Below are 57,671 nucleotides of genomic sequence, written 5' to 3'. Positions count from 1 at the left end.
TGCTCTCTCGTCGTGTTTAGATACAACTTAAGATATATCTTTAGGCGTTGACAAGGGTTCCTGACCAACGGCGCACACCTGACCGATCGAATCTGCGGTCGAAAAAACCGGAAAATGATCAAGAAAACGCAGTATTAAATCCCCCGGCAAAGGCGCAGATTAGTGCAGATTCTCTAATATTCCGTTTCGCCCTTTGTTTCCGGGAAAGTGTGGTACATGTCTTACGGAAGTTGCTACCAAGTTGTGGCGCATGCAGTCATTCGGCTGGCGCGCTGTAGCCTGCTTCTTACAGTTGGACAGGAACTTTCCTGAATTTCGCGGTTTTTTCTTTCTCATCTAATAGCGTCCAGGCTACAAGGTCGCAGGACGTTGCCTGCTTACTTTGAAGATAAATTGGTTGAACATTCTTCGGCGTTGAAAGTTAACGGTGAGCACTGACTGCTCGTGACTGTTCAGTTCACCTTGACTGCTCAACGACTCAACTAATTTATATAAGACAGGTATTCAATGATGCTCAAGAAACTCGCCTTTGCCGCCCCTCTGACTGTCCTGGCCATGAGCGCCTCGATGGCGTTTGCCGCCACTGAAGCCAAGCACTCCATCAGTCTCGTGGCGCACGTGCCGGCTGACGACTTCTATGCGGTGCCGGTGGATGCCGATCTGGTCAACAAGGATCAGGACATGAGCTACAACCCGGCCACCAATTCGATGCGCGAAGTCAACGGGCACTTCGACGTGCTGCACACAGCCGGCAAGGTTCATGCACGTCTGGAAGGGGTGCCGAAGCTGATTGGCGGTAGCAACACTATCGACCTGAAAGTCGAACTCAACGGCAAGACGCTGACCACCACCTCACAGGAAGTAGTGGGCGATACCGAGTCCAATACGCGTTATCGCGCGCCCTTCAAGATCAGCGCTACCGGTGCCAAACCGGCCGCTGGCGACTACACCGGTGTGGTCATGCTGGTCGTCGAACCTTCGGTTTGAGTCATAACGGCAATACCTGACGTTACTTGTCCAGTAACGTAACCGGCCGGCAACTTTGAAGTTGCCCGGCCGGGCTTTTACTTCCGGTAATCAGAGTATTAATCCATGTATCCGATGACGCCCATCGCGGCTGCGCTTGCGTTGCTTTTGAGCAGCAGCGTACTGGCGGCGCCGCCTCCAGTCGATAATACCCCGCGAAGTTTGCTGGCTCAGGCGAAAGGTCTTCCGGCGGACTTTGAAGAGCATTTCTTTGATGTGCCTTTGGCGGTTCGTGTCGAACTTGATCAACAACCGCTGGGCGAGGCAATGATTATATTGTCGCGCGATGATCGCATTACCTTGCTCGACTTCACCGACACCAGTGACAGCCGTATCAGCGCCGTCGAGCGCGAAACCTGGGCCAGTCTCCTCAAATCCGGCGTAGCGCTTGGCAGCTGCAGCGGGCAATGCCCCGAGCAACTGCTGGCGGTGCATTACAACCTGGAAAACTCACTGCTCTCGATCGCCACCGAAAATGCCGAGCGCGATCTGCAGACGCAACGCTTCCACGAGCAGCCCGAGGGGGGCAGCAGCGGTCTGATGCTGCGCAATCAACTGAACCTCAATGGCGGCCAGAATCAGGATCTGGGCGGACGTTTCGGTCTGGAAGCCAGTGCCAGTCTCGGCAACTGGAGCCAGGCCTTCAATATGCAACTGGCGCGCCTCGGCGGGCCGGACACCAAGACCTATCATGCGGTACACGAGCTCTACACCCAGCGCGAACTGCAGGGCAGTTTTTTCCGCCTGGGCCATTTCACCCCCAATTCCGAAGGCCTGACCCGCCAACCCCGGTCGTTCGGCACCAGCCCCGATACGGCGGTGGGCGTGATGTATGGCAGCTCCGACAGCCTGGCGGTCGACAGCCCGCGGCCCAGCGTCTACCCGATTTTCGTCACGGCCAATCGCCAGGCGTCGGTGGAGATCTATCGCGATGGCCTGTTGATCAACACGCAAGCCGTGCCGGCCGGTTTACAGACGCTGGATACCCGGCCCTTGCCCGGTGGCATCTACGAAGTCGAAGTGCGCCTGATCGAGGATGGCCAGACCACCGCGACCACACAGGAGCTGGTCTACAAACCGGTGAACTGGCAAAACCTCGACCAGCGCTGGCGCTATAACGTGTTCGCCGGGCAGGAAAGCAAACTGCTGAGCAATTGGGAGGAACAGCAAAGCGGTGATCTCGCCGCCGGCGCCGCGCTCAACTATCTGCTGCACCCGCGGGTGATCCTCGGCCTGTCGGCGCGTCAGGTACGCGACACCTTGCAGTACGGCACTTCGATCGACTGGAGCCTGGCCGACAGCATCAGCCTCTTCGCCAATCTCTATCAGACCGAAGACCACGGCACCGGCGCCGATGTGCAGGGCCTGTACAACTATGGCGCCGGCAGTCTGGTGGTCAGCCACAACCGCAGTTGGCTCGATACCCGTAACAGTTACGACACGCTGCCCGACGGCACCCGCGTACGGCAGCGCAATGTGTTCACCGGCGAAACCAGTAACTCGTCGCTGGCGCTCAACCACCGTATCAGCCGCAAGGATTCGCTGAGTGCGCGGGTCTCGCACAGCACAGGCAACGTCGAAGGTGTGGGCATGGACCTGGGCTGGACGCAACGCACCGAGCTGTTTGGCAGTGATGCCAACTGGCGCTTGTCGCTGTTCGACCGGCCGGGCAGTTACAGCAGTGGCGAGGCGCGTAATCGCGGGATCGACCTGAGCATCAACATGGCGCTGGGCGGGCCGGGCCAGCAGATTTCCGGCAGCATCGGCAGCCGCACCGCCCGCGATGGCGGGCGCGACAACAATGGCTCGATCGGCTATCGCAAGGATCTGCAGAATCACATTCTGCAAAGCGTTTCGGTCACGGCGCTGACCGACACCTACGGCGTCGGTCTTTCGAGCCTGGCCAACTTCCGTACCGACTGGGTCAATGGCGACGGCTTCGTGCAGCGCTCGTCCTACAACGGCAACTTCACCGGTGGCGTTAACCTCGACAGCAGCGTGATCGTCGGCGGTCAGCGACTGGTCATGACCAGCCAGCATCAGGGCCGTGGCGCCGGAATGATCGTCGATGTCGAGTCGGATATCGCCGACGTCACCCTGCGCGCCGACGACCTCAGCGGCGGCAGTTCAGCGCTGCGGCCGGGGCGTAATTTCATCCCGCTCACGGCCTACCGCAACAGTTCGGTGGGCTTCGATTTCGAAGGCAATCACGTTCCGGCCGCCAACATCGAACCGTCTCGCGCCCGCTATCACCTGAACAAGGGCGGCGTGGAGTACCGCAAGGTGCGGGTGATGAAAACCGTCACCGTACTCGGACGCCTGCTCGACTCCCAGGGCCAGCCGCTCAAAGGCCATCACGTGATCAATCACGCCAGTCGCGGGGTCAGCGAAGTCGACGGGTTTTTCTCGATGGAGATGCACGCCGGCTCACCGACCCTCGAAGTGCGCTACGCCGATCAACTGCTGTGCCAGTTCCGGCTCGACCCCGACCAACACCGTAGCGAAAACAACGTGCTGATGATCGGCGATTTGCGCTGCTCGCCGGACACGTTGGCCGACGTCACCCAAAAGGCTCACACCGCGGGTTGATCCGGCCTGCTTCAGGAGATTTGCAGACATGAACGTCTCACCCTTGGCTACATACCTGCGTCGCGGGCTGGCCGCTGTTGTGCTAGTCGCCGGCACGGTATCTGCGGCTCACGCCGAACAGGTGTCGATCACCGCCGAGTTCAAGCCGGACTCGTCTTATCCGCACCGCAACAAGTTCCACAACACCACGCCTTCCAGTGGTTACTGCACCTACGATCCGGCGCAGTGCGAGCAGCACGAAATATTCAGCTTGCAGGTGCCGATTCAGTTCAACGCTCGTGCGCCGATTGCGGCGAATCATCCTTCGCCGCGGCAAGGGGCAACGTTTCAGGTACCCGTGCAGTGGCGTGAGCTGACGGTCTATCACGAGACCACCCGCGAGCCAAAAATCGTCAAGGTGCGGATCGTCGGTATCGGTTCGCGCTATGTGACCGAGAAAGTGATGAAACTGGTGGAGGGCGCCGAAGACGATCGCAGCGCCCACAACCTGTTGTGGGGCTCAAGTTGGGTCTATGCTCCGGCGCCCTGTCAGTACAGCGGTGTGGGGTGGTACTCCCCCGATTCATACTCGTTTTTCTGGAAAACGCCAGCGGCCGCTGCCTGTACCAAACAGGCGAAGTTCGATGTGCCGTGGTTGCGTCTGGAACACCTCGATTTTGCCTATGAACTGGTCACCCCCGACCCGCTTGGGATGTCGTCGGGGGACTACAGCGGTTCGCTGACCTACAGCGTCGGGCCGAATGCGGATTTCGATTTTGGCGATGTGATGTTGCCGTCGAGTTCGTCTCTGACCTTGAATTTCAATCTGAATGTGCAGCACACCCTCAAGGTCGACATCCCGCCCGGTGGCGAGAAAGTCCGCCTGGTTCCCAACGGTGGCTGGCAGAGCTGGCTGCAGGCCGGACGGCGGCCGGTCGGGCTGTTCCGCGACCAGACCTTCAACATTTCGGCGTCATCGCGTTTCAAGATGCTGATCAACTGCGGTCCCGGAGTAGGTGGCGAGTGCGGATTGCAGGACAGCAATAATTACCGTCGAGTCGAGCTGTACGTCAGCGTCAGCATGCCCAATGGCATAACCGATCTTGCCGGCCAGCCGGTGCGGCGCATGCGATTGAAGCCCGGCGTCGGGAGTGCCCTGTATTTCAAGCCCGGTTTTTATGTGGATCGAGCCCCGGGAACTCTGCATTTCGAAGTTCCGCCGCATTCGATGGCAGAGATGCTGCAGCCCGGCGTGAGCGACAGCTATTCCGGCACTGTCATTGTGATCTGGGATTCGGATATCTGATGGGCCATTCAGCGATGAGTCGACTCGGCATTGTGTTCAACGACCAAGGAATCAAGGTGATGAAGCGTCTGGTGTTAGCAATGGTTTTGAGCGGGCTGCCCTTTGCCCTGCAGGCCGGCCCGCAGATCAATGTCGGGACGGTCTACGACTACCTCGACGGCGACAAGAGCACGTACCTGAAACGGGTATTCAACAGCGGCGACAGCACCGCATTCGTCAAGGTCAATATCCTCGAAATCCTCTACGACGCCGACGGCACCTCGCGGGAAATCGAGGTCAGGAGCCAGGCCGACATGAGCAGTCGAGACGGCCTGATGGCCAGCCCCGCGCGGCTGATTGTGCCGGCCAACGGCATGCAGGGTACGCGTCTGTTGATGATGGGCGAGCGTGACCGGGAGCGCTATTTCCGCGTGCGGTTCATCCCCGTTGTCCCGGAAAAGGAAGACGAATTCGCCGTGTCCGCCGAGGAGCGTGAACAATACAAAACCACCTTGTCGGCCGGGGTCAACGTCATGACCGGTTTCGGTACGGTGTTCTTTGTGCGCCCGAAAGACAGCCATTTCGACAGCGTGATCGAAGACACCCCGACAACCTATCGAGTGCGCAATAACGGCAACACCGTGGTGCTGATCGACGAGTTCCGCAATTGTGCGCTGAAAGACGAAACCGCCTGCGAGCCAACCACCAAACACCACCTCCGCGCAGGCAACAGTTTCGAGTTCGACAAGCAGGCCGGGCGTGAATACCGTTTCAATCTGGTGGAAGGCGACAGCAAGAAGTCCCTGCGCGTAGCCGGCCAATCATCAGGGGGGGCCTGAAATGATCAAGCCATCGTTGATGATCCTGTGCGCGGGCGTTCTGACCCTGTTCAGTGCAGAATCGTTTGCGGCACGCGAAGAGCACCGGTTCGAGGTGTCGGTGGATATTCCGACGCTGGGTTTTTATGTGATACCGGCCGAAACGGACTGGATTCATCGTGAACAGATTCTGCCGTGGAATATCAGCACCAAGAGCCTCGGCGGAATGCGCAAACACTTCGACCTCAGGCACGACACCAGTGCCATCGAGGCCCGCCTTGAGAACGCCGCGTTTCTGTCCAATGGTCGCGAGGAGCAGAACATTTATCTGCGCGTCAGCTTCGCCGATACCGTGCTGACTCACGAGACGCCGCGTCAGGTGGTTTCTGCGGAGCAGGCCAGGGCCGGCGGACGTTATGCGCTGGAGATCCAGCCGATCACGCCCGCCGGCGGCTACAAGCCCGGGAGTTACTACGGCAACGTGCACCTGATCTTCAATGCGGCGGCGCCCTGAGGTCGCCCGGCCTGCCCGATGTGCAACGGGCAGACCGGCGCGCCGTTATCAAAGCCCGGCGCGGGTCAGGGCTTCACGGGTCAGGCGACGCGCGAGTTCTTTTTCGTCATCCGCCAGATCGACCAGCAGCCGCTCGAACAGCGTGTCGCTAATCGGCTCCTCATTGAACACCACGGTTGCCGGCGCCGGCAGATCGTTCATCAACGTCTTGAGCTGTTCGCGCAAGGCTGCGCGTTCCTCGGCCACGGTCGACTGCACCCACTGGAGCTGGATTTCGCGCAGCGATTCAAGGGCTTCGTAGCGGTGCTGAAACAGACGCTTGTTGCTTTCCAGGCGCACTGGATAGCGCTCGCTCAAATACTCTTTCCAGAAGTCGAGCTCAAGCATCTGGTTGACCAGGCCATCACCTTCACCCAGCGCCAGTACCGTGTCGTAGGCCTGATCGATCATCGCGTCAGTGACGCCGGACACCGGCCGGTACAGCATGCCCTCGGACTGCCAGGGCAAGCCGAGACGTTTGGCCAGACCGGTCTGGTAGGCCAGATAAACCTCCACGTCATCGGGGTTGCCGCCACGACTGGCGACATCGGCCCGGGCGATTTCGTTGACCTGTTCCAGGCGCGCCGCGCCTTTGGCCAGCGTCACCAGCTTCAGTTCCAGTTCCTTCGGCTCGACCGAATAGGCATGGGCCTCGTAGGCCAGCACGTTCACCCCCATGTGGTTGAACAGCTGCGTACCGGCATCGGCGCAGTCCACCGGCGCCACCACCATGGTGAACAGTTTTTCGCGTAAGCGACTGTCGACGTGCACGGCGTCGAGCATGCGCCAGACGCGTTGCATCAACTGCTCGCGCGCCGTTCCGCCAGCGCGGAAATCGGCAAACTCACGCACGCTGAGCAACGTCGCCATGAACGGTGCGGCCATGGGATCTTCCACCAGCTCTGTCCACGGTGTTTCGCGATCAATGCCCCAGCCCGGCACGTCGGACCAGTAGTCGGCGCCATAGTTGGAGATGATCGAGGTGCCCGGGATGGCGACCGGCATGATCGGCTCCGGTGGCAGTGCCATCGAACGGCGACTGTCCTGGTAACGCAACTGGTTGAGGTCCGACAGGGCGGCGACGTCCAGACGCGTGCGCGCCACCAGCCATTGCCCATCGGAACCGCTCGGCACGTCGGGGATTACCGTCAGCGGGTTGCCGCGCAGATCGAGCAGCAGACCGCGTGGCCGTGGCTTGGCCAGAATGCCGTCAGGCCAGGTGGTCAGGCCGGTGTTCTTCAGCGCCACCACCTTGAGGCGCGGCATGCGCGACAGATCAGGCGACAGCCCCAGCGGGTTATCGTCCATTCTCAGCACTTCGAGGTAGGTCAGGCTGCCCAGCCGTTCGACGGCGGCGCGATCCAGCACGATGTGGTTGTTGTTCAGACGCAGTCGTTCGAGGCGGCGCATCGTGGTCCCGATGCGGTCCGGCAAGCGCGTCAGCTCGCAGTATTTGGCGCTCAGCTCGACCACGTTCGGAAAGTCTTTGAGCAGGCCGTTGGCGTCGGGGGAAAACCGCGCGTTATCGAGGTTGAGCAGCGTGACCTTGTCGAGAAACTTCTTCAGCGGTGGACGTTTCGCCCACCAGGTTTCCAGATTCGTGGAGAGCAGTTCCAGCGAGAGGTCCAGCGCATAGGCCGACGGATCGGTGCGGTTGCCCAGGTGCGCGTTCTTGCGTTCGAAGCAGTTCAGCAGACTTTCGTAAATATGCAGCCCGCCACCGTCACGGAACCCCTGACTGCCCGGCCCCCAGGTCTGCGGTTGCTGATAGCGCCAGCGATGGACGATGACCCGCAGTTCATCGAGTTCGTTTTCGTGCTCCTCGATGGCCTTGAGCGGCTCGCCGCGTTCGGTCAGAGCATTGGCAAACGCTTCGACCTCGCTCGGGCTGAAATGCGGATGCAGATCCTGGATGCGTTGCTCCAGCGTGGCGGCATTGCGGCTCAGGCCCGGGCCGCGCACCAGAAACAGGGTGTTGTATTCCGCGATCGGGCGGATCGGCGGACTGGCGAGTAGCGTGCGCCGCTCGCTGGGGGCCTGGGTTCTGGCGATGATCCACTGCTTGAACGGTTCGATGTCGTCGGTTCGATACCCCAGGGCACTACGACCATCGTGATTGATCGCCTGCAGGATTGCCTCGTACAGGCCACTGGCGGGGTGGATCGGCAGGTTCGCGCCATCGCGCACTTGATAGCGATCGGCAGCAACCCGCACCAGCACCCGGATGCGCTCGGCGACCGCGGCACCGGCCTCGCAACGCAACTCGCCGTCGAACGTGCCTTCACGGATTTCAATCCGCAGCGCCCCGAAGGTATCGCTGTAATGCCGCAGCGCGCCGAGGATCAGCCGTTCGCTGTCGATGTTGCTCAGGGCTTCCTGCTGCAAACCCTGGGCGGCGCGCACGGACTGCAATTCAAACTGCACCTCGCGGGCGGTCGTGCGCAAACGCAAGGGCAGACGGCGTTGCGTCGTGGCTTGCTGCTGTTCCAGCGGCCGGGCATGGGACACCACCCGTTCGGCGAGAACCGGCGTCAACTGTGGACAATCCACCATCACCTGGCTGGCCGCCGGCGAGAGTGGCGCGTCGGGCTGCACCGGACGCGCCGGGCCAAGTCGATCCAGCGTGTCGCTGAGCAATGGTGGCGGCGGGGTGTTGTCGACATGCATGCGACGCAGCATGTCCTCGTCGGTGCCGGTCAGCAGGCGCATGTGCTCCAGTTGCGCGTCGCTGAAACCATCGGTGCGATGACCGATGCGCCGCAGCAGTTTTCGCCCGTCCCACAGACGCGGGTTTTCCGTTTCACAGACCCAGGCCCCGTCGGCGTTGTGCGCAAGCGTCGGTGCGTAGGCCCGGGGACGTCGCGGATGGCGCAGGCGGTGTTTCCCGGAAACCGGATCCTTGGTCACCTCGAACAGGTGTTGATCCAGGCGCAGCAATTGTTTGTCCCCCAGCGTATGAACGCCGTACGCATCGGGGCGGGCCGGGCTCGACAGGGTTTGTTCCGGCAGGCGATAGGGCGCCAGATCCGGATTCCACAGACGGGTCTGGCCATCGGCCAACTGCACCGGTTTCAGGCCTTCGACAAACGACGACAGCTTGACCCGTGCGACACGTCCCAGGCTGGCGCCAGCGGCGAAGGCGCCGAGCTGGACGATGCTTTGCAGCACGCCAATGGCTTGCTCACCCGCTTCGGCCAAATGCCCTTCGGCCATGTCGACGATGCCTTCAAAGACGCCGTCGAGCAGTTGATACGTGGTGTAGGCCAGCATCAATTCGCCGAGCCCCGGCACCAGCGGGGTCACCACCAGCAGCGCCACGTTGAAGATATCCGAGAGGATTTTCCCCAGGTTGTCCCACCAGGCCCAGCGGGCCATGCGGTCGGCATACTCGGTGGAAATGGCGATCTCCCGGGCGTCATTGAAAATCTTGTTGAGCTTCTGCTGATAGAAGTAAGTCCAGAGACTGCCGGTGTAGCGGGTATCGCGGTCGTCCTGGACTTTCGTCAGACGAAAGCGCAGGTCGGGGTGATCCACAGGTGTCTCGCGCCAACTGGGCAGGTTGGTTCCCGGCGGTACGGCGTGCCATTTCACGTTGCTCAGGCGGGCGTTCAACCCTGCAAAAAAATGCCCGCGCTGCTGATGGTTGACGAACTGGCTGAAAAACCGCTGATAGCTGCCGGCAGCGTCGCGGTCGCGCAGTTGCCGCGTCAGTTCCGCCATGAAGTCCAGCGCCGAGGGGTATTGTTTGAGCGGGTGTTCCGGGTCATGGGGCACATAGGCAATCACCGGGACCGGGGCATTGGCGGAGTCCACGTCAGGGGCGATGAGGGTGATACCGGTCAGCGCCGTATCCATCATGGCGAGGTTGTAGTAGTTGATGGCGCGCCCGCGCCAGCGCAGGTTGCGCCGGTCATCGAGCATGCCCTGAATGACCTCGTAGGCGTCGCGGTCAATGTCCTTTTTTGCCAGAGCCAACTGGGCACAGACGCTCAATGTACTTTTCTGACTGAAGATGACCCGGTACTGCAAAACCTGGCGGGCCACACGGTTGCCCGAGCGCAGAAAATCGTTGAGATGCTGCTCGTATCGGGCGCCGATATTCAGCTCGCGGCACAGTGACTTGAACTGCTCGATACTCAGTTTGTGCTTGAGCGGCCTGACCGTGAAGTGGCCGTTGGCATCGGGGCGGGTGATGAACTCCGAGTCCGGACTGAACACCTCATCCCAAGCGAAATTATGCAATGCAGCGTCGAGCAGCGAGACGGTGCGGCTGGTGGTTGCGCCGGCAAAGTCATGGGCCCACCACGCGCTGTTGACGGGGGCGTACAGGCGCAGCCAGGTGTTCTCGACATCGTCCTCGACGCCGAAACGCTGGTGCAGTGCCTGCTGTAATAACGGTTTGGCGAAGGCGTAGACGTCTTGCAGACTGCTCAAGGCCTTGTCCACTTGGTTTTGCGCCTTCCAGGCATTTTCCATCTGCTGTTGCAGGCGCAGGTGTTCGGCGTCCGATACCTGTTGATACCAGGCCGGCAGTTTCAGTCGGTGCAGCTGCAACTCATTGACCCGCTTTGCTGAGCTTGCGCGCAGCCAGGCCGGGATGGCTTTTTCGATCGTCTGATAATGAACACTGACATCCGGTGAGACGAGGTGCGCCGTGCGTGGCGGTTGCCCCTGCGGGGAAAGGGTGGGCATTGCTGGATCGTCCTTGATCAAAAATGGAGCGATCAGCCTAGGCAAGGACAGTGGGTGAAAAAAGCGCAAATACCCGGTTGAAAGCGCCGGGGTTGCGTACGGAGCCTTCGAAAAACACGGAGGGAAAAATACACAGTTACCACCACGCCACGCTGCTTTCGTGGCTTACCGGGCGGCGGTGACCTCCGGCGCCTGGCACATCGTGTGCGTGCCCGGTTGCAGGTATGGCGAAAGGATCGGCGCCATGCCCTTGAGCACTTGCACCGGCAGTGCCGAGGTGAACTTGAAGTTCTCCGCCGAGCGTCCGGGGACGAACGCGGTGAGCGTGCCGAAGTGGTTGTTGCCGATGTAGAACACGAAGGTCGCGGTACGGTTGATCGACTTCGAACTGAGGATGCGCCCGCCGGAGCCGATGGCTTCGATGCGGTTGTCGCCGGTGCCGGTCTTGCCGCCCATCACCAGCGGGGTGCCGTCGGCGGTTTTGAAACTGCCGGACACCCGTTTCGCCGTGCCCGAGTCCACCACTTGCGACAACGCTTCGCGCATTGCCGTGGCGACCTCCGATGGCATCACCCGTTTGCCCACATGCGGGTCGTTGGTCAGACGCGTTTCATACGGGGTGTCTGCAGCAAAGTGCAGGCTGTCGATGCGCAGCGTCGGCATGCGCACGCCATCGTTGAGGATGGTGCCGATCAGTTCGGCCAGCGCGGCAGGACGATCGCCGGAGCTGCCGATGGCGGTGGCCAGCGACGGCACCAGATGGTCGAACGGATAGCCGACTTTCTGCCAGCGCTGGTGAATCTCCAGGAACGCTTCGATCTCGAGCATGGTGCGGATGCGGCTGTCGCGGGCGCCCTTGTGCTTGCTCTTGAACAGCCAGCTATAGACTTCCTGACGCTCGAACTGGCTGGCCTTGACCACCTGACTGAAAGTGGCGTCCGGGTTGTGCAGCAGGTAGCCCATCAACCACAGGTCCAGCGGATGGACCTTGGCAATGAAGCCCTGATCCGGCAGATCGTAGGTGCCCGGGCCGTAGGCGTCGTACAACCGGATCAGGCGATCGTCGGTGAGTTTCTCGGTGAGCTTGGCGCCTTTGAGGTGCGCGCGCACGAAGCTGTTGAAGTCTTCCTGACTGGCATTGGGCAGCAGATAACGATGCACGGCGGCCATGCGGATCGGGGTCGGGCGCATGCTGTCGAGGAAGGTGTCGAGGCGCGCCTGGGTGTCCTTGTTCTTGTACTTCTTCCAGAACTTGAGCAGGAACGAGGTGCCTTCGCGGTCAGCGAAACTGGCCAGGTATTCCTGACGTCGCGGATCGCGGTCGTCCTTGAGCAGTTCGGCGCTGCTGTTGGGGCCGGAGTAGGTGACGTAGCGCACCACGTCGCGCATCAGGCGAATGAATGGCAGGTTGATCGACTCGCGCAGCGCATCGCGCAGAGTCGGCAGGCGGCCGTTGTCTTCCTTGCGAAAGTTGTGGAACACATGCAGGCCGCCACCGGTGAAAAACGCCTCGCCGGGGCTGGCCGAATATTTGCGGTCGAGCGCGGCGCCGAGCATTTTCGACAGATCGTGGTCCTTGTTCTGGATCAGGTAATCGATCACCCACTGGCTGAGGCGGTCCTGATCCGGCACTTCGACCTTCTTCAGTTCCGGCACGCTCATGGCGCCGTACTTGTCGTGCAGTTCGGAGATGATCTGCAGGTAGGTCGTCAGCACGCGCATCTTCGCCGTCGAGCCGAGCTCCAGCTTGCTGCCCTCGTTGATGTCGAACGGCTGGTCGGTGCTGTCGGTCTGCACGCGCACCCGCGAGCCGTCCGGGGTCAGTTCGAACAGGGTGAAGCTGTAGCGCACCTGGGTGGTGCTGGTGGGGGTGAGCAGGCGTTCGCCAATCAGGCCGATCTGCCCGGCAAACGTGGGGTCGGCGAGTTTTTTCAGGTAATCGGTGGCCTGGGTCTGCAACTCGCCCTGCAAGGTGCTGGTGGCTGAGAGGTCGAGGCGATCAAGGTCGTACAGCGGACGGTTGAGCATACTCGCCAGACGGCTGCGGGCGACGCTGATGCCCTTGTTGGTTTCGATCGGCTGAAGGGTCGGCTGGGTCTGCCAGTCGCGGTAAGTGACCTTGCTCGCCAGTGCGGCATCGGCCAGCGCGCTGTCGATCACGCCGCCCTGTTTGAGCAGGCGCAAGTGGCTGTCGGTGAGGTCGGCGAGTTCTTCGCGGCCTTTGGTCAGGTAATGCGAAGGGCGGCGCTGGGCGATCATCAGCGAGAGCATTTCGCGCAGGGCCAGGCCTTTGTCGGCCATGGTTTTCGCATCGGTGGCCGGGCTGTTCAGCTGTGCATTGGCCTGGTTGAAATCGCTGCCGTACCAGACCCGCAAACCTTCGGCCATGCCGTGTACTTCACCGTGCCCCGGCACAGCGGAAAGCGGCACGCTGTTGAGGTAGTCGCGGATAATGTTCTGCCGCGCGCCGAGGGTTTCCGGGCCGGGCTGATAGGCACGCACGCTGGCGGAAATCATCTGACGGATCTTCTCGGCGCCGGACACCGTCAGGCCATCGGGCGAGTGCCGGTACTTCTCCAGTTGCGTCGCCAGGGTGCTGCCGCCCGCCGATTGCCCCGGCAGGTGCAGCAGTTTCGCCACCTGCGACCACGCGGCCATGCCGAAGCGCGGCCAGTCCACCGCCGGGTTGGCCAACGGTTGCTTGGGGTCGAGCAGAAAGCGGTTTTCGATGAACAGCAGACTGCTGACCACCACCGGCGGAATCGCCGCAAAACTCGAATACAGCTGCTGCGGATACTTGTACTGATACAACGGCGCAGCGCGGCAATCGGTGATCGACAGCCCGGCCTGGATCTTTTCCGAATAGGGCACGAACAGGCCCTTGTCGGTGTAGCTCAACAGCGCGGGTGAAAATCGCGTCTGCTCGGTGATCACGTAATTGCGCTTGAGCAGGCGTGGCAGGAATTCATCGAGAGAGCTGTAGCCCAGACGCAGATCGAACGGCCCGTTGCCCGGATAGCGGATCGCTTCGCTGGGGCCGGGCTCCAGCTGATATTTGAGCGAGGCGGCGTACTGGCTCAGCTCCCGGGACTGGAAACGCGAGGTGCGCATCTCCTTGCTCGCGGCCAGACCCACCACGATGGCGATAATCAGCAGCAATAACCAGAACGCCTTCCAGCCATGCCGGCTGCGGCGTTTTTTGGGGGGGACAGGCGCTTCATCCACACGTTCAGTCGGAACCACGGCTTTACTCGAATCGGTTTGCCACAAAGCGCCCATAGTCGATTGATCCATTCACGCAGATTGATCGGACTTGACTGAAGCTTAGACGGTGGTTGGTGATGGGGAAAAAAAAGTGCGGGGTTTGGGTGGGAGCGGTTTCTGAAGAAAACTGCACCTGTGGCAAGGGAGCTTGCTCCCGCTGGACTGCGCAGCAGTCCCAATCCCTTTAGTCGCAATTTGTCTGAACCACCGCGTGCGCGAGTGTTACGACGGCTTCGCCGCCGAGCGGGAGCAAGCTCCCTCGCCACAGGGGGAGTGGGAGCTTTAGAGCCAGCAGGCATCCCAGAGTGGGTAGTCACCAATTTTTTCTACCAGGCCGGCCCGTAGCGGATTGGCGATGATGTATCGGGCGAAGGGTTTCAAGTCTTCTCCATCACGGATGGCTCGGTCGTGATAGCCGGTTTGCCAAAACGCGCCTTTTCGGTTCAGGACACGGTTAATCGACAATGTGCTGCGGGATTTCACCGCTTGCATCAGACGTTCAATATGTATTTCTTCCAGCTGGACCAACCAATGGAAGTGGTCAGGCATCACCACCCAGGCGATCGAGTCGACCCATCGCTGGTCATGAGCTCGCCGGAGTTCCGCTACCAACAAAAGCCCCACCTGCCAATCGCTGAATATTCTGCGTCGCTGATACACCACGGCGGTTATGAGATAAGCACGTCCTGACTCCGAACAACGCCCTCGGCGGAGCCGATGTGAATGTAGGGGTTTACGCATTCCGTTGCGTCCTTTGCGAGTTCAATCCCTATTCACGCTAGTCGCAGCATTCAAGAATTGGGTCTGCGATGGCTGTACGAAATTTCCGAAAATTTCCAGATGTCGCCTTCTCTGTGGCGAGGGAGCTTGCTCCCGCTGGGTTGCGTAGCAGCCCCAATCCCTCTAATCGCGATCTGTCTGAAACACCGCGTGCGCGGGTAATACGACGGCTGCGCCGCCGAGCGGGAGCAAGCTCCCTCGCCACAGGGGGTTAAACAGTCAAGTTCATCGAAACGGCTGTGCTAGAGCCGTCCCCCACGCAATACCACCAAAGCAGGGCCATGACGGTGCACCATCATCGTGCAATACTCGCCGGGATTTTTGTGGTGAATATTCCTACGCATATCAGGTAATATCTCTCCGTAAAGCGGCTTTTTGCCGAGACTTCTAGCTGAATGTTGTCACTTATAGAGTGAAAAGCCCTGTGACAAGCTTTCTATACTGCACGCCCCGCTGATCTTGCAGGCAGGGTCCTGCATGACGTGTCTGCCCACGAAGCAGGCGCGGTGTCGGGAAGCTGAGGCCTATCGGTCGAGGCTTCGACACACGGTGGTCATATCCAATAACAAGACGAGGTTGTATCCCTATGCCAGTCGGCAATCACCTGCCCCATGGCGAGACCGCTCACGGCGGCCCGCTTAAACGCGAACTCGGCGAACGGCATATTCGCCTGATGGCACTCGGTGCCTGTATCGGCGTCGGCCTGTTTCTCGGCTCGGCCAAGGCCATTGAAATGGCCGGCCCGGCGATCATGCTGTCGTACATTCTCGGCGGTCTGGCGATCCTGGTGATCATGCGCGCCCTCGGTGAAATGGCCGTACACAACCCGGTGGCCGGCTCGTTCAGCCGCTACGCCCAGGACTACCTCGGCCCGCTGGCGGGCTTTCTCACTGGCTGGAACTACTGGTTCCTGTGGCTGGTGACCTGCGTCGCGGAAATCACCGCCGTCGCCGTGTACATGGGCATCTGGTTCCCCGATGTACCGCGCTGGATCTGGGCCCTCGCGGCGCTGATCAGCATGGGCTCGATCAACCTCATCGCGGTAAAAGCCTTCGGTGAATTCGAGTTCTGGTTCGCCCTGATCAAGATCGTCACCATCATCGCCATGGTCATCGGCGGCGTCGGCATCATTGCTTTCGGTTTCGGCAACGACGGCGTGGCGCTGGGGATTTCCAACCTGTGGGCTCACGGCGGCTTCATGCCCAACGGCGTGACCGGTGTGCTGATGTCCCTGCAAATGGTCATGTTCGCCTACCTCGGTGTCGAAATGATCGGCCTCACCGCCGGTGAAGCGAAGAACCCGCAGAAGACCATTCCCGATGCGATCGGCTCGGTGTTCTGGCGCATTCTGCTGTTCTACGTCGGCGCGCTGTTCGTGATCCTGTCGATCTACCCGTGGAACGAAATCGGCACTCAGGGCAGCCCGTTCGTGATGACCTTCGAGCGTCTGGGCATCAAGACCGCCGCCGGCATCATCAACTTCGTGGTGATCACTGCGGCGCTGTCGTCGTGCAACGGCGGCATCTTCAGCACCGGGCGCATGCTCTACAGCCTGGCGCAGAACGGCCAGGCCCCGGCCGGTTTCGCCAAGACCTCCAACGGCGTGCCGCGTCGGGCATTGCTCTTGTCGATTTTCGCGCTGCTGATCGGCGTGCTGCTCAACTACCTGGTGCCGGAGAAAGTCTTCGTCTGGGTGACGTCGATTGCCACCTTCGGCGCGATCTGGACCTGGGTGATGATCCTGCTGGCGCAACTGAAATTCCGCAAAGGCCTGAGCGCCAGCGAACGTGCCGGCTTGAAATACAAGATGTGGTTGTACCCGGTCAGCTCGTACTTCGCGCTGGCGTTTCTGGTGCTGGTGGTCGGCCTGATGGCGTACTTCCCGGACACCCGCGTGGCGCTATATGTGGGGCCGGTGTTCCTGGTGCTGCTGACCGTGTTGTTCTACGTGTTCAAGCTGCAGCCGACCGGTGAAACGCAGGGTGCGGTGCGTTCGGTTTCGTAAGTCGACAGTACGGTAACAAACAAGCCCCGGCCCATTGGTCGGGGCTTTTTTCATGGGCGCTTCAGAAGCTGTAACCGCCGGTCTGAAAGCGCGATAAAAACCTCGAAGCAAGGCTCAAACCTGTATCACTTCGCCATTTCGCGCGGCATTGAAACGGGGCGCGCACATGAGAACGAGCGCATTTCTCCAACGAGAACTCAGTCACCGTCAGGTCGCGCTGTTCTTCCTGCTGGCTACCGCGTTGTACGTCCTGCCCCTGATCCTCGCCGACTTCCCCTACATCGACGACAACTGGCGCACGCTGGCCGCCGGCAATGCCTGGGCCGGGCAGGGGCGATTGTTTGCCGACTGGTTTTATCAAGCGCTGACGTTCACCGGCGCCGCGCCGAACATCTTTCCGTTGCCGCTGTTGCTCGCCGTCGTAGCGATGAGTCTGGCCCTGACGCGCCTGACCTTTCACTACTTTGCAGAACCGACGCTGGCCTGCTGTCTGGTGCCGTTGCCGCTCTGGTATAACCCGTTCTTGCTGCAGAACCTGTCCTATCAATACGACGGCCCGATCATGGCCCTGAGCATGGTCGCGGCGATCTACGCCATCACATTCGAAGGTTCATCGCGGGTGCGGCGCTGGCTGGTGCCGGCGGCGTTGCTGGCGCTGGCAATCGGTCTTTATCAGATCAGCTTCAATGTGTTTCTCGGGCTGTGTTGTGTCGAGTTGATCAGGGCTGTTCAGCGGCGAACTCAGTGGCCGGAGATTCTGCGGATGCTGGGCTGGAAACTCGCACAAGCGGGCCTGGGCATCCTGATCTACAGCGCCACGGCGTACCCATTCATGGAAACGTTGCGAAAAACGGATCTGTTGAACCTGGACGCCGATCCGCTGTTGCAAATCGGCATCAATTTCGCTCGGGTCCTGGAGAAAGTCGCGCTGCTGTTTCACGGTGGCTACCCGTGGGTTTTCGCTGCGCTGGTGTTGTGTGCGATCGCTGGCAGTGTGCGACTGGTTCAGTGCCGCCCGCACCGTTGGCCAGACTCGCTGCTGTGCTTGCTCACGCTGCCTGTCCTGGCTTTGCTGGTGCCGGGGATCACGCTGCTGTTCCGTGATTTCAATGAAGGCGCGCGCACCCTGATGGGGTTCGGCGTGTTGTTGCTGGGGTTGTTCTATCTGGCGCACGTTGCGTTGGCATCCGCGCACCGCCGCTTGCCCTTGCTGCTGATCATTGCGCTGCTGGCGACTCTCTCGCTGTCCTTCGCCTACGGCCGGGTACTGAATCTGCAGAAAACCTTCGCCAGCAGTGCGCTGTACAGCCTGAGCCATGACATCGCTGCCCATCGCGAGCTGCGTGAAGCCAAGCGGATCTATCTCTCGGTGAGCTACTCCGATCGCTGGCTGGCCAGTGCGACCGGTTCATTCAAGCGGCTGCCGGTGCTGCACTATCTACTCAACGTCGACTACTTCATGCTCGCGGAAAATCTGCCGTCAGCAGGCATTACCAACGTGGTCGCCGAACGCGAGCGGCGCAACGCCACCCGCGTCGGCTATCAGGGGTTTCCAGCGCTGGTGGACAGTCTGTATTACCGGATTTACCTGATTGGCGATTACGGTTTCATCGTCATGAAAGAGCCGCCGCCTCACCGCCTGCTCAGTTGGTGACGAGGCTCAGGCTGCCGCCACGTCCTGCGGCTCAAAACTGTCCGCTCGCGCCATCTGCCACATCCGCGAATAGAACTCGCCATTCACCTCACCCGTGAGCAATTCCCCCGGTTTCAGAAACACATGCAGCTGCGAGAACAGTTTGATCTCGGTCGCCGACATGCGGCGCACCAGGTGCTTGGCCGACAGTTGCGACGGATGCTCAAGACCGGCTGCCGCCAACATTTCCGCCAGCGCCTTGAGCGTGTTGCGGTGGAAGTTGTAGACGCGCTGGGCCTTGTCCGGGACGACGAGGGCGCGTTGGCGCAGAGCGTCCTGGGTGGCGACGCCGGTCGGGCATTTGTTGGTGTGGCAGCTTTGCGACTGGATACAGCCGATGGCGAACATGAAGCCGCGCGCGGAGTTGGCCCAGTCGGCGCCGATGGCCAGCACGCTGGCGATATCGAAGGCACTGACGATCTTGCCGCTGGCGCCGAGTTTGATCTTGTCGCGCAGATTCAGGCCGACCAGGGTGTTGTGCACAAACAGCAGACCCTCGCGCATCGGTACGCCGATGTGGTCGGTGAACTCCACGGGCGCGGCGCCGGTGCCACCTTCCTTGCCGTCGACCACGATGAAATCCGGCAGAATCCCGGTTTCCAGCATGGCCTTGGCGATGCCCATGAATTCCCACGGATGCCCGAGGCAGAACTTGAAGCCCACCGGTTTGCCGCCGGACAGTTCGCGCAGTTGCTGGATGAAGTGCATCATTTCGATCGGCGTGGAAAACGCGCTGTGGCGTGACGGCGAGATGCAGTCTTCGCCCATCATGATGCCGCGGGTGTCGGCGATTTCCTGGGTGACCTTGTGCTTGGGCAGGATCCCGCCGTGACCGGGTTTGGCGCCCTGGCTCATCTTGATTTCGATCATCCGCACCTGCGGATTCTGTGCCTGAGTGGCGAAGCGCTCCGGGTCGAAACGGCCGTCGCTGGTGCGGCAGCCGAAGTAGCCGCTGCCCAGTTCCCAGGTCAGGTCGCCGCCGTGTTCACGGTGATACGGGCTGATGCTGCCTTCGCCGGTGTCGTGGGCGAAGTTGCCGAGCTTGGCGCCCTGATTCAACGCGCGGATGGCGTTGGCGCTGAGCGAGCCGAAGCTCATCGCCGAGATGTTGAACACCGAGGCCGAATACGGCTGGGTGCACTGCGGGCCGCCGACGGTGACGCGGAAACCGCTCGGGTCGCTCAACGGCGCCGGGCGCATCGAGTGGCCGATGAATTCAAAGCCCGATTGATAGACGTCAATCAGCGTGCCGAAGGGTTTGTCGGCGCTTTCGTTCTTCGCCCGCGAATAGACCAGCGAGCGTTGAGCACGGGAGAAGGGCAGGGCGTCGCTGTCGGATTCCAGCAGGTACTGGCGGATCTCCGGGCGGATGCCTTCGACCAGATAGCGGATGTTGCCCAGGATCGGGTAGTTGCGGCGCACCGCGTGCGGGCTCTGCAGCAGGTCGAACAGACCAAGCAGGCTCAGTACGCCGGTGACGGCGGTGATCGGCCACAGCCAGTCGTGTTCGAAAAAGGGCAGGCTGGCGAGGGTGAAAATCACGCAGACGGCAAAGAAGGCGTAGCGGCTCAGGAGTGACAGGCTCATACGGTTTCCTTGGGTTCGGACTCAATGGTTACCCATGGCGCGCAGACTGGCTTGCTCTTGTGGCGAGGGAGCTTGCTCCCGCTGGGTTGCGCAGCAGCCCCAAACCCGGCCATCACGGTCTGTCTGCTGCATCGCGTGACCAGGTTTTGCGACTGCTGCGCAGTCGAGCGGGAGCAAGCTCCCTCGCCACAGGGGATTCCAAGCTTCAGATATCTCCTGCGTACCAAGGCTATTCAGGCGTTCTGCGCCTGGAGAAAAATCGAAAACAGCTCCGACTGGGATTTGATCCCCAGCTTGCTGTACATGTGTTTCTTATGGACTTTCACGGTTTCTACGGAGATTTCCAGCTTACGGGCGATTTCTTTACTGGAGCAACCGCTGAGCATCAAACGCCCGACATCCAGCTCCCGGGCGGTCAGTTGCGCACCCTTGAGTTGTTGCACCGAGGCTTCCAGTTGCACTCGCCAGTCGGCCGCAGCTGGCGCGGCAGCGAGGGCCACGGTCTGGTTGATCTCGTACGGCAGGCGCTGACGCAACAGGCCCAGCACCCACGGCTGGATCAAAGACAGCAAAGCGATCTGTTCGCCAGTGAAACGTTTTTCACTGCCCAGCGACAGGCACAACGTGCGCTCGCCTTCGAGTTGGCAATTGAACTGGATTTCGTCGGCGACCACATTCAGACGAAAGTATCGCTGGTAATACTCGGTCAGCTCGAAATGCTCCGGTGCCACCTCGGACAGGCGGTACAGCCCGGTGCGCGACTGCTCGCGGCAGGCGATGTAGAACGGGTCGAGCAGGTACAAGCCGCGCAGATAATCCTGAAACAGCGGGTCGGGACTGCCGTCCTCGCCGGGGCATTCGGCGAACACCTGCGGGTGCTGATCGGCACTGAACAGCAGCACCACCCAACTATCGAACGCCACGTACTGGTCGAGCAGACGCACCAGTTGCGCCCAGAAATTCGGCTTGTCCAGCGCGTCGATCAGTTGCCCGACGGCGCGGTGCCAGGTGATGTCATCAAACGAAACGGTCATGGATCTACCCCTATCGGGTTACCCCGGCCGCGTGATTCCCTGGCCGGTTGCTTGCTGCGCATACTGGCCCACAGACAGCCACCGGGCAATCTTTCAGCGCCCGGGCATGACCATAAGGACTCGCGATGAAAGTCGAACTCGCCCAGCTGGCGGGCCGTGACAAAGACACGGCGTACAACCTCGAACTTGCCCTCGCGGCGATTGCCGCATGCGCCGCCGACACGCAACTGATCGTGTTCCCGGAAACCCACCTGATGGGCTTCCCGAGCGCCGACACCGTGGCGCAGATCGCCGAGCCGCTGGATGGCCCGACCGTCCGCGCCGTGCTGGCCGCCGCCCGCGAGCGCAATATCGCCGTGGTGATCGGCATGGCCGAAAGCGACAACGGGCGCTTCTACAACACCACGCTGCTGATCACCCCGGAAGGCATCGCGCTGAAATATCGCAAAACCCACCTCTGGGCGTCGGATCGCGGCGTGTTCGAGCCCGGCGACCGCTATGCCACCTGCGAGTGGAACGGCGTGCGCGTCGGCCTGCTGATCTGCTACGACATCGAATTTCCCGAATCCGCCCGCGCACTGGCGCAACTGGGTGCCGAATTGCTGATCGTGACCAACGGCAACATGGACCCGTACGCCCCGACTCACCGTACCGCGATCATGGCCCGCGCCCAGGAAAACCAGGCGTTTGCGCTGATGGTCAACCGCGTCGAGGCCGGGGATGACGGTTTGATGTTTGCCGGCGGCAGTGCGCTGGTCGATCCGCTGGGGACGCTGCTGTTCGAAGCGGGGCGTGAGGAGGGGCAGTTCAGCGTCGAGCTGGATTTCGACCGGTTGGCGATTGCGCGCAAGGATTATCGCTACCTGGATGATCAGCGTTTGAAACTGCCGGGGGAGGTGGTGGAGCACGCTTCTGGATTGCGTGAGTTGCTGATTCCTGCGCGCTGATCGGGATGCTGTGTCGGTCGGGCTGACGCCTTCGCGAGCAAGCCCGCTCCCACAGGGGAACGCGGTCACTGCGCGAGCAAGCCCGCTCCCACAGGGGAACGCGGTCACTGTGGGAGCGGGCTTGCTCGCGAAGAGGCCAGTCCAGACAACACACCTGCTTGATCCAAAAAACAACAAAGCCACACCCGAAATATTCGCCGAACTCGGCTCTGCCATAAATCCAATAACATTCGGAGTAAGTCGCCCATGGCTCGTTTGCAACGCACCCTTTCATTAGGGTCGGTGGTGCTGTTCGGCATCGCCTACATGACGCCGATCATTGTCCTCGGCACTTTTGGCATTCTCGCGCAATCCACCGCCGGCATGGTCCCGGCCGCGTATCTGGCGGCACTGGTGGCGATGTTCTTCACCGCCATGAGCTACGGGCGCATGGCCGCCGCGTTCCCGGTCGCCGGTTCCGCTTACAGCTACGTGCGCAAGGCGATCAGCCCCAAGCTCGGCTTCATCGCCGGTTGGGCGGTGCTGCTCGATTACCTGTTTTTGCCGATGGCGATCTGGCTGATCGGCGCGGCGTACCTCGCTTCGGCCTTCCCGTCGATCCCGCAGTGGATCTGGGTACTGGCGTTCATCGGCATCACCAGCGCGATCAACATCATCGGTCTGAAACTGGCCAACGGCATCAACGCCTTGCTGATGCTGGTGCAATTTCTGGTGCTGATCGCTTTCGTCGCGTTGTGCGTGCACTACGTCGGCGGCGATGCGCGCACGCCGTTGTGGTCGATCAAACCGTTCTTCAATGGCGACATGCAGATGCCGCTGATCATGAGTGGCGCGGCCATCGCCTGTTATTCGTTCCTCGGTTTCGACGCGGTCAGCACGCTGACCGAAGAGACCCGCGACCCACGCCGCACCATTCCACGGGCGATCATGTTGATCACGCTGATTGGCGGGCTGATCTTCGTCGGGGTGTCGTACTTTGTGCAGATCGCCCACCCGTCATTCCAGTTCGACAGCGTCGACTCGGCGGCCTATGAAATTGCGCGCAACATCGGCGGCGATCTGTTCGTCTCGATCTTCCTCATCGGCCTGATCGTCGGCCAGTTCGCCTCGGGATTGTCGGCCCAGGCCAGCGGTTCGCGCCTGCTGTTTGCGATGGGCCGCGACGGCGTGTTGCCCAAGTCGTTTTTCGGCACCTTGCATGCGCGCTTCGGCACACCGGTCAACAGCATCCTGTTGTGTGCAGTGGTGGCGTTGCTGGCGCTGAAACTCGACGTGACTACGTCCACTTCGTTCATCAACTTCGGCGCGTTCCTGGCGTTCAGTCTGGTCAACCTGTCGGTGATCTTTCACTACTGGATCGGCGGCGAGAAAAAAGGCCCGCGTGAGCTGGTGCTGTTTCTGATCTTCCCGTTCATCGGGTTGGTGGCGGACTTGTGGCTGATGGTCAGCCTGGATCACCTGGCGGTGTATCTGGGCCTGAGCTGGCTGGCGATTGGCGTGGTGTATCTGGCGGTGCTCACGGGCGGCTTTCGTCGTCAGCCGCCGGAGATGGATTTTCAGGAAGCGACCTGAGACACCTCAGGCTGCGGGTCGGCTCTGGCGCATCGGTAACTCGATGCGAAAGGTTGTGCCCACGCCCGGTTCGCTGCGGACTGAAATGTCGCCACCGTGTTTTTTCACGATGCCGTAGGACAGGGACAGGCCAAGCCCGGTGCCCTGACCGACCGGTTTGGTGGTGAAAAACGGATCGAAGATTTTCTGCAGGATGTCCGGCGCGATCCCCGCGCCGGTATCCGCGACTTCCACCCAGGCCGTGTCCTGCTGCTGCCCGGTACGCAAAGTAATGGTGCCGCGCTCGGGCCCCATGGCCTGCGCCGCGTTGACCACCAGGTTCATGATCACCTGATTGATTTGTGAGGGCAGGCACTCGATGTCCGGCAGTGGCTGATATTCCTTGATCACATCGGCCTTGTACTTGAGTTCGCTGGCGACGATGTTCAGCGTCGAGTCGATGCCTTGTTGCAGATTGGCCCACTGCCATTGCTGATGGGTATCGACCCGGGAGAAATCCTTCAGATCCTTGACGATCTGTCCGACCCGGCCAATGCCTTCCTTGGATTCGCGGATCAACACCGGAATGTCTTCGAGCAGAAAATCCAGATCGGCGTCTTTGCGCAGTTGTTCAAGTCGGGCCACGGATTCGCTGTCCGGCGTGGGGCCCAGCGTCTGCCAGGCATCGAGTACGCTCAACAATTGGTTGAAGTAGCCGTCGAGGGTGCCGAGGTTGGAGGAGATGAAGCCGATCGGGTTATTGATTTCATGGGCCACGCCGGCCGCCATTTGCCCCAATGAAGCAAGCTTTTCCGACTGCACCAACTGACTTTCCAGTTGCTTGCGTTCATCTATTTCGCGCTGCAGTTCTTCGCTGGCCTGCTTGAACTGCGCGGTACGCTGGTCGACCAGATGTTCCAGATGATGCATCTGCAACGAGGCGCGTTCGGTCATCTGCCATTTGGTCAGCAGGGTGTTGGCCATCTGCTGCACTTCGATGTTGTCGAACGGCTTTTTCAGGATCAGCAATCGGTCATGCGCTTGCAGACGTTCGAGCAGTTCATCCCAGGAATAATCCGAGTAGGCGGTACACACCACCACCTGCAACTGCGGATCCTGCTGCCACAGGTGTTCGATGGTTTTCGCGCCGTCCCAGCCGTCGGGCATGCGCATGTCGACGAAGGCCAGCGCGTAAGGGCGTTGTTCCTGCAAGGCCTGCATCAGTTTGCCCAGACCTTCCTCGCCGCCGTAGGCCGAGTCCAGCTCGAACGGCGGACGTTCGGCGCGAACCTGAGCGCCAAACAGTGCTGCTTCCATCTCGTCCAGTTCCACTGACTGTGCTGCCGGTGGCGCGAGGATCTTGCGGAAGTCTTCATGAATCGACGGCATGTCGTCGATCAGCAGAATGCGGCGGTTCGACAGCTCGCTCATGCGTTCTCCGTGACGCTGATCAGGGGGATCTGCAAGGTGAACAGCGCGCCTTTGCCCGGTCCGTCGCTGTGCGCGGTGAGGTGCCCGTTCATCTCGATGGCCGCCAGCGCGCAGCTGTGCAGACCGAAGCCGTGACCTTCCTTGCGGGTGGTGAAACCGTGGGCAAAGATCCGCGTCATGTTTTCCGGCGCGATGCCTTCGCCGTCGTCCCTGACGCTGATTTCGAGGAAGTTGTCATCGACGATTCTTACCGCCAGGGTCATGGTGCGGGGGCGGTTGCTGAGGTCAGACATGGCGTATTTGGCATTGCTGATGAGGTTGATCAGGATCAGCAGCAAACGGTGTTTGTCGCCCATCACCTGCGGCACCTCGGCGTACTCCTTGACCACCGTGACGTGATGCCGGGTCAGGGCCCCGGCGTTCATGCGCAACGCATCTTCGAGCAGCTCGTTGATAAACAGCGGCTCGGTCATGCTGTTGGCGCCGGCGTAGGATTGCTGGGTGGCGACGATGTCCTTGATGTGATCGACGCTTTTGTTCATCTGGTTCAATTCGTCGATCATTTCCTGCTGTTCCTGGGCGATGGCTCCGACCAACTGGTTGAGATAACCGGGGAGCAATTTGCCCTTGGCGTCTTCGCTGAGAAAGGCGCCGAGGTCGTGCGGGTGCTCGTTGATCAGTTGCATCGCCTTGCCCAGGCCCTGGGTCTTGCTGCTGCGCAGCTTGCGCGCGATCAGATCGCTGGAAATGTTCACGCTGTTGAGCACGTTGCCGACGTTGTGCAGCACGTTGGTGGCGATTTCCGCCATGCCGGCCTGACGTGCAGCGTCGAGCAGCTCGCTTTGGGCGTTCTTGAGTTCCCGGGTGCGCTCCTCGACGCGTTGCTCCAGTGCATCGTTGGCGGTTTGCAGGGCCGTATTGACCCGATTGATCTCGGCGAAACTGCCGATCAGGCGGATGGCCAGCCACACCAGCGACAACATCAGCAGCACCGAGAACAGCAGCAGATAGAAGTGGTATTGGCGGTCGACCTGATCGACGCGCTGTTGATCGCGATCGAGCATGGTGGTGAGGGTGTCCAGGCGCTCGGCCACGGGAATGTTTTCGATGCTTTCGAGCAACTGATTGACCAGTGGCTGCTCGCGAGCGATCAGGCTGATGTGATTGCTCATGATCTTGATCGGGGCTTCAAACGCCGGCGGAAGGCGTTGGGCGTTGATCTTCAGTTTGTTCAGGCCGACCTCGATGTCGGCGGCCCTGTCGTCGGAGGTGACCTGGGCGAATTCCAAGGCGCTGAGCAGCAGGTCATAGGTGTCGGTGGTGATGTTCTGCAGCTGTAATTTATCCAGGTCCGCCAGGTTGGCGAGCTGCTCTTGGATGTCGTCTTCGGCGGTGGGCAAAAAGGCCAGGGAATTGCGCAGCAGCGCGTTGTGCGATTTGAACTGTTCGACCAGACGGGTTTTCTCCTGCATCGCCTGCAGAAAACCCTCGTGAGCTTCGTTCCATTGCGCCGAGTCGCTGCGACCATGACCGGATTCGATTGCGTCGAAGCGCGCCCACAGCCGGTTCATCTCGTTCATCGGTGACACCAACGGATCGTAGTTGTGGGTCAGTGCCACCCTGGCCTTGAGGATCTCGTTTTCCCATAGTGAGTTCTGCTGTTTGATCTGCCGGATCAGATCCCGCGACTCGGTGTACGTCATGGTCTGGCCGGAGCTGGACTTGAAGTACAGAAACAGCAGGATCGAGGCCAGTGCCAGGGCGACCAGGGTCAGCAACAGCAGGCTGCGTCGCCGCGAGATGTTGATCATGGTTTGTATTCCCGTTGGCCGGTCAGGGTTGTGAGAAACAGCATGATCAGCCGTTTGTCCTCTTCGCTGGGCATGCGCCCCAACTGATACTGGAACATCACATCCACGGCCCGTTCGAGGGTGGGCGCCGAGCCGTCGTGGAAATACGGTGCGGTGATCGCGACATTGCGCAGGCTCGGCACCTTGAACACCGCCCGGTCGGCTTCGTCGCCGGTCACGTTGAAACGACCCTGATCAGCCACGGTCGGGTTGCCGCGATCGGCAATGTAATCACCGAACACGCCGAATTTCTGGAACATGTTGCCTCCGATGTTCACCCCTTGGTGACAGGAGATACAGCCGTACTCCTTGAAGCGCTGATAACCGTATTTTTCGTCCAGCGTGAGGATGTCGGTATTGCCCAGCAGGTACTGATCGAAGCGCGAGTAGGGGGTCAGCAACGTGCGCTCGAAGCTGGCCAGCGCTTGCTGGATGTTGGCTCTGGTCAAGCCGTCCGGGTAGGTGGCAGCGAAGTCGCGGCGGTAATCGGCGTCGTTGGCGATCCGCTCGACGACCGTGCTCCAGTCGCTGCCCATTTCATGGGGGCTGGTGATGACGACATTGCTCTGTTCTTCCAGCGTCTCGACGCGGCCGTCCCAGAACTGGCGGAAATTGAGGCTGGCGTTGAACACGGTCGGTGTATTGACCGCCACCGGTTTGCCGTCGAACCCCAGCGAGAGCGCCCGGCTGTCGGCACCGTTCTTGTCCAGTTGGTGGCAACTGGCACAGGACAGTGTGTTGTTGATCGACAAGCGTGGCTCGTGGAATAACCGACGTCCCAGTTCCACGCGCCGGGCGTCCTGCTGTGGCACGGCGGGCAACGGTTTGAGCGGCTCGTCCAGCGGGGCGGCACTGGCCCCGGCGCAGAGTCCGCACAGCAGCAGCGCCATGGCGTGACGGAACAGGTTCATCGGCAATCGTCTCCTTGACTCAAGGCCGGTATCGAGGCGTTCATCGCGCCGTCCACGGTGGCGGGGCTGCGCTGGCCAGCCAGTGCGCAAAGTCGTCAGCCGGCAGTGCCTTGCTGAAAAAGTAGCCCTGACCTTCTTCGCAGTCGTGGGCCTTGAGGAACGCCAGTTGCTCGGCGGTTTCGATGCCTTCGGCAATGACGTTGAGCCCCAGACTCTTGCCCAGGCTGATGATGGCGCTGACCAGTGCCGCATCATTGCTGTCGTTGCACAGGCCGCGAATGAACGATTGGTCGATCTTCAGCACATCAATCGGAAACCGGCGCAGGTAACTCAGGCTGGAATAGCCGGTGCCGAAGTCATCGATGGCCAGGCGGGTGCCCAGCGCCTTCAAACGATTGAGCGCTGCCATCGTTGTTTCGACGTTCTGCATCAGCACACCTTCGGTGATCTCGATCTCCAGCCAGTCAGGGGCCAGGCCTGTCTGCTCAAGCACGCGTTCGACGCCCGCAACGAAGTCACGCTGGCGAAAATCGATGGGTGACATGTTCACCGACATGCGGATCGGCGGCAGACCGGCTGTTTGCCAGGCGCGGGTCTGGCGACAGGCTTCGCCCAGTACCCATTTGCTCAAGGGTACGATCAGTCCACTGTCCTCGGCCACCGGAATGAACTCCGCCGGGTAGATCCAGCCGTGTCCCGGTTTCTGCCAGCGTATCAGCGCTTCGGCGCCGACCACGATGCCGCTGCGCAGGTCGATTTTCGGCTGATAGTGCAGGACAAACTCGTGCTCGTGCAGAGCGCGGCGAATGCCCGACTCGATGCTGTGCTGCTCGCGGGCGTGCTGGTTCATGGCTTCGATGAAGAAGCCAACGCTGTCAGGGCCGTGCTCCTTGACGTTGCGCATCGCCGTCTCGGCTTTTTTGATCAGCTCGATGGCTTCGAGGCCGTCATCGGGGTAGACGCTGATGCCGACGCTGGCGGTGACGCTGACGTCATGCCCGGCTATCGTCTGCGGCAGACGAATGGCAGCCAGCAGTTTTTCCGCGACGCCGTGGGTTTGCTGGGGATGGTTGATGTCGCCGAGGATCACCACGAACTCGTCCGAGCCATAGCGAAACACCGAGTCGGAATCACGCACGCATGACAGCAGTTGGCGGGCGGTGCGTTTGAGCATTTCATCGCCCGCTGGATGGCCCAACGCGTTGTTGATGCGCTTGAAGCGATCCAGGCCGAGAAACATCACCACCAGTTGCTTGTCATGGCGCCGGCAGACAGCCATGGCCTGACTCAGGCGATCACCCAGCAGGGTGCTGTTGGGCAGCTCCGTGAGGCTGTCGTATTGCAACAGATGCGAGACCTTGAGCAATTCGTGAACCCGCGCCTCGATGGTCTGCTCAAGGCTGAGCATCTTCAGCGCCGCGTCCTGCGCCAGTTGCCATTTCCAGGTCAGGGCGTTGGCCATCTGGCGGATTTCCAGACTGTCGAACGGCTTTTTCAGGATCAGCAACTGGTCGCCGAATTCCAGCCGTTCGGCCATCGCCTCCCAGGTGTAATCGCTGTACGCCGTGCACAGGGCAACCTGCAGGTTCGGATCGACGCGCCACAGCTGCTCGATGGTTTCCAGGCCATCCCAGCCCGGTGGCATGCGCATGTCGATGAACGCCAGAGCATACGGGTTGCCGCTGGCCAGCGCGTGTTTGACCAGGGCCAGGGCTTCCTGGCCCTGATAGGCGGAATCGAGCTGGAAGGTCAGGTGCGGCGATTGACGGGTGCCGAACAGTGTCTGCTCCAACTGATGCAAGTCGACGTCGTCCTGCGCCTGCGGGGCCAGAATCTTGCGAAAGTCTTCATGAATCGCTGGCGTGTCATCGATGATCAGGATGCGCCGGTTGGTCTGGGGGAAGGCCGTTTTCATGCCTCATCCTCCTTGGGGGAGGGCGCCGCGCGGGGCACGTCCCGGAGCAACCGGCCCGCCTGTTCGGCGCTGACCGCTTCGCTGAAATACAACCCCTGTGCGCTGGGCAGCGGTGCTTCGGCATGGGGCACATCGGGTCGATTCAGGGGTGTCTGGCCTTCGGCGATGATGCCGATGTCCAGATCCCGGGCGAAATTGACGATCGCTCGCAGGGCGTTGGCTCCGGCCGCATCCTGGGACGCGCTGGCGATAAAGCTCTGGGCCAGTTTGAGGTGATTGACCCGGTAGGTTTTCAGGTAATCGAACGAGGAATATTCGGTGCCGAAATCATCGATGGCAATCGCCACGCCCAGCTCACGCAGGCGCGGCAATGCATCGTTGTGGGTCCACTTGGTCTGGGCCAGCGTGGCTTCGGTGACATCGAATCGCAGGTCCCAGGGGGCGAGTTCCCAGCGTGCGGTGGTGCGCAGAACGTCGTAGATCAGTTCGGGGCCACTTTTGAGCTGTGCCAGGGAAATCTTGATCGCCATCACTGGCGGGGCGACCCCGTCATTTCGCCACAGGTGCATCTGGTGGCAGGCGTGATTCAGTACCCAGCGTCCGAGCGGAATGATCGCGCCGGTTTTCTCCGCTATCGGTACGAAAGCGGAGGCCGGCAGCAGGCCGAGGCGCGGATGTTGCCAGAGGATTTGCGCCTCCATGCCCAGAATCCTGCCGCTGTGCAGGTCAATCTCCGGTGCGTAATGCAGCAACAGTTGATTGCCCTGAAGGGCGCTGGTCAATTCGTCGACCAGGGTCATGCGTTCGGCCACTTCCCGCGAGATGTCCTCGGAGTGGAAGTGATACTGGTTGCGCCCCATTTCCTTGGCGCGGTACAGCGCCATGTCGGCCTGCCCGAGCAGGCTGTCGGCGTCGAGGCTGAGCCCGCTGTAACTGCTGATGCCGATGCTCACCGAAATGTGCAGCGCATTGCCGGCCAGGTTGTAGGGCGCCAGCAGCGTATCGCGGATATTGGCCGCCATGGCGGCTGATTGGGTCGGATCGCTGACGTCCAGTTGCAGGATCGCGAATTCATCGCCGCCCAGGCGCGCCACCACGTCGCTTTCGCGCACGCCTGATTTGATGCGGCGGGCGACTTCCTGCAGCAGCAGATCGCCCACCGGGTGGCCCAAGGTGTCGTTGATCCGCTTGAAGTGGTCAAGATCCAGATAAAACACCGCAAACGGCGCGGCCCCCCGACGTGCGGCGGCGAAGGCCTGATGCAGGCGTTCGATCAGCGTGGCGCGATTGGCCAGGCCTGTCAGGCCATCGGAGCGGGCCAGCAACGCCAGTTTTTCCTCGGCCACGCGGCGTTCGGTGATATCGAGGATGATGCCTTCGACTTCCAGCAGACGGCCGTCATCATCGCGCACCGGGATGTAGCGGTTCTCCACCCAGCGCCAGGTGCCCTGGCCGGTGCGCATCCGGAACTCGATCGACGCGCCCGACGCATGCCGATCCAGCACCCGGGCCATGGCGGCATCGACGCTGGCCTGATCGTCCGGGTGAATCAGTTCCTGCGCCCAGTTGGGCGAGCGCAGCAGGTCAGCGGCGACATGGCCGTAGCGGGTGATGTTGTGGGAGATGTACATCAGGGCAAACGACGGATCGCCGCGCAGCCGGTACAGGATGGTCGGGCTGTTCTGCACAATCATGTTGGCGTCGGACAGCTCGCGGGTGCGCTCCTGAACCGCCTGTTCCAGTTGGTTCATTTTCAGCTCGGCGTCTTCGGTCATCTGCCATTTGACCGTGAGCGCGCTGGCCATCTGCCGGATCTCGATCGCGTCGAACGGCTTTTTCAGAATCAGCAAGCGGTCATTCAGTGCCAGACGCTGGTCGATGTCTTCCCAGGAATAGTCGGAATACGCCGTGCACAGCGCGACTTGCAGCTTGGGGTCGACTTGCCACAGCCGTTCGATGGTCTCCAGGCCATCCCAGCCTGGCGGCATGCGCATGTCGATGAACGCCATGGCGTAGGGGCGGTTTTCAGCCAGCGCGGCTTCGAGTTTTTCCAGCGCTTCGCGGCCCTGAAAGGCCGAGTCCAGCTCGAAATGCTGGGACGGTGTCGCGGACGGGGTGCCAAACAACAGATTCTCGGTTTCGCCCAGGCCGTCGTCAGCGGGGACGAGCGGGCAGAGAATCTTGGCGAAATCGCCATGAATCGACGGGCTGTCGTCGACGATAAGCACCCGACGATTGATCTGCGCTGTTGGCTGGTTCATGCCGCGCCGCCCATGAGGCCGCTGGCGGGTGTCATCCGGGGCATCCTTTTCCCTCGCAACTTGTCGGTTCGACCGATGGAGTATTGCGCCGTGTTCAGCATAGTCGTCCCAGCGCGACGCCGTGGCCTGTGAGCGAAGATTTGCGTGAATGCAGTCAAAAATCATCTAGCCTTGGACTCAGGCGCGGGCCAGTGAGGCGGTCGGTCGATGTGTCGTTAACCCTGTTTCTTGAGGCCAAGCCATGGAAGAGCAATCCGCCCCTTTGCCGGTACATCGACCCAAGGTGTTGCTGGTCGATGACGAGGAATCGATCCTCAACAGCCTGCGTCGTCTGCTGCGGGGACAACCCTATGACGTCCTGTTGGCGACCAGCGGTGCCCAGGCGCTGGAGATGCTGGAGCAACAGCCCGTGGATCTGGTGATGAGCGATGCGCGCATGCCGAACATGGATGGCGCCTCGTTACTGGCGCATGTCCGCCAACGCTATCCGGCGACCGTGCGCATCATGCTCACCGGTTATGCCGACCCGTCGGCAATCATCAAGGCGATCAACGACGGGCAGATTCACCGCTACATCAGCAAACCGTGGAATGACGAGGAGTTGCTGCTGATCCTGCGCCAGGCCCTCGAACATCAGCATTCCGAGCAGGAGCGCCAACGTCTGGAGCGCCTGACCCGGGTGCAGAACGACCAGCTCAAGTTGCTCAACAGCACGTTGGAAAAGCACGTCGCGGCGCGTACCGCCGAGTTGCAGCAGACCGCCGACATGCTCGATCTGGCCTACGAAGAACTCAAACACAGCTATGTCACCGGCACCGAAGTGTTCTCGCTGCTGGCCAATCTGCGTCTGCCGCCTGCCAAGCAGACCAACCGGCAGATCATCGAACTGGTGCGCAGCTACTGCAAACAGCATGGTCTGGACGAGGCCACCAGCCGCGACCTGACCATGGCCGCCGCGCTGTACAACATCGGCAAACTGAGCTGGACCGATGGCATGATGACCACGCCTTCGGATCTGCTGCGTCACACCGATCGCGAGCGTTATCGCAGCTACCCCAAGCAGAGCGAGTCGCTGTTGATGACGCTTGACCCGATGAAGGACGCGGCCCGTCTGATCCTGCATCACCAGGAGCGCTGGGACGGCAGCGGTTTTCCTGACCGGCTCAAGGGCGAGGCGATTCCGTTGGGGTCGCGGTTGCTGAAACTGGCGGTGGATTTCGTCGAGTTGCAACGCGGCCTGATCCTCGAACGGCATTTGAACAGCGACGAAGCGTTGCTCTATCTGCGGCAGTACGCCGGGCGTTTGTATGATCCCGAGCTGGTCGAAGATTTCATTCAGGTGTGCGCGGCATTTCTGGGCGACGTCACCCTGGCCGACCCGTCGGTCAAGGTGCTGACCACCCGGGACCTGGCGGCAGGGATGATTCTGGCGCGTAATCTCAATGCCGATAACGGCATGCTGCTGCTCAACGCCGGCAAGGTGCTCAGCGCGCTGCTGGTGGAAAAGCTGATTGCCTTCGAAGCCATGGAGGGCGGCAAATACAAGATATTCGTCAAGCTGCCCGAGGAGGATGAAACCGCGCTCAAGGCTCAGGGGGAGTGACCTGTGAGGTGACTGAATCAGCCCGGGCATGGGATCCTTGCGGTTTTTCCAGGCCGGTGGCTGACCCATGACCTCTGCATCCGTTGTCGCTCCAAAACTCATCCGTATCGCCGCTGCGCTATTGCTCAACGCCGAAGGCCAGACCCTGCTGGTGCGCAAGCGCGGCACCACGGCGTTCATGCAACCGGGCGGCAAGATCGAAGCGCATGAGTTGCCGGTGCACGCACTGGCCCGCGAGCTGGAAGAAGAGCTGGGCCTGCAAATCGACCCGGCGCAGGCCTGCTTCCTTGGCCAGTTCTCGGCGCCGGCAGCCAACGAGCCGGGATTCGTCGTGCAAGCGGAGATTTTTCAGCTGACCATCGACGCCGATGTGACGCCCGCGGCCGAAATCGAGGAAGTGATCTGGATCGATCCCGCCACTGATCCTGCTGTGGTTCTGGCGCCATTGACACGCGACCTGATCCTGCCGTTTTATCGCAGATCACTGACGGCGCTCGCCTGATCATTCACGCAAAGGACATTGCCATGATCCCGCTTCAAGACCTGCTGATCTTCGCCGCCGCCGCGCTGTTGATGGTACTGACGCCGGGGCCGAACATGATCTACCTGATCTCGCGTTCGATCTGTCAGGGACGCAAGGCCGGAGTCACCTCGTTGCTCGGTGTGGTCGCGGGATTTTTCGTGCACATGTTTGCCGCGGCCGCCGGTTTGACCGCAGTGTTTCTGGCGGTGCCGCTGGCTTATGAAGTGCTGAAGTGGGCCGGTGCGCTGTATCTGCTGTGGCTGGCCTGGCAAGCGGTCAGACCCGGCGCACGCTCGCCGTTCGAAGCGCAGCAACTGCCGGCGGATTCGTCGCGCAAACTGATCACCATGGGCTTTCTTACCAGCGCCCTGAACCCGAAAATCGCCGTGTTTTACCTCTCGGTGTTTCCGCAATTCATCAGCCCCGAACACGGTTCTGTGTTCACCCAGAGCATCATTCTTGGCCTGACCCAGATCAGCGTCAGTTTCAGCGTCAATCTGCTGATCGCGCTGTTCGCGGCGGGCATTGCGTCGTGGTTCGTGCGCAATCCGACATGGCTGGCGCTGCAGCGTTACTTCATGGGATTTGTACTCGCCGGTCTGGCGGTGCGTCTGATGCTTGAACAACGCAGGACGGCCTGAGCATGTGGATCGAACGCCTCGACGCCAGTCATGCCCTGGCTTACCGCGAGCTGATGCTCGAAGCCTACGACCGGCATCCGCAGGCGTTCACCTCCAGCGTGCGCGAGCGCGCGGTGATGCCGCTGAGCTGGTGGGAAGCGCGGCTGACCAGCAAGCTCGACGTGGTGCTCGGTGCGTTCGAGGAAGGCACACTGGCCGGCATCGTCGGCCTGGCTTTCGAGCCACGAGAGAAGGCCCGCCATAAGTCGACCTTGTTCGGCATGTACGTCTCAGCCGATTTTCGTCAGCACGGTCTGGGCCATGCATTGGTGCAGGCCGCCATCGCCGAAGCACACACCCATCCTGCACTGAAACTGATCCAACTGACCGTCACCGCTGGCAACGACGCCGCGTTCAAGCTGTACCAGCGCTGCGGCTTCATCCAGTTCGGACTGGAGCCGCTGGCGGTACGGGTCGGCGAAGACTACTTCGACAAGATTCACATGTGGCGACAACTCTGATTTCTCACTGAGCCCTTGTGGGAGCGGGCTTGCTCGCGAAGGCAATCGGTCAGTTGATATCCCTGTGACTGAGACACCGCATTCGCGAGCAAGCCCGCTCCCACAGGGTTGCTGGCATATGCAATTCAACGAACCGCGCTAACCCCATCCAGTGTCGAGAACGAGGTGTCCTTGGCGGTCAGCAGGAAATCGCGCATGTACGGCGCATCGAGCATGTCGGCGCGGATCGCCGCGTACAGCGTGGCAAACAGACCCTTCTCGCCCAGGCGCTTGGCCTTCACGTAGCCGCGCGAGCTGTATTCATGCAGTGCCCAGTGCGGCATGCCGCAGACGCCACGGCCGCTGGCGACCAGTTGCATCATCATCACCGACAGCTCCGAGGTGCGCACTTGCGCCGGTTCGATGTCGGCCGGTTCGAGGAAGCGGGTGAAGATGTCCAGCCGATCGCGCTCCACCGGATAGGTGATCAGCGTTTCAGTCAGCAGGTCTTCGGGAACGATGTACGGTTTGCTCGCCAGCGGGTGCTGGTTAGCGACTGCGAGCATCGCTTCGTAAGTGAACAGCGGCACGTAAGTGATGCCGGCGATGTCCAGCGGATCGGAGGTCACCACCAGGTCCAGATCGCCGCGGGCCAGTGCCGGCAAAGGGGCGAAGGCGAAGCCCGAGGCGAGGTCGAGTTCGACTTCCGGCCAGGCGTCGCGGAACTGGTCGATGGTCGGCATCAGCCACTGGAAACAGCTGTGGCATTCGATCGCCATGTGCAAACGCCCGGCGGTACCCCCGGCCAGACGACTGATGTCACGTTCGGCGGCGCGCAGCAGCGGCAGGGTCGCGTCAGCCAGTTGCAGCAGGCGCAAGCCGGCGCTGGTGAAACGCACCGGTTTGGTCTTGCGCACGAACAACGGCATGCCCAGGCGCTCCTCCAGTTCCTTGAACTGGTGCGACAGCGCCGATTGGGTCAGGTGCAGGCGGTCGGCGGCATCGACCAGACTGTCGGCCTCGCGCAGGGCGTGCAGGGTTTTCAGATGACGGATTTCAAGCACTGCTGGCCCCATGAAGAAAATTTGTGATCATGACGAAAACGGTGAGTTTGTCTCATGTTAACGGCGCTGTCGACCGCTCAAGCAGCAGCGGAGCACAGTCAGTGCCCCGCTGGTTTTGCGCTAGAGATCAGCGAAATGCCGGATCCCCAGCGGTTTGCCGATATCGCCACGCCAGATCGCCTCGACCTGCGCACCGCCGGCGGCCTGGGCCTGCTGCCATTGCAGGCCGAGATTGCGTTGCTCCGGCAATTTCAGATGGGCTTTGACGAAGTCGGCGAACGGCACCTTGTCCGAGGTGTAGTGAAAGTGCGCATACCACAACGTGCGCGGCGGCGTGCTGGTGAGGTCGCGCACCTGGTATTCCTGAAGGAAATCCTTGCGCCCGTCAGCGCGTTTGCCCAGCGCCCGCAGCGATCCTTCCTTGCGAATCTCTACCACCTGCTGTTGCAGCAAATAATCCAGATAGCCTTCGGTAGGCGTCTTGCTGCGCCGTGACTGATCAATGCGCAGCGTGCGGCCGGTACGCCGCAGTTCAGCGGCCGTGTCGTGCAGTTGTCGCACTACAGGTTCAGTCGGTGACAATCGCTCGATGACCTGCGCGCGGGTACTCAGCTCGGTCGCTTCGCTGACGAGCATGTGTTCCAGATCCACCGGCAGCATGTCCTGAGGGGCGTAGGCCTGAACCCGGTTGCTGTAGGCCGGAACCGCCGCGAGACGTTTTCGCGCCTCGGCCAGCAACGGCTGAACATCGGTCGGCAGTGGTGCAGCGGCTGGCGCGGGTTGGGCTTGCAGATGGTATTTACCGCTGGAGCGCTGTAGCCAGGTTTCGCGGAAACCGTCGATGCCTTCGACGGTGAAGCGTTTTTCCCGGGTGCCGGGGTCAATGCTTTCGGTACCGATCAGCAACTGGTTGTCCTCGGTTTCGAACAGTTGCCTGCCGCCCGGCTCTCTCGGTTTGATCGGCGGGCGCTGTTTGATCGAGTGCCGCGCGTGTGCTTCGACCTTGGTCAGGCCATCGAGGAATGGCCCGACCTGTTCCAGATCCAGATGCTGCGCATAACCCAGTGTCCAGGCGTTGAGCTGACGACGGAAGCCGGCATAGATCTGCAGGCAATCCTCGATCACTTGTTTGCGCTCGACCAGGCTGGCGCTGACCTCTGGCAGGTGATGCTGGGTCAGCAGTGCGCGCCCGACTTTGACCCGGGCGTCTTTGAGCTGGGTATGAAAATACACCCAGGACAGGTCGGTGACTGCGTCGTAACGAGTAATGATCTCCAGCAGATGCGCAGTCCTCAGGTAGTGGTGCGTGTTGTCGCCCAGGTTGCGGTTGAGCGCGGTCATGTCTTTCGCCATCTGGGTTTTCTGCGCGCGATTGCTGATGCGGTTGTTCCACAGGTTGGCCTGCTCGGTGATTGCGTGCAGTTGATCGAACTCCATGAGGAAATCCTTGCGCACCTGCTTGCGCCGGGCCATGAGCTTTATATGGGCCGCTGTATTGCCGAAAGGGGTGGCATCGGACTCGGCGACCAGTGCGTCGATCCGGTTCAGGTGTTCCAGCAAGCGGTCGCGGGCGACGGTGACGCGCTGCACGGCGCGGTCGACCACGATCCAGGCACAGCGGCTGCGGATGTCTTCGATCTGCAGACGCTTGCGGCCATGGCTCAAGGGCAACAGTTCGGCAAGGTTGTCGTATTGGGCGATCGCGAGGTCGATGTCATTCAGGCATGCTGCGTCGACTGCTGTGTGTAGTGGCTTGCGCTGGGCAACGTCGAGTTTCTGGTAGTTCTCCAGCAGCTGGTTGGAAGCGCGTGTCTGGGTATCAAGGCGCCGGGTATAGGCGTCGGCGGTGTTGGTCAGGGTCAATTGCCTGCGCAGTTGCCGATCGGTCCACCAGCGCGGTAACCACTGGCGAATTGGCGCGGGCCAGAGCGGGTCCATGCCGTCGGCCAGATGTCCGAGCACGGCGCCACCGCCTGCACCACCACCGTCCATAACGGTGCCGTACACCGCGTAATGGGTGTTCCACTGGCCGTTTTCGTCGAGGGCGATCGGTTGTTTGTAGCTGCGCATCCGTGAGCCATAAAGCCTCCAGCCACGCGGCGCATCGCTGAGCTGAACCCGATAGATGCGGCCCTGACGAATGATGAAGTCACCATCGGCGTGACGATAGACGTTGCGATAGACCCCATGGGTGGCCGGGTGCAGGCCGGCGAGGGAGATGTCGAATTCGTACTCGTAACCCTTGAAGCGCTCGAGCGACTGCCGTGCCCATTGCCAGGACGTCGACATCGCGGCGGATCTGCCCAATGCCGCGCGTTGCCGCTGGCGGCTGGCCAGACGAGCGGCTGCGGGTGCCGAGACAGTTCCGGGCAGAACATCCATTGCCGCGTCGATCAGCGACAGCAGCACCGCCTCCACCTCCGCCAGACCATGCCCGAGCTCGCCGCGCAAGAACGCCGCGACCGCCAGATTGGCACTGTTCCAGGCGTCATACAGGGCCACGGCCGCGCCCACGAACGGCAACATGCCGATGGCCATTTTCAGATAGTTGAACAACGCCCCGGACTTCAGTGCACAGCGTTCGAGATACAACGCATCGTTGGAACGTGAACTGCTGCGATGGGCCTCCAGCAACCGGCCCATGTGCACGTTCAGTAAATGAATGGCCAGTGATGTGGTCGCCGGCCACGCCATCCCGACGCCGATCAGCGCATCGAAATTGCGCAGTTGGGCCTGGTTGATCCGGCTGACATGGCTGGCAAACTCGCCGCTCACGGCGCGTCCGGCCAGGTAGCTGACCATTTTGCTGTCCACACAACGCTTGAACAGATCCACCCGCGCCTGTTCCAGCGTTTCGTATTGACGGAGGAAGATCGCGTCGGTGCTGTCGGGCTGGTACAGCAGCGTCAGGCCACTGGTCTGCTCGACAATGAACGTGACACCCGCGAGCGTGCTCGGTCCCTGATGCGCGGTGTCTTCTCCTCCGACCGTCAGGTGCACCGGCAGCAGCGCGATGCGTTGTCCATCCTCGGCATACGCCTGAGGTTTAGTCGCCTCGATGGCGACCTTCAGCACGGCATGGCCGGCACTGTCGATGTGCCGTTGCAGCAGGGCGAATTCACCTTGCAACCGGAGCATCAGCCGCCACGGTTCGCTCAGGCATTCACGGCGCCAGGCCTGCTGAAACGCCGGTTCTCCCGGCGCGCCGAAAAATGCCTGGCGAATCAGTTCTTCGTAACGTCCGGGCAGATCCAGCTCTGTTACCAGATTGCGCAAATAGGCCGGGGTGATCCCGGCTTCCAGGCGCTGTCGATCAGTGGGGTTCTCGGCGCGGATCCTGGCCCGCATGAAGGACAGGCGCCACTGCACCTCCTGATCGATGTTTTCCTGTGCCAGTTGTTCAAGGGTGAGTTCGCCGCGCTTGTCGCTCGCGGTCAGGATATTGCGTTGCGGTGTGCCAGGCGCGGCGCCTTCCATCACGGTTTTTTGCCAGAAGGTCGAGTCGGGCAGGTCGAGGCTCACGCTCGCGCTTTGTTTGAGCGCGAAGTCTGCGCGCAAGCGGGCGTCGATGCGTTGTTCGGCGAAGGCCTGACGCGGCGGTAATTCCCGTTCGAGCAACGCATGAGCGCGTTGCATGGCGCCGAGGTACTGGCTGATCAGCGTTTTGATCCGTGCACGTGGCGCGTCGTCCAGTTTTTCAAACCATGCCGGCAGGTTGCCGGCCAGCGCCGCGCTGCGATCTTGCGCCTGACGTTCGGTAAATGCCCGTTCACGGGCTTGCGTGACCGCTACGGTCAGGCGTGGCAGATATTGTTCGCGCAGCTTTTCCATCTCGGCCCGGCGTTGGTCGGCACGGCCGGGCAGCGGGTTGTCGCGCAGGATCTGCGCGGCCTGCTGTTCGCATTGATAGAGCTGTTGATCGAGGGACCAGGCCAGAGGGTCCCCCGTGAGCGGCGTCAGGTGCAGGGTCAGCCCGCCGTCGTTCGGCGAATGTTTGAACAGATCCTGTGCCAGCGCTGTACGTGAAGTAAAACGTTGCAGCCCGCCGAACTCGCCCGGCCAGTAAAGCAGCAGGCTGTCGCTCGAGTCAGGCTCCAGTGCGGCGGTCGTCGCTATGATCAGTACGCCATGCAGCTCCTCGACGGCGGTCATGTTCTGATCTGCCGCCGCCATCGATAGGCGGGCGATAACCCCGTCCGCTGTCGGCAGGTTGCGCCCCGGTGCGTCCAGCATTGCGATGACGCGCCGATGCTCCTCGACGGTCAGCTGATCCAGCGCCCTTTGCAGTTCGACCTCGGCGCGCAGCCCTGCGATACGGGCCTGAAGCAGGGCGTGGTAGTGCTGGTTGCTGGCCTGGCGCAGTTCGAGCATCGTCAGCGGATGGTGGCTGTCGAGCAGGGCGGATGCCGCGTCATGACTGGCTTGCTGCGCCTCGCTCAAAGCGTCGAATCGTTGCGCCAGTTGCTGACGTTGCGGGCTGTTCAGCTCGGCGTCGCCAAACAAGCGGTCGAGCGCACGTTGTTCAAGCGCCAGCGTCTGCCGGCGCGCGTCCAGGGGAATATCGGCAACCAGCAAACCGAAGGGCGCAACTTCATCGACGGTTTGCCCGGCGCTCTCCGGCAGGGTGGGCGCGACCGGGAAAAATTTGTCGAGCGCGGCCCAACTGGCACCGCTGCTTGCCGATGTGGACAGCAGTGGTTCAATTCCGCGTGTGAACGGATCGCTACCGAACTCGATGAAGCCCAGCGAGGTGATGCGTAACGGATCCGGCTGCTGGTCAATCAGCCAGCGTTCCAGCGCGGTCTGCTGTTCGAAACGGATCAACGGTTGCGAGTGCGTGGGCAGATAAAGCAGCAGCGTTTCCTCCAGCTTGATCAGCAACGTGCCGTACACACGCAGGCGGCTGTTATCGACGCGGTTGAGTACCGGTTGCGCGACCCGCAGGTCCGCCACGACCTTGTTCGAAGGGGGGAGGAGCTGCGACAGCCTCTGTCGTTGTGTGGCGTCGAGCCTGCCTTCGGCCCCCGCCCAATGAAGCGCGGCCTCGAAATGCCGGTGATAGAGGCTCAGGGCATGCTCGCGCCGCGACAGCGCAGTGCCGGGCGCGCGGACATCCCACCAGGCGCTTTCGGGTTGTTGGGGATGGTGGGCCAGGAGATCCAGCCATTGCTGGTGACAGTCGTTCAAACGAGCCGTCGCCAACAGGTAAAGCGTTTGATCGACGCATGGCTGTAATCGTTGATCAAGGCCGAAGTCGGCCGTTGCAGAGGGCAGTGCGTGGGACATGCGACAAGGCTCCAGAGGGCATGCAGACCGGGTAATCCCGGCCTTCATGCCTATTAAAGGCGCGCTCTCACAGGCCCTTGCGGTACATGGTTATCGCTGGGTAGTGGTTTTGTTTCAGAGGATGTACAGACCGCTCCGGCCTGATTCGTTGCCTTCATCGCGCTGGCGTAGAAGATCGTGTCGGACGTCGGAACGCTGTGCAGGATGACCGCTCGGCAATCTTCATCAAACTGTCACGCAACTGTGGCAGCGCGCTTGAACAAACTTCATCAGACTCGCGCTCTACTGGGGTTCTGCGTTTCGGTGTTTCTTCATGCGTTTATTTTTTCTGTTGGCCGCGCTGTTGTTCGGCCTGCCGTCGATGGCGGCTTCGCGTTGCGACATCAATGTACCGACTGAACGGGTCGATCTGGCACAGGTGAGCCTGGCGTACCAGAGCATCGGCCGTGCCTCGGATCCGGCGCTGTTGCTGGTCATGGGCCTGGGTGGTCAGTTGATCCACTGGCCGGACGAAGTGGTGGTTGCGCTGTGTCAGCAGGGCTTTCGGGTGATCCGCTACGACAACCGCGATGTCGGCCTGTCGACCTGGCGTCAGGCCCCGGTCGAGGCCAACCTGACCTTTGAAGTGCTGCGCTACAAACTCGGCTTGCCGGTGTCGGCGCCGTACTCGCTGACGGACATGGCCGACGATGCGCTGGGCTTGATGGACGCGTTGCACATCGACCAGTTTCACGTATTGGGCGCGAGCATGGGCGGGATGATCGCCCAGCATCTGGCGGCGATGGCACCGCAGCGGGTAGAGAGTCTGACGCTGATCATGACCAGTTCCGGCGCCGAAGGTTTGCCGGCGCCCAGTGCGGCGCTCGTGCAATTGCTGGCGCGGCGTGGTGCGCCGAATCGCGAGGTGGCGCTGGAACAGCAGGCCGATCTGCTGGCGGCGCTTGGCAGCCCCGCGGTCACCGATGACCGGCAAGCGTTGCTGCATCAGGCGGCGGTAGCCTACGACCGGGCGTTCAACCCTGAGGGCGTGAAGCGCCAGATCATGGCGATCCTTGCCGAGCCGAGCCGGGTGGCCTTGCTCAATCAACTGCGGGTGCCGACCCTGGTGGTGCACGGCACGGCCGATCCGCTGTTGCCGGTGATGCACGGCGTGCATCTGGCGGCGCACATTCGTGGCAGTCAGTTGAAGCTGATTCCGGGGCTGGCTCATCGCTTTCAGGAGGCGTTCAAGGCGCCGTTACTGGCGGCGGTTTTGCCGTATTTGCAAGAGCACCGTGAAGACACCTCGCACTGGGCGCAGATCGAGCCGGTGGCGAGCGGTAACCTGCTGTAGGCGAGGTTTTGGCGGTGTTGATTCGGGCCTCTTCGCGAGCAAGCCCGCTCCCACAAGGGGAACCGTATTCCGAATGTGGGAGCGGGCTTGCTCGCGAAGGGGCCATCACTGTCACTCAAAGAGTCGGCAGGTGTATCCGGGGCGAGCCGGCAGATCCTGAGTGAAGCCAATGCTGTGATCAGCTGTGCAGGCGCACCCAGACCGTGACCAGCACGGTCGCTGCGATCAGCCACGCGACCACCGCCACCGCCAGTGAAGCCTCCAGGCGCATGCGGTCAACCATCACGTACAGCGTCGCCAGATAGATGAAGTACGGAATGATCGACCACATGCCGAACACAATCGTCGCCTTCAGATCGTCGATCGAACGACCTTTGCCGACGATGTAGTGGGCGATCAGGGCGAAGGTCGGAAACAGCGGCACCAGTCCGGCGATGTAATAGTTTTTGGTCTTCGACAGCGCGGCGAGGATCACCACCACCGCCGCGCCGAGTGCCGCTTTGAGTATCAGATCCATCAGTGGCTCAACCCGTACTTTTTCACTTTGTCGAACAGCGTGGTCTTGGCCATGCCCAGTTCTTGACTGGCCTGGGTCAGGTTGCCGCCACTGCGTTGCAAGGCGTCATTGAGCAGGTTGCGCTCGAAGGCTTCCACCGCTTCGGCGAACGCCAGCCCCTGACCGCCGCTGCTGGCGCCGGACTTCTTGAACGCCGGCAGGCCGAGGGCAAAGCGCTCGGCGACGTTACGCAACTCACGCACGTTGCCCGGCCAGTCGTGGCTCATCAGGTTCGACAGGGTCTGGTTGTCCAGCTCGGGCAATACCCGGTCGAAACGCAGCGCCGACTGCTGGGTGAAGTGTTCGAACAGTTGCAGGATATCTTCACGGCGCTCGCGCAGCGGCGGCAGCTCCAGCGTCACCACGTTGAGGCGGTAGTACAAGTCGCTGCGAAACTCGCCGGCCTTGCTCGCTTCGTCGAGGTCGGATTTGGTTGCGGCAATCACCCGGCAATCCACCGCTACGCTCTGGTTCGAGCCGAGGCGTTCGAGGGTGCGTTCCTGCAACACCCGCAGCAATTTGATCTGCAGGGGCAGAGGCATGCTTTCCACTTCATCGAGGAACAGCGTGCCGCCGTCGGCGTGTTCGATCTTGCCGATGCGCCGTTTGCCGGCGCCGGTGAAGGCGTTGGCCTCGTGGCCGAAGATCTCGCTTTCGAAGAGGTTTTCCGGCAGGCCGCCGCAGTTCAGCGCGACGAACTGCTTGGCATGCCGACGACTGAAGTCGTGCAGGCAACGGGCGACCAGTTCCTTGCCGGTGCCGGTCTCGCCTTCGATCAATACGTTGGCCGAGGTGTCGGCGACGTTGGCGATCAGTTCGCGCAGGTTCTGCATGGCTGGCGAGCGCCCGATGATCCGGCCTTCAAGGGAATCGCGTTCGGCCAGTTGCCGACGCAGCGAAGACACTTCCCGAGCCAGGCTGCGTTGCTCCAGTGCGCGACGAGCGACGTCCACCAGACGCTCCGGCGAGAACGGTTTCTCCATGAAATCGTAGGCGCCTTTCTGCATCGCGCCGACCGCCATGGAGATATCGCCATGACCGGTGATCAGCACCACCGGCAGACTGCGGTCGCGCGCCTTGAGGCGGGTCAGCAGTTCCAGGCCATCGATGCCGGGCAGGCGAATGTCGCTGATGACGATCCCGGCAAAGTTGTCGCCGACCTGCTCCAGCGCTTCTTCGGCACTGCCGACGCCGATGCAGGGAATGTCTTCCAGGGTCAGCGCCTGCTGGCAGCCGAGCAGCACATGGGGGTCGTCTTCGACGATCAGCACACTAAGGTCGTGGTTCATATTGGCTCGGCAGGAGTAGGGCTTACCAACGGTAAACTGAGGACGAAGGTGGTGCCACCGCTGGCCGGGTGTTCGACACCCAGATGACCGCCGGTGGCGGCAGCGAGGCTGGCGGAGAGGGTCAGGCCGAGGCCCAGACCCTGTTCGCCGGGTTTGGTGGTGAAGAACGGCTCGAACAGATGCTTGCGTGCTTCGGCGTCGACACCGTGGCCGTTGTCGCGCACCCGCAGGCGATATTTGCCGTTGAACTCTTCGCCTTCCAGCCACAGCTGCGGTGAAGGTTGCGCCTGCATGGCGTCGAGGGCGTTGCCGATCAGGTTGACCAGAATCTGTTCGAGGCGGGTCTGGTCGATCTGCACCTGTACGTCGCTGAACTGCCGGTGCAGTTGCAGCGCCATGCCCTCGACCCGCGCGCCGAGCAGTTGCAGGGCCGCGTCCACCGCTTTGCCGAGACTGGCCTGGCCTTTGTCGTCACCACGGCGGGCGAACGAGCGCAGGCTGGCGGTGATCCGGCCCATGCGGTCGATCAGGTCGTTGATGGTCTTGAGGTTGGTGCTGGCGACGTCGAGCTGGCCGCGTTCCAGAAAGCGTATGGTGTTGCCGGACAGGGTGCGCATCGCCGCCAGCGGCTGGTTCAGTTCGTGGGCGATGCTGGTCGACATCTGGCCGATGGCCGCGAGTTTGCCGGCCTGCACCAGTTCGTCCTGAGCGCGACGCAGGGTCTCTTCGGCCTGGCGTCGCTCGCGGATCTGGCTCTTCAGCCGTTCGTTGCTGGCGCGCAGGTCGCCGGTGCGTTCGGTAATCCGACGCTCCAGTTGATTGTTGGCTTCCTGCAAGGCTTCGCGGGCGGCGAGGCGGGTGGCGATGACCTTGCGCCGCTCGTTCCAGGCGATCAGCAGGAACGCCACCAGGGCGAAGGCCACCGCCACCAGGATTCCCTGATTGATCGCTTCACGACGCAAGTCCTGCAACGGTGTGAGCAGGGTGAAATTCCATGGTGTGTCGCTCAGCGGCCGGGTCTGCGCCAGATAGCTGATGCTGTCGTCATCGGCGCTCAGTTCGCTGTTGGCCGGGAAGGTCAGTTTCTCCACTCCGTCGGCCAGGGTTTCGCGGGCCAGCGGTTGCAGTTCGTTGAGCGGGAACCAGTAGTACTGCAGGCTGCGGGCGAGCTTCTCTTTGGTTTCATCGCTCAGCGGCACCACCGATTTCAGGCGCCGCGCCGGATCGCTGGAAAGAATGATGATGCCGTTCTCGTCGCTGACGAAGGCTTCCAGGCGGGCGCGTTGCCAGCGCTCTTCCAGCGCTTCGAGGCGCACCTTGACCACGGCGACGCCGATGATCTTGCCGTGTTCTTCCAGACCGTGGGCGAGGTAATAACCGGGTTCGCCGCTGGTGCTGCCGATGCCGTAGAAACGTCCGGGCTCGCCGCGCACGGCGTTCTGGAAATAGGCGCGAAAGGACAGGTCTTCGCCGAGGTAACTGTCGACGTCGCGCCAGTTGCTGGTGGCCATGACGCGGCCGGTAGTGTCCATCACGTAGATAGCCCGACTGCGGCTGCGCCGGTTCAGGCCTTCAAGGTAAGCATTGACCGTTTGCCGGTGTTCCGGGGTCGGGTCGGCCAGCAGTTGCGGGACACTGGTTTCCAGTTCCAGCAGGCTGGGCAGGTAGGTGTATTTGCTGATCTCGCTTTCGACCGTGCGCGCGTGCAGTTCGAGCTGACGCTGGCCGTTCTCGCTGAGGCTGCGGATGCCGAAATGTTCACTGGTCCAGAAGCCGATGTAACCCAGTCCGATCATCAGGATGATGATCAGCGGCGGCAGGAACAGATGGCGAATCAGACGGGGCTTCACGGCAAGTGATGGCGGCGCTGCGCGATAGAGATTGGGGTCGCATTTCATCACAGTTGCCTTGGGTCAACCACCACACAAATCTCTGGATCATCATCGATCCAATGTGGGAGCGGTGTGTGGTTTTTTAGTGCTGCAGGATTTTCTCGAGGAAGTGCTGCGCGCGTTCGGAGCGGGCGCTGATGTCGCCGAAGAACTCCTCTTTAGGGCAGTCTTCGATGATCTTGCCGGCGTCCATGAAGATCACCCGGTCAGCCACTTTGCGCGCGAAGCCCATTTCGTGGGTCACGCACATCATGGTCATGCCTTCGTGGGCCAGTTGCACCATCACGTCGAGCACTTCGTTGACCATTTCCGGGTCGAGCGCCGAGGTCGGTTCGTCGAACAGCATGACGATCGGGTCCATGGCCAGTGCACGGGCAATCGCCACACGCTGCTGCTGACCGCCGGACAGTTGCCCCGGGTGCTTGTGCGCATGCGCCGACAAGCCGACGCGTTCCAGCAGTTGCAGACCTTTCTTGGTCGCCTCTTCCTTGCTGCGGCCCAGCACCTTGATCTGCGCGATGGTCAGGTTCTCGGTGATGGTCAGGTGCGGGAACAGCTCGAAGTGCTGGAACACCATACCGACGCGCGAACGCAGTTTCGGCAGGTTGGTCTTGGAGTCGGCAATCGAAGTGCCGTCGACGACGATGTCGCCTTTCTGGAACGGCTCCAGCGCGTTGACGCACTTGATCAGGGTCGACTTGCCCGAACCCGACGGACCGCAGACCACGATCACTTCGCCTTTCTTGACCTCGGTGCTGCAATCAGTCAGCACCTGGAAGTCGCCATACCACTTGTTGATGTTCTTGATGGAGATCATACGGCAAACCTTTTTTGCAGACGCTTGACCAGCAGCGAGGCGGAAAAGCTGATGATGAAGTAGACGACACCGGCAAAGATCAGGAACTCGTTGGAACGACCGATGATGTCGCCGCTGGAACGGGCGGAGTTGAGGAAGTCCACCAGGCCCACGGTGTAGACCAGCGAGGTGTCCTGGAACAGGATGATCGACTGTTGCAGCAGCAACGGGGTCATCTTGCGGAACGCCTGGGGCAGGATGATCAGCCGCATGGTCTGGCCATAGGTCATGCCCATCGCCTGGGCCGCGGCCATCTGGCCTTTGGGGATCGACTGCACGCCAGCCCGGACGATCTCACAGAAGTACGCGGCTTCGAACATCATGAAAGCCACGACGCAGGAGGTGAACGCGCCGATCGGGGTGTCTTCGCCGGTGATCCAGCGCAGCACGAACGGCACCGCCAGGTAGAACCAGGTGATCACCAGCAGCAGCGGGATCGAGCGGAAGTAGTTCACGTAGGCGCCGGCGACGCGCGACAGCAGTTTGCTCGACGACAGGCGCATCAGCGCGAGGATCGTCCCCAGCACGATACCGCCGATCACGCCCATGACCATCAGTTGCAAGGTCATGACCATGCCGTTCCACAGGCCCGGGATCGCAGGGATGATGCCGCTGAAATCGAAGTCCATTATTTACCCCCCACGGAGATCAGGCCGGGCACTGCGACTTTCTTCTCGACCATGCGCATCAGCAACATCAGGCTCATGTTCAGGGTGAAGTAGATCAGCGTGGCCAGGGTGAAGGCTTCAAACAGGTTGGCCGAGAACTCGGCGGTCTGCTTGGTTTGCGCCAGCAGTTCCATCAGGCCGATCAAGGACGCCACGGAGGAGTTCTTGAACACGTTGAGGAATTCCGAGGTCAGCGGTGGAATGATGATGCGGTAGGCCTGGGGCAGCAGCACGTTCCAATAGATCTGCGGCAGCTTGAAACCCATGGCGCGGGCGGCGGATTCCTGGCCGCGTGGCAGCGCCTGGATGCCGGTGCGCACTTGCTCGCAGACCCGCGCGGCGGTGAACAGACCCAGGCACACGACCACGCTCAGGTAGGCCGAGGTGGTCGGGTTCAGATCCTGCTTGTACCAGTCCTGCAGGTTTTGCGGCAGCAGATCGGGTACCAGGAAGTACCAGATGAACAGCTGCACCAGCAGCGGCACGTTGCGAAACAGTTCGACGTAGCAGGTCGCGATGCCCGATACGAGGCGGTTCGGCACCGTGCGCATGACCCCCAGAATGGAGCCCAGCAGCAAGGCGATGATCCATGCCACGATGGCGATGGCAATGGTCCAGCCCAGGCCGGCGATGTACCAGTCGAGATAAGTCTCGCTGCCTACGCCGGTGGACTTGAAGAACACGCCCCAGTCCCAGTTGTAATTCATTAGGGTCTCCCCTCGAAATCGATCGATGTACAAGCACCCGCTTGGGGAAGATCCTTTCCCGTCCGACGTTGAACGCCGGGCACACGCGATCGGCTCGAAAACCGCCAGGTCGAGTGTTCCACTGTAAAACCAGCAGGTAACAGACGCCTGAGGGAGGGTGGCTCCCTCAGGGGATAAGGTTAGTCAGGAATCAGATTTTTACGTCAGGCGCCGGCTTGTCGCTCGGGTTGGCGATCAGTTCCTTGACCTTGTCGCTCATCGGGAAGTTGAGGTTCAGGCCCTTTGGCGGAATCGCGGTTTCGAACCACTTCTTGTAGATCTCGTTGATCTTGCCGGATTTGTACAGGCCGACGATGGCGTCATCCACAGCCTTCTTGAAGGCCGGGTCGTCTTTGCGAACCATGCACGCGTAGGCTTCGAACGATTGCGGAGTACCGGTGATGACCCAGTCGTCCGGCTTCTTGGCCTTGGCTTCTTCGCCGGCCAGCAGGGCGTCGTCCATCATGAAGGCAACGGCACGGCCGCTTTCCAGCATGTTGAAGGATTCGCCGTGGTCCTTGGCGGAGATGATGTTCATGCCCATCTGCTTGTCGGCGTTCATCGCTTTGATGATGCGCTCGGACGTGGTGCCGGCGGTGGTCACGACGTTTTTGCCTTTGAGGTCGGCAAAGTCTTTGTAGGACGGGTTGCCATCCTTGTCTTTCTTGACCAGCAGGCGGGTGCCGATTTCGAAGATGTTGACGGTGAAGTCGACTTGCTGGGCGCGTTCGGCGTTATTGGTGGTGGAACCGCACTCGATATCCGCGGTGCCGTTCTGGATCAGCGGGATACGGGTTTGCGAGGTCACCAGGTTGTATTTGACCTGCAGGTCTGGCTTGTTCAGGTCTTTTTTCAGGGCTTCAACGATGGCCACTTGAATGTCGTGGGAGTAGCCCACTGGCTTGCCGGAAGCATCCGCAATGTAGGAAAACGGGATGGAGCTGTCGCGGTGAGCGAGGGTGATGGTGCCGGAATCGTTGATTTTCTTCAGGGTGCCGGTGAGTTCGGCGGCGAAAACTGGCGTGCTGATCAGAGCGGCCGCAATGGCTGCGCCCAGGATATGGGGAACGATGCGCATCAAATTTTCCTCGAATTGTTTTTTTTATGGAGCCAGTTCGTCGGCCCTTTTGTGCTTCGAATGCCTGACGGCTCCTGAAGTGTTGGCACGGCAGGCATTCGTCGAGAGAGTGTAGAGCATGAGTCGTGCCAGAGCAGTCGATAGTGGCTAATGGCTTGATTTATAAGGTGATTAAAGTTTTGTGTCGGTGTTTTTCGATGAAACTGATCCGGTTATCCGAATCGACCGGGAGGTCGCGTTCGGAAATCCGAACGCTCTTTTAATCGCTGCCCTCACATTGATGATCGTTCGAGCCCACATTCCCTCGCCACAGGGTTAGTGGCAGGCAAAGTAAGTCACGCAGCAAAAAGCCCCTGAATCTCTCAATTCAGGGGCTTTCGTTTAAGCGATGTTCAAATCACGCCGCTTCAGTCTTGCGGTTCTGCTCGACCTTGCCCAGGTAGGCCGCCAGTTTCTCTTGCTCGGCCGGGGTAGTGAACAGGCCCAGTTTGCTGCGGCGCCACAGGATGTCGTGGGCGGTGGTGGCCCATTCTTCGCTGCACAGGTAATCGACTTCACGGGTGTAGAGCCCGCCACCAATGTGTTCGCCCATGTCGGCGAGGGTTTCCACGCCTTCGAGCATGCGCCAGGTGCGGCTGCCGTAGGTGGTGGCCCAGCGGCGGGCGATCTCGGTCGGGACGAAGTCGAACTTGTCGCGGATCTGCGCGCTCAAGGCTTGCGGGGTGGTCATGTCTTCGCCGCCGGGCAGGGTCGCGGTGGCGGTCCAGCTCGGGCGCATCTGGGTGAAGTACGGCATCAACTGGGCCATCGCTGACTCGGCGAGTTTGCGGTAGGTGGTCAGTTTGCCGCCGAACACCGACAGCAGCGGTGCTTCTTCGCCACCGCCAGACAATGCCAGGGTGTAATCGCGGGTCACGGCGGACGGGTTGTCGGATTCGTCGTTGCACAGTGGACGCACGCCCGAGTAGCTGTGCTGGATGTCGTCGCGGCTGATCTGCTGCTTGAAGTGCGCGTTGACCACTTTCAGCAGGTAATCGGTTTCGCCGTCGGTGATTGCCACTTTCGCCGGATCGCCGGTGTATTCACGGTCGGTGGTGCCGATCAGGGTGAAGTGGTTCAGGTATGGAATGGTGAAGACGATGCGCTGATCTTCGTTTTGCAGGATGTGCGCGTGATCGCCTTCGTACAGCTTCGGCACGATGATGTGGCTGCCCTGAATCAGGCGGATGCCGTACGGCGATTCCATTTTCAGGTCGTCACGAATGAACTTGGCGACCCACGGGCCGGCGGCGTTCACCAAGGCTTTGGCAGTGATCGAAAACAGGCTGCCGTCGGCGCGTTCCAGATTCAGGTGCCACAGGCCCTTGGCGCGGCGGGCGCTGACGCAACGGGTCTGGGTGTGTACGTGGGCACCTTTTTCCCGGGCGGCCATGGCGTTCAGAACGACGAGGCGGGCGTCATCGACCCAGCAATCGGAATATTCGAAGCCCTTGGTGATTTCGATTTTCAGTGCGCTGTCGGCACCGAACTTCAGGCTTTTCGAACCTGGCAGTTTTTCGCGCTTGCCGAGGTTGTCATAAAGGAACAGGCCGGCGCGGATCATCCAGGCTGGACGCAGGTGCGGACGGTGCGGCAGCACAAAGCGCATCGGCTTGACGATGTGCGGCGCCTTGGCCAGCAGCACTTCGCGCTCGGCCAGCGCTTCACGCACCAGACGGAATTCGTAATGTTCGAGGTAGCGCAGGCCACCGTGGATCAGCTTGCTGCTGGCCGACGAGGTGTGGCTGGCCAGGTCATCCTTTTCGCAAAGGAACACCGAGAGACCGCGACCGGCGGCATCCGCTGCGATCCCCACGCCATTGATCCCGCCGCCAATCACGGCAACGTCGTAGATCTCGGAGATAGGGGGCGTACGCAAGGTAGATGTGGACATCGGCTGGCCTCGGGCTCTTTTGATTTTCTGTCTTGGAAATCGAACATAAATGTTCATTTGCGAAAATGGTAGCCCATAAAGACGCGCGCAGCCAGTCGCGTTCGATTGAAAAAACTCATCGAAGGGCGGCTAAAAGAAAATTTTCGAACATTATTGAGTCGAGGGATGCTTTTTGTGGCGAGGGGATTCATCCCCGATGGGCCGCATAGCGGCCCCTCAATCAACTACCGTGGGGTATCAGGCACACCGCATTGGATGGTTTTGGGACTGCTTCGCAGCCCATCGGGGATAAATCCCCTCGCCACATGGGAATGTTGAGGGTTTAAACGACTTCCAGACGAATCTTGTGCTGGCTCAGCAGTTGCGCCAGTGCCGGCACCGGCTGCTGATCGGTCACCAGGCAGTCGATCAGGCTGATCGGACCCAATCGAATCATCGCATTGCGCCCGAACTTGCTCGAGTCCGCCGCCAGAATCACCTGCCGCGCATTGGCAATGATCGCCTGCGACACGCGCACTTCCTGATAATCGAAGTCGAGCAGGCTGCCGTCTTCGTCGATGCCGCTGATACCCACCAGCGCGAAATCGACCTTGAACTGGTTGATGAAGTCCACGCTCGCCTGACCCACCACACCGCCGTCACGGCGCACGTTGCCGCCAGTCAGTAGCACATCGAAATCATCCTTGGCGCTGAGCATCGAGGCGACGTGCAGGTTGTTGGTGATGATCTTCAAATGGTTGTGATTGAGCAGGGCGCGGGCAATCGATTCGGTGGTGGTGCCGATGTTGATGAACAGCGAGGCATGATCGGGGATCTGCGCGGCGATGGCTTCGCCGATGCGTTGTTTTTCGTCGCGCATCTGGTCGGCGCGCATCGCATAAGCGGTGTTTTCGACGCTGGAATCATAGGCCGCGCCGCCATGGTAGCGACGCAACAGATTGGCTTCCGCGAGCTGATTGATGTCGCGGCGGATGGTTTGCGGGGTAACAACGAACAGCGTGGCCATTTCCTCGATGCTCACATAGCCGCGTTCGCGAACCAGCTCGAGGATTTGCTGCTGACGGGGAGGCAGATTCATGGGGCTTCCTTTGGGCTGCCGTGCAAAATTTGCCCATGATGACGCAGGAATCTCCTCCCGACCAGTTTCCAAACAACGTGAAAGCTACTGCGCTCGGCAATCCTGCGTTAAAAACAGGCTCGGACTGCTCATTTACAAACCCGTAAACTCCGCGTCCTCGCCTGTTTTTGCCTTGTCTTGCCTTCGCTCGCTACGCTTTCACGCTGTTTGGACAGCTTAAGTCAGTCTTCAGACTGGCTTATTCAGCGTCTTCACGCGCCCAGTCACGGGTGCGGCTGACGGCTTTTTTCCAGCCTTTGTACAGCTTCTCTTTCTCGGCTTCGTCCAGGCTCGGTTCGAACTCACGCTCGATCACGGCCTTGCCGCGCAGTTCGTCGAGGCTGCCCCAGAAACCGCACGCCAGACCGGCCAGATACGCCGCCCCGAGTGCAGTGGTTTCGCGCATTTGCGGACGCTCGACCTGGGTGCCGAGGATGTCGGCCTGGAACTGCATGAGGAAGTTGTTCGCGACCGCGCCGCCGTCCACGCGCAGGGCCTTGAGGCGTTCGCCGGAGTCCTGTTGCATGGCGTCGAGTACGTCGCGGGTCTGGTAGGCGATCGATTCCAGCGCAGCGCGGATGATGTGATCCACGCGCACGCCGCGCGTCAGACCGAACAGTGCACCGCGGGCATACGGGTCCCAGTACGGAGCGCCCAGACCGGTGAAGGCCGGTACCAGGTACACGCCGTTGCTGTCCTTCACTTTATTGGCGAAGTATTCGGTGTCGTGAGCGTCGTTGACGATCTTCAGTTCATCGCGCAACCACTGCACGGTCGAACCGCCGTTGAACACCGCGCCTTCCAAAGCGTAAGCCACTTCGCCACGCGGGCCGCAAGCGATGGTGGTGAGCATGCCGTGTTGCGATTTCACCGCTTTGTCGCCGGTGTTCATCAGCAGGAAGCAGCCGGTGCCGTAGGTGTTTTTCGCCTGGCCCGGCTCGACGCACATCTGGCCGAACAGTGCCGCTTGCTGGTCACCGGCGATACCGCCGATGGCGATGCCGCTCTTGGTGCGACCATAGATTTCCGAAGAGGCTTTGACTTCCGGGAGCATTTCGCGCGGGATGTCGAGGATTTCCAGCATCTTCGAATCCCACTCCAGCGAATGGATGTTGAAGAGCATGGTGCGCGAGGCGTTGGTGTAGTCGGTGACGTGTACCTTGCCGCCGGTGAATTTCCAGATCAGCCAGCTATCGACGGTGCCGAACAGCAGTTCGCCATTGCGCGCACGCTCGCGGCTGCCTTCGACGTTGTCGAGGATCCACTTCAGCTTGGTGCCGGAGAAGTACGGGTCGGTAACCAGACCGGTGTTGTCGCGGATGTACTCTTCGTGGCCATCGCGCTTGAGCTGCTGGCAGATCTCGGTGCTGCGGCGGCACTGCCAGACGATGGCGTTGTACACCGGACGACCGGTGGTCTTGTCCCAGACCACGGTGGTTTCACGCTGGTTGGTGATACCGATGGCGGCGACCTGATCGTGATGCAGACCGGCCTGGGCCAGTGCTTCAACCATCACCGCGCTCTGGGTCGCAAAGATTTCCATTGGATCGTGCTCGACCCAACCGGCTTGCGGGTAGTGCTGGGCGAATTCGCGCTGGGCGGTGCAGACCACGTTCGCATCGCGGTCGAAAATGATCGCGCGGGAGCTGGTCGTACCCTGATCGAGGGCAATGATGTAGTTCTTATTCTGAATGTCGGTCATGTCGATTGCCTTGGACTAAATAAGGGAGAGTGGGCCGGGGCGCGGGTTCGAAATGGGCAGGAGCCCGCGCCGACTGTTTCAAGAAGTTCTTGGTTTGCCGTCAATGGCCGGTTCTGCATCCTTTGTAGCAGGTGTGGCGCCGGTCAGGTGACGGGCGATGAGCCCGCGATACCCGGCAGCGCCGAGGCAGGCACCGACAATCGGTGCAAAAATCGGAATCAGGAAGTACGGAATATCGCGGCCGCCAGTGAAGGAAATTTCACCCCAGCCGGCGAAGAAAGTCATCAGTTTCGGACCGAAGTCACGCGCCGGGTTCATCGCAAAACCGGTCAGCGGGCCCATCGAGCTGCCGATTACGGCAATCAGCAAACCGATCAGCAGCGGAGCCATCGGGCCTTTCGGCAGACCGTTGTTGTCATCGGTCAGGGCCATGATCACGCCCATCAGGATCGCGGTGATGATCATCTCGACCAGGAATGCCTGAGCGGTGGACAGTACCGGATTGGGGAAGGTCGAGAACACCGAGGCCAACTCAAGGCTGGCAGCGGTGCCACGCACCATGTGGTGAGTTTGTTCGTAATCGAAGAATAGATTGCTGTACAGCGTGTACACCAACAGCGCACCGCAAAACGCGCCGGCGATCTGCGACAGGATATAGAACGGCAGTTTGCGCTTTTCGAAGTCGGCGAAAATGCTCAGGGCAATGCTCACGGCGGGGTTCAGGTGCGCGCCGGAAACCCCGGCGGTCAAGTAGATCGCCATGCTCACGCCGACGCCCCAGATGATGCTGATTTCCCACAGACCGAAGCTGGCGCCCGCGACTTTGAGCGCGGCGACGCAGCCAGTGCCGAAAAAGATCAGAAGTGCAGTCCCCAGAAACTCGGCCAGGCATTGGCCGGAAAGCGATGGTTGCTGTAAAGCAGTTGTCATTGAAAACCTCGATTTTTGTTGTTGTCTGGCGCGCTTGCCGTCAGGGCAAGGCGCGATTTTCCCCGGGGCAGGATCCCCATCCTGTTCCCGGTTTACTGCTGGGTGCTGCGGTGATGATAATTCTTACATTATTCAGATTCGAAAAAATATAGACAAGAAACAAACCTGTCAAAGGTCGAAAGTGAACCATCGGTCACAATTAAACTATCAGCCTGCTGAATGATCCTGCGGAGGACGGGGGCGATAGCCCGGTGATTCACCTGCAACGCCCGGAAAACGGGGCCTGCGCTAGAGCCTTTTGCGAGGTGATGGCCTAGAATCCGGCGCAGGATTTTTCTGTTGATGCCGAGCCTGGAGCTGCCATGACCCCTGCGTTGGACTTGTTGAAAAAAGTTCGTGCCGAACATCGCGTGCACAGTTACGAACATGACCCCAAGGCCGCGTCCTATGGGCTGGAGGCCGCCGAGAAACTGGCGCTGGAGCCGGCGCAGGTGTTCAAGACGCTGCTCGCTGCCAGCGAAAAAGGTGAATTGCTGGTGGCGGTGGTGCCGGTCGTCGGAAGTCTTGATCTCAAAGGTCTGGCACACGCGGCGGGCGTCAAGAAAGTCGAAATGGCTGACCCGGCTGCGGCGCAGCGTTCCACCGGTTACCTGTTGGGCGGCATCAGTCCGCTGGGGCAGAAGAAGCGTCTGCGCACCTTCATCGATAACTCGGCCCAAGGCTTTGCGACTATTTATGTCAGTGCTGGCCGACGTGGTCTGGAAGTCGAATTGGCGCCGGCGGTTCTGGCTGAACACACCCAGGCCAAATTTGCCGACATCGGTCGTGCATGAACTTGCGTTCTGTATGAAGAAAATTGCCCGGTTCTGTCACTGGCGCTGAGCGCAGCGTGGCTGCATGCTCTGCCGATTCACTCAGGGAGAAGGTTATGCAGCTCGAATTTCATCAGGTTGATGCGTTCAGTGATCGGCCGTTCAGTGGCAACCCGGCGATGGTGTATCGGCTCGATGCATGGCTCGCGGACGATTTGATGCAGAAGATCGCCGCCGAACACAATCTGGCAGAAACCGCGTTCGTGGTGCGCGAAGGCGCGGCGTGGCACATCCGCTGGTTCACCCCGACCACCGAGGTGCCGCTGTGCGGGCATGCCACACTGGCCAGCGCCTATGTGTTGTTCGAGGTCTACAAGGAAAATGCCGAGCGGCTGGACTTCATCTGCAAGTCCGGGCCGCTTAGCGTCAGCCGCGAGGGCGATCGCCTGTGGCTGGACTTCCCGTCGATTGTGCCGTCAGAAATTGGCGTGACGCTGGATGTCGAGCGCGCGCTGGGCGTCGAGGCGGTGGATGTGCTCGGTTCCAATGAATTGTTTGTGGTGCTGGAGTCGGAGCAGGCAGTGCTCGACTGCACGCCGGACATGATTGCACTGGCAAAACTGCCGTGGCTCGGCGCCATCGTGACCGCGCGCGGCAATCAGCACGATTTCGTCTCGCGCTACTTCGCCCCGGCGATCGGCATCAATGAAGATCCGGTCACTGGATCGACGCATTGCAGCCTGATTCCGTATTGGTCGAAACGTTTGGGCAAATCCAGTTTGACCGCGTGCCAGCGTTCGGCGCGGGGCGGGGAGTTGTTCTGTCGGCTGGAGGGGGAGCGGGTGAAGATCGGCGGGAATGCGACACTGGTGGCCAGCGGCACGCTGATCCTGGGTTGAACCCAAAACCAACTGTGGGAGCGGGCTTGCTCGCGAATGCGGGGTGTCAGTCAACGATGATGGTGGCTGATATACCGCATTCGCGAGCAAGCC

General features: G+C 61.0%; 39 protein-coding genes. 16 read left to right on the top strand and 23 right to left on the bottom strand.

Going from position 1 to position 57,671, the window contains the following annotated elements:
- Positions 1-510: 510 nt before the first annotated feature.
- From LVD08_RS09910 to LVD08_RS09890, 5 genes are all read left to right on the top strand, one after another.
- On the top strand, positions 511-987 hold the full coding sequence (locus LVD08_RS09910) for a CS1 type fimbrial major subunit (protein ID WP_027612105.1): 477 nt from the start codon (positions 511-513) through the stop codon (positions 985-987).
- Positions 988-1,092: 105 nt separating this feature from the next.
- The gene (locus LVD08_RS09905; protein ID WP_247268043.1) at positions 1,093-3,615 is read left to right on the top strand and encodes a CS1-pili formation C-terminal domain-containing protein; all 2,523 of its coding nucleotides are present in this window, start codon (positions 1,093-1,095) and stop codon (positions 3,613-3,615) included.
- A gap of 28 nt (positions 3,616-3,643) precedes the next feature.
- A complete protein-coding gene (locus LVD08_RS09900; protein WP_247268042.1) occupies positions 3,644-4,900 on the top strand; it encodes a hypothetical protein in 1,257 nt (418 codons plus the stop codon).
- A 59-nt stretch (positions 4,901-4,959) separates the two neighbouring features.
- Positions 4,960-5,718 (top strand): molecular chaperone, encoded by a 759-nt coding sequence (locus LVD08_RS09895; protein ID WP_247268041.1) that lies wholly within the window; start codon positions 4,960-4,962, stop codon positions 5,716-5,718.
- Position 5,719: 1 nt separating this feature from the next.
- Positions 5,720-6,211: a CS1 type fimbrial major subunit gene (locus tag LVD08_RS09890; RefSeq protein ID WP_247268040.1), complete on the top strand. Its 492-nt coding sequence runs from the start codon at positions 5,720-5,722 to the stop codon at positions 6,209-6,211.
- A gap of 48 nt (positions 6,212-6,259) precedes the next feature.
- On the opposite strand, the gene LVD08_RS09885 is transcribed toward LVD08_RS09890, so the two are convergent.
- The 3 genes from LVD08_RS09885 to LVD08_RS09875 form a co-directional block, all read right to left on the bottom strand.
- Positions 6,260-10,942: an NEL-type E3 ubiquitin ligase domain-containing protein gene (locus LVD08_RS09885; RefSeq protein WP_247268039.1), complete on the bottom strand. Its 4,683-nt coding sequence runs from the start codon at positions 10,940-10,942 to the stop codon at positions 6,260-6,262.
- A gap of 165 nt (positions 10,943-11,107) precedes the next feature.
- On the bottom strand, positions 11,108-14,221 hold the full coding sequence (locus LVD08_RS09880; RefSeq protein ID WP_097086093.1) for a transglycosylase domain-containing protein: 3,114 nt from the start codon (positions 14,219-14,221) through the stop codon (positions 11,108-11,110).
- Between the two features lie 267 nt (positions 14,222-14,488).
- The gene (locus tag LVD08_RS09875; protein ID WP_247268038.1) at positions 14,489-14,947 is read right to left on the bottom strand and encodes an REP-associated tyrosine transposase; all 459 of its coding nucleotides are present in this window, start codon (positions 14,945-14,947) and stop codon (positions 14,489-14,491) included.
- A 625-nt stretch (positions 14,948-15,572) separates the two neighbouring features.
- Here LVD08_RS09875 and LVD08_RS09870 point away from each other — a divergent pair.
- Both LVD08_RS09870 and LVD08_RS09865 read left to right on the top strand, forming a co-directional pair.
- On the top strand, positions 15,573-16,991 hold the full coding sequence (locus LVD08_RS09870) for an amino acid permease (protein WP_027612097.1): 1,419 nt from the start codon (positions 15,573-15,575) through the stop codon (positions 16,989-16,991).
- Between the two features lie 166 nt (positions 16,992-17,157).
- Positions 17,158-18,645, top strand: a complete 1,488-nt coding sequence (locus LVD08_RS09865; RefSeq protein WP_247268037.1) for a glucosyltransferase domain-containing protein — start codon at positions 17,158-17,160, stop codon at positions 18,643-18,645.
- A 6-nt stretch (positions 18,646-18,651) separates the two neighbouring features.
- On the opposite strand, the gene LVD08_RS09860 is transcribed toward LVD08_RS09865, so the two are convergent.
- Positions 18,652-20,271, bottom strand: a complete 1,620-nt coding sequence (locus LVD08_RS09860) for an FMN-binding glutamate synthase family protein (protein WP_247268036.1) — start codon at positions 20,269-20,271, stop codon at positions 18,652-18,654.
- A 233-nt stretch (positions 20,272-20,504) separates the two neighbouring features.
- A complete protein-coding gene (locus LVD08_RS09855) occupies positions 20,505-21,305 on the bottom strand; it encodes a helix-turn-helix transcriptional regulator (RefSeq protein ID WP_098965425.1) in 801 nt (266 codons plus the stop codon).
- A gap of 125 nt (positions 21,306-21,430) precedes the next feature.
- On the opposite strand from LVD08_RS09855, the gene LVD08_RS09850 reads away from it, so the two are divergent.
- Positions 21,431-22,252, top strand: coding sequence for a carbon-nitrogen hydrolase family protein (locus LVD08_RS09850; RefSeq protein ID WP_247268035.1), 822 nt, complete (start codon positions 21,431-21,433; stop codon positions 22,250-22,252).
- A gap of 246 nt (positions 22,253-22,498) precedes the next feature.
- Entirely contained in the window at positions 22,499-23,824 is a 1,326-nt protein-coding gene (locus LVD08_RS09845) for an APC family permease (RefSeq protein ID WP_247268034.1), read from the top strand.
- Positions 23,825-23,830: 6 nt separating this feature from the next.
- On the opposite strand, the gene LVD08_RS09840 is transcribed toward LVD08_RS09845, so the two are convergent.
- From LVD08_RS09840 to LVD08_RS09820, 5 genes are read right to left on the bottom strand one after another with little or no spacing between them, the layout of a single operon-like run.
- The gene (locus LVD08_RS09840) at positions 23,831-25,234 is read right to left on the bottom strand and encodes an ATP-binding protein (protein ID WP_247268033.1); all 1,404 of its coding nucleotides are present in this window, start codon (positions 25,232-25,234) and stop codon (positions 23,831-23,833) included.
- Positions 25,231-27,045, bottom strand: a complete 1,815-nt coding sequence (locus LVD08_RS09835) for a DAHL domain-containing protein (protein WP_247268032.1) — start codon at positions 27,043-27,045, stop codon at positions 25,231-25,233. Before LVD08_RS09835 ends, LVD08_RS09840 begins: the two co-directional genes overlap by 4 nt.
- Complete coding sequence (locus tag LVD08_RS09830; protein WP_247268031.1) at positions 27,042-27,995, bottom strand: cytochrome-c peroxidase; 954 nt, start codon at positions 27,993-27,995, stop codon at positions 27,042-27,044. Before LVD08_RS09830 ends, LVD08_RS09835 begins: the two co-directional genes overlap by 4 nt.
- A 40-nt stretch (positions 27,996-28,035) precedes the next feature.
- Entirely contained in the window at positions 28,036-29,910 is a 1,875-nt protein-coding gene (locus tag LVD08_RS09825) for a putative bifunctional diguanylate cyclase/phosphodiesterase (RefSeq protein WP_247268030.1), read from the bottom strand.
- Positions 29,907-32,171 (bottom strand): GGDEF/EAL domain-containing response regulator, encoded by a 2,265-nt coding sequence (locus tag LVD08_RS09820; protein WP_247268029.1) that lies wholly within the window; start codon positions 32,169-32,171, stop codon positions 29,907-29,909. The genes LVD08_RS09825 and LVD08_RS09820 overlap by 4 nt, the downstream gene beginning before the upstream one ends.
- 241 nt (positions 32,172-32,412) lie before the next feature.
- Here LVD08_RS09820 and LVD08_RS09815 point away from each other — a divergent pair, with 241 nt between their 5' ends.
- From LVD08_RS09815 to LVD08_RS09800, 4 genes are all read left to right on the top strand, one after another.
- A complete protein-coding gene (locus LVD08_RS09815) occupies positions 32,413-33,774 on the top strand; it encodes an HD domain-containing phosphohydrolase (protein WP_247268028.1) in 1,362 nt (453 codons plus the stop codon).
- Between the two features lie 67 nt (positions 33,775-33,841).
- Positions 33,842-34,276, top strand: coding sequence for an NUDIX hydrolase (locus LVD08_RS09810; protein ID WP_247268027.1), 435 nt, complete (start codon positions 33,842-33,844; stop codon positions 34,274-34,276).
- A 23-nt stretch (positions 34,277-34,299) separates the two neighbouring features.
- Positions 34,300-34,938, top strand: a complete 639-nt coding sequence (locus LVD08_RS09805; RefSeq protein ID WP_096795594.1) for a LysE family translocator — start codon at positions 34,300-34,302, stop codon at positions 34,936-34,938.
- A gap of 2 nt (positions 34,939-34,940) precedes the next feature.
- Complete coding sequence (locus LVD08_RS09800) at positions 34,941-35,438, top strand: GNAT family N-acetyltransferase (protein ID WP_097086070.1); 498 nt, start codon at positions 34,941-34,943, stop codon at positions 35,436-35,438.
- Between the two features lie 125 nt (positions 35,439-35,563).
- Here the strand turns inward: LVD08_RS09800 and metR are convergent, their stop codons facing one another.
- The gene (gene metR / locus LVD08_RS09795) at positions 35,564-36,481 is read right to left on the bottom strand and encodes a transcriptional regulator MetR (RefSeq protein ID WP_007968856.1); all 918 of its coding nucleotides are present in this window, start codon (positions 36,479-36,481) and stop codon (positions 35,564-35,566) included.
- A 120-nt stretch (positions 36,482-36,601) separates the two neighbouring features.
- Positions 36,602-41,767, bottom strand: a complete 5,166-nt coding sequence (locus tag LVD08_RS09790; protein ID WP_247268026.1) for a dermonecrotic toxin domain-containing protein — start codon at positions 41,765-41,767, stop codon at positions 36,602-36,604.
- A gap of 313 nt (positions 41,768-42,080) precedes the next feature.
- Here LVD08_RS09790 and LVD08_RS09785 point away from each other — a divergent pair, with 313 nt between their 5' ends.
- Positions 42,081-43,100, top strand: coding sequence for an alpha/beta fold hydrolase (locus LVD08_RS09785; protein WP_247268025.1), 1,020 nt, complete (start codon positions 42,081-42,083; stop codon positions 43,098-43,100).
- 178 nt (positions 43,101-43,278) lie between these two features.
- Here the strand turns inward: LVD08_RS09785 and LVD08_RS09780 are convergent, their stop codons facing one another.
- From LVD08_RS09780 to LVD08_RS09730, 11 genes are all read right to left on the bottom strand, one after another.
- Positions 43,279-43,608 (bottom strand): GlpM family protein, encoded by a 330-nt coding sequence (locus LVD08_RS09780; RefSeq protein WP_177439989.1) that lies wholly within the window; start codon positions 43,606-43,608, stop codon positions 43,279-43,281.
- 8 nt (positions 43,609-43,616) lie between these two features.
- Positions 43,617-44,945: a sigma-54-dependent transcriptional regulator gene (locus LVD08_RS09775; RefSeq protein WP_183783991.1), complete on the bottom strand. Its 1,329-nt coding sequence runs from the start codon at positions 44,943-44,945 to the stop codon at positions 43,617-43,619.
- On the bottom strand, positions 44,942-46,843 hold the full coding sequence (locus LVD08_RS09770) for a sensor histidine kinase (protein ID WP_096795599.1): 1,902 nt from the start codon (positions 46,841-46,843) through the stop codon (positions 44,942-44,944). Before LVD08_RS09770 ends, LVD08_RS09775 begins: the two co-directional genes overlap by 4 nt.
- 76 nt (positions 46,844-46,919) lie before the next feature.
- On the bottom strand, positions 46,920-47,654 hold the full coding sequence (locus LVD08_RS09765; RefSeq protein WP_007963947.1) for an amino acid ABC transporter ATP-binding protein: 735 nt from the start codon (positions 47,652-47,654) through the stop codon (positions 46,920-46,922).
- On the bottom strand, positions 47,651-48,322 hold the full coding sequence (locus tag LVD08_RS09760; RefSeq protein WP_007963949.1) for an amino acid ABC transporter permease: 672 nt from the start codon (positions 48,320-48,322) through the stop codon (positions 47,651-47,653). The genes LVD08_RS09765 and LVD08_RS09760 overlap by 4 nt, the downstream gene beginning before the upstream one ends.
- Positions 48,322-49,068 carry an amino acid ABC transporter permease gene (locus LVD08_RS09755; RefSeq protein ID WP_027612077.1) on the bottom strand — a complete coding sequence of 249 codons (747 nt, stop codon included), beginning with the start codon at positions 49,066-49,068 and terminating at the stop codon, positions 48,322-48,324. Before LVD08_RS09755 ends, LVD08_RS09760 begins: the two co-directional genes overlap by 1 nt.
- A gap of 190 nt (positions 49,069-49,258) precedes the next feature.
- Positions 49,259-50,185: a glutamate/aspartate ABC transporter substrate-binding protein gene (locus tag LVD08_RS09750; protein WP_027612076.1), complete on the bottom strand. Its 927-nt coding sequence runs from the start codon at positions 50,183-50,185 to the stop codon at positions 49,259-49,261.
- Positions 50,186-50,582: 397 nt separating this feature from the next.
- Complete coding sequence (glpD, locus tag LVD08_RS09745) at positions 50,583-52,118, bottom strand: glycerol-3-phosphate dehydrogenase (protein WP_247268024.1); 1,536 nt, start codon at positions 52,116-52,118, stop codon at positions 50,583-50,585.
- A 322-nt stretch (positions 52,119-52,440) separates the two neighbouring features.
- The gene (locus LVD08_RS09740) at positions 52,441-53,196 is read right to left on the bottom strand and encodes a DeoR/GlpR family transcriptional regulator (RefSeq protein WP_007916700.1); all 756 of its coding nucleotides are present in this window, start codon (positions 53,194-53,196) and stop codon (positions 52,441-52,443) included.
- A 238-nt stretch (positions 53,197-53,434) separates the two neighbouring features.
- Complete coding sequence (gene glpK, locus LVD08_RS09735) at positions 53,435-54,937, bottom strand: glycerol kinase GlpK (protein WP_027612074.1); 1,503 nt, start codon at positions 54,935-54,937, stop codon at positions 53,435-53,437.
- A gap of 78 nt (positions 54,938-55,015) precedes the next feature.
- Entirely contained in the window at positions 55,016-55,867 is an 852-nt protein-coding gene (locus LVD08_RS09730) for an MIP/aquaporin family protein (RefSeq protein ID WP_027612073.1), read from the bottom strand.
- A gap of 362 nt (positions 55,868-56,229) precedes the next feature.
- Between LVD08_RS09730 and ybaK the strand changes: the two genes are divergently transcribed.
- Both ybaK and LVD08_RS09720 read left to right on the top strand, forming a co-directional pair.
- Positions 56,230-56,700, top strand: coding sequence for a Cys-tRNA(Pro) deacylase (ybaK, locus tag LVD08_RS09725; RefSeq protein WP_003227741.1), 471 nt, complete (start codon positions 56,230-56,232; stop codon positions 56,698-56,700).
- Between the two features lie 95 nt (positions 56,701-56,795).
- The gene (locus tag LVD08_RS09720) at positions 56,796-57,578 is read left to right on the top strand and encodes a PhzF family phenazine biosynthesis protein (RefSeq protein ID WP_027612072.1); all 783 of its coding nucleotides are present in this window, start codon (positions 56,796-56,798) and stop codon (positions 57,576-57,578) included.
- Positions 57,579-57,671 lie beyond the last annotated feature (93 nt).

It is taken from the genome of Pseudomonas sp. YL2 (assembly GCF_023063025.1).
GTDB lineage: Bacteria > Pseudomonadota > Gammaproteobacteria > Pseudomonadales > Pseudomonadaceae > Aquipseudomonas > Aquipseudomonas putida_A.
The sequence above is the reverse complement of the archived record's forward strand: the minus strand, read 5'-3'. Positions and strand labels throughout refer to the sequence as shown.

What these genes read in the sequence shown, in the direction of transcription:
- LVD08_RS09910 (WP_027612105.1), top strand. Translation starts at nt 511, where the DNA reads ATGCTCAAGAAACTCGCCTTTGCCGCCCCTCTGACTGTCCTGGCCATG.
- LVD08_RS09905 (WP_247268043.1), top strand. Translation starts at nt 1,093, where the DNA reads ATGTATCCGATGACGCCCATCGCGGCTGCGCTTGCGTTGCTTTTGAGC.
- LVD08_RS09900 (WP_247268042.1), top strand. Translation starts at nt 3,644, where the DNA reads ATGAACGTCTCACCCTTGGCTACATACCTGCGTCGCGGGCTGGCCGCT.
- LVD08_RS09895 (WP_247268041.1), top strand. Translation starts at nt 4,960, where the DNA reads ATGAAGCGTCTGGTGTTAGCAATGGTTTTGAGCGGGCTGCCCTTTGCC.
- LVD08_RS09890 (WP_247268040.1), top strand. Translation starts at nt 5,720, where the DNA reads ATGATCAAGCCATCGTTGATGATCCTGTGCGCGGGCGTTCTGACCCTG.
- LVD08_RS09885 (WP_247268039.1), bottom strand. Translation starts at nt 10,942, where the DNA reads ATGCCCACCCTTTCCCCGCAGGGGCAACCGCCACGCACGGCGCACCTC.
- LVD08_RS09880 (WP_097086093.1), bottom strand. Translation starts at nt 14,221, where the DNA reads ATGGGCGCTTTGTGGCAAACCGATTCGAGTAAAGCCGTGGTTCCGACT.
- LVD08_RS09875 (WP_247268038.1), bottom strand. Translation starts at nt 14,947, where the DNA reads ATGCGTAAACCCCTACATTCACATCGGCTCCGCCGAGGGCGTTGTTCG.
- LVD08_RS09870 (WP_027612097.1), top strand. Translation starts at nt 15,573, where the DNA reads ATGCCAGTCGGCAATCACCTGCCCCATGGCGAGACCGCTCACGGCGGC.
- LVD08_RS09865 (WP_247268037.1), top strand. Translation starts at nt 17,158, where the DNA reads ATGAGAACGAGCGCATTTCTCCAACGAGAACTCAGTCACCGTCAGGTC.
- LVD08_RS09860 (WP_247268036.1), bottom strand. Translation starts at nt 20,271, where the DNA reads ATGAGCCTGTCACTCCTGAGCCGCTACGCCTTCTTTGCCGTCTGCGTG.
- LVD08_RS09855 (WP_098965425.1), bottom strand. Translation starts at nt 21,305, where the DNA reads ATGACCGTTTCGTTTGATGACATCACCTGGCACCGCGCCGTCGGGCAA.
- LVD08_RS09850 (WP_247268035.1), top strand. Translation starts at nt 21,431, where the DNA reads ATGAAAGTCGAACTCGCCCAGCTGGCGGGCCGTGACAAAGACACGGCG.
- LVD08_RS09845 (WP_247268034.1), top strand. Translation starts at nt 22,499, where the DNA reads ATGGCTCGTTTGCAACGCACCCTTTCATTAGGGTCGGTGGTGCTGTTC.
- LVD08_RS09840 (WP_247268033.1), bottom strand. Translation starts at nt 25,234, where the DNA reads ATGAGCGAGCTGTCGAACCGCCGCATTCTGCTGATCGACGACATGCCG.
- LVD08_RS09835 (WP_247268032.1), bottom strand. Translation starts at nt 27,045, where the DNA reads ATGATCAACATCTCGCGGCGACGCAGCCTGCTGTTGCTGACCCTGGTC.
- LVD08_RS09830 (WP_247268031.1), bottom strand. Translation starts at nt 27,995, where the DNA reads ATGAACCTGTTCCGTCACGCCATGGCGCTGCTGCTGTGCGGACTCTGC.
- LVD08_RS09825 (WP_247268030.1), bottom strand. Translation starts at nt 29,910, where the DNA reads ATGAAAACGGCCTTCCCCCAGACCAACCGGCGCATCCTGATCATCGAT.
- LVD08_RS09820 (WP_247268029.1), bottom strand. Translation starts at nt 32,171, where the DNA reads ATGAACCAGCCAACAGCGCAGATCAATCGTCGGGTGCTTATCGTCGAC.
- LVD08_RS09815 (WP_247268028.1), top strand. Translation starts at nt 32,413, where the DNA reads ATGGAAGAGCAATCCGCCCCTTTGCCGGTACATCGACCCAAGGTGTTG.
- LVD08_RS09810 (WP_247268027.1), top strand. Translation starts at nt 33,842, where the DNA reads ATGACCTCTGCATCCGTTGTCGCTCCAAAACTCATCCGTATCGCCGCT.
- LVD08_RS09805 (WP_096795594.1), top strand. Translation starts at nt 34,300, where the DNA reads ATGATCCCGCTTCAAGACCTGCTGATCTTCGCCGCCGCCGCGCTGTTG.
- LVD08_RS09800 (WP_097086070.1), top strand. Translation starts at nt 34,941, where the DNA reads ATGTGGATCGAACGCCTCGACGCCAGTCATGCCCTGGCTTACCGCGAG.
- LVD08_RS09790 (WP_247268026.1), bottom strand. Translation starts at nt 41,767, where the DNA reads ATGTCCCACGCACTGCCCTCTGCAACGGCCGACTTCGGCCTTGATCAA.
- LVD08_RS09785 (WP_247268025.1), top strand. Translation starts at nt 42,081, where the DNA reads ATGCGTTTATTTTTTCTGTTGGCCGCGCTGTTGTTCGGCCTGCCGTCG.
- LVD08_RS09775 (WP_183783991.1), bottom strand. Translation starts at nt 44,945, where the DNA reads ATGAACCACGACCTTAGTGTGCTGATCGTCGAAGACGACCCCCATGTG.
- LVD08_RS09770 (WP_096795599.1), bottom strand. Translation starts at nt 46,843, where the DNA reads ATGAAATGCGACCCCAATCTCTATCGCGCAGCGCCGCCATCACTTGCC.
- LVD08_RS09765 (WP_007963947.1), bottom strand. Translation starts at nt 47,654, where the DNA reads ATGATCTCCATCAAGAACATCAACAAGTGGTATGGCGACTTCCAGGTG.
- LVD08_RS09760 (WP_007963949.1), bottom strand. Translation starts at nt 48,322, where the DNA reads ATGGACTTCGATTTCAGCGGCATCATCCCTGCGATCCCGGGCCTGTGG.
- LVD08_RS09755 (WP_027612077.1), bottom strand. Translation starts at nt 49,068, where the DNA reads ATGAATTACAACTGGGACTGGGGCGTGTTCTTCAAGTCCACCGGCGTA.
- LVD08_RS09750 (WP_027612076.1), bottom strand. Translation starts at nt 50,185, where the DNA reads ATGCGCATCGTTCCCCATATCCTGGGCGCAGCCATTGCGGCCGCTCTG.
- glpD (WP_247268024.1), bottom strand. Translation starts at nt 52,118, where the DNA reads ATGTCCACATCTACCTTGCGTACGCCCCCTATCTCCGAGATCTACGAC.
- LVD08_RS09740 (WP_007916700.1), bottom strand. Translation starts at nt 53,196, where the DNA reads ATGAATCTGCCTCCCCGTCAGCAGCAAATCCTCGAGCTGGTTCGCGAA.
- glpK (WP_027612074.1), bottom strand. Translation starts at nt 54,937, where the DNA reads ATGACCGACATTCAGAATAAGAACTACATCATTGCCCTCGATCAGGGT.
- LVD08_RS09730 (WP_027612073.1), bottom strand. Translation starts at nt 55,867, where the DNA reads ATGACAACTGCTTTACAGCAACCATCGCTTTCCGGCCAATGCCTGGCC.
- ybaK (WP_003227741.1), top strand. Translation starts at nt 56,230, where the DNA reads ATGACCCCTGCGTTGGACTTGTTGAAAAAAGTTCGTGCCGAACATCGC.
- LVD08_RS09720 (WP_027612072.1), top strand. Translation starts at nt 56,796, where the DNA reads ATGCAGCTCGAATTTCATCAGGTTGATGCGTTCAGTGATCGGCCGTTC.